The 49,668-nt window shown below is 71.5% G+C and carries 48 protein-coding genes and 2 pseudogenes (1 of these 50 running past the window's edge); 28 read left to right on the forward strand and 22 right to left on the reverse strand.

The annotated features are described in order from the left end of the window. A protein-coding gene (locus tag ACIQNG_RS14455) for an alpha-mannosidase (protein WP_401485008.1) crosses the window boundary here: on the reverse strand, positions 1 to 283 show its start. 2,744 nt of this gene lie to the left of the window's left edge; 283 of the gene's 3,027 nt are visible here — the first part of the coding sequence; the start codon lies at positions 281 to 283; its stop codon lies off the left edge, out of view. Between the two features lie 502 nt (positions 284 to 785). Here ACIQNG_RS14455 and ACIQNG_RS14460 point away from each other — a divergent pair. The 3 genes from ACIQNG_RS14460 to ACIQNG_RS14470 are packed head-to-tail and all read left to right on the forward strand — an operon-like array spanning position 786 to position 3,564. Beyond that, positions 786 to 1,781: a LacI family DNA-binding transcriptional regulator gene (locus ACIQNG_RS14460; protein ID WP_401430946.1), complete on the forward strand. Its 996-nt coding sequence runs from the start codon at positions 786 to 788 to the stop codon at positions 1,779 to 1,781. Between the two features lie 5 nt (positions 1,782 to 1,786). Beyond that, positions 1,787 to 2,641 carry a phytanoyl-CoA dioxygenase family protein gene (locus ACIQNG_RS14465; RefSeq protein WP_401485010.1) on the forward strand — a complete coding sequence of 285 codons (855 nt, stop codon included), beginning with the start codon at positions 1,787 to 1,789 and terminating at the stop codon, positions 2,639 to 2,641. Continuing rightward, positions 2,638 to 3,564: a helix-turn-helix domain-containing protein gene (locus tag ACIQNG_RS14470; RefSeq protein ID WP_401485012.1), complete on the forward strand. Its 927-nt coding sequence runs from the start codon at positions 2,638 to 2,640 to the stop codon at positions 3,562 to 3,564. Before ACIQNG_RS14465 ends, ACIQNG_RS14470 begins: the two co-directional genes overlap by 4 nt. 151 nt (positions 3,565 to 3,715) lie before the next feature. On the opposite strand, the gene ACIQNG_RS14475 is transcribed toward ACIQNG_RS14470, so the two are convergent. Next, positions 3,716 to 4,309 (reverse strand): TetR/AcrR family transcriptional regulator, encoded by a 594-nt coding sequence (locus tag ACIQNG_RS14475; protein WP_401485014.1) that lies wholly within the window; start codon positions 4,307 to 4,309, stop codon positions 3,716 to 3,718. Positions 4,310 to 4,389: 80 nt separating this feature from the next. On the opposite strand from ACIQNG_RS14475, the gene ACIQNG_RS14480 reads away from it, so the two are divergent. Then, the gene (locus ACIQNG_RS14480; protein ID WP_401485016.1) at positions 4,390 to 5,313 is read left to right on the forward strand and encodes an oxidoreductase; all 924 of its coding nucleotides are present in this window, start codon (positions 4,390 to 4,392) and stop codon (positions 5,311 to 5,313) included. A gap of 237 nt (positions 5,314 to 5,550) precedes the next feature. On the opposite strand, the gene ACIQNG_RS14485 is transcribed toward ACIQNG_RS14480, so the two are convergent. Continuing rightward, positions 5,551 to 7,788: a family 20 glycosylhydrolase gene (locus tag ACIQNG_RS14485; RefSeq protein WP_401485018.1), complete on the reverse strand. Its 2,238-nt coding sequence runs from the start codon at positions 7,786 to 7,788 to the stop codon at positions 5,551 to 5,553. 302 nt (positions 7,789 to 8,090) lie between these two features. Between ACIQNG_RS14485 and ACIQNG_RS14490 the strand changes: the two genes are divergently transcribed. Both ACIQNG_RS14490 and ACIQNG_RS14495 read left to right on the forward strand, forming a co-directional pair. Continuing rightward, positions 8,091 to 8,498: a hypothetical protein gene (locus ACIQNG_RS14490; protein WP_401485020.1), complete on the forward strand. Its 408-nt coding sequence runs from the start codon at positions 8,091 to 8,093 to the stop codon at positions 8,496 to 8,498. A gap of 12 nt (positions 8,499 to 8,510) precedes the next feature. Further along, a complete protein-coding gene (locus ACIQNG_RS14495) occupies positions 8,511 to 11,171 on the forward strand; it encodes a tetratricopeptide repeat protein (RefSeq protein ID WP_401485022.1) in 2,661 nt (886 codons plus the stop codon). A 136-nt stretch (positions 11,172 to 11,307) separates the two neighbouring features. Here the strand turns inward: ACIQNG_RS14495 and ACIQNG_RS14500 are convergent, their stop codons facing one another. Both ACIQNG_RS14500 and ACIQNG_RS14505 read right to left on the reverse strand, forming a co-directional pair. Further along, positions 11,308 to 11,628, reverse strand: a complete 321-nt coding sequence (locus ACIQNG_RS14500; RefSeq protein ID WP_401485024.1) for a hypothetical protein — start codon at positions 11,626 to 11,628, stop codon at positions 11,308 to 11,310. A gap of 101 nt (positions 11,629 to 11,729) precedes the next feature. Next, positions 11,730 to 12,143 (reverse strand): nitroreductase/quinone reductase family protein, encoded by a 414-nt coding sequence (locus tag ACIQNG_RS14505; RefSeq protein WP_401485026.1) that lies wholly within the window; start codon positions 12,141 to 12,143, stop codon positions 11,730 to 11,732. 56 nt (positions 12,144 to 12,199) lie between these two features. Between ACIQNG_RS14505 and ACIQNG_RS14510 the strand changes: the two genes are divergently transcribed. From ACIQNG_RS14510 to ACIQNG_RS14565, 12 genes and pseudogenes are all read left to right on the forward strand, one after another. Next, positions 12,200 to 12,829, forward strand: a complete 630-nt coding sequence (locus tag ACIQNG_RS14510) for a TetR/AcrR family transcriptional regulator (RefSeq protein ID WP_401485027.1) — start codon at positions 12,200 to 12,202, stop codon at positions 12,827 to 12,829. 225 nt (positions 12,830 to 13,054) lie between these two features. Next, positions 13,055 to 15,280: a PQQ-binding-like beta-propeller repeat protein gene (locus ACIQNG_RS14515; protein ID WP_401485029.1), complete on the forward strand. Its 2,226-nt coding sequence runs from the start codon at positions 13,055 to 13,057 to the stop codon at positions 15,278 to 15,280. A gap of 199 nt (positions 15,281 to 15,479) precedes the next feature. Beyond that, positions 15,480 to 15,854: a peptidase inhibitor family I36 protein gene (locus ACIQNG_RS14520; RefSeq protein WP_401485031.1), complete on the forward strand. Its 375-nt coding sequence runs from the start codon at positions 15,480 to 15,482 to the stop codon at positions 15,852 to 15,854. Between the two features lie 196 nt (positions 15,855 to 16,050). Further along, positions 16,051 to 18,966, forward strand: coding sequence for a Na+/H+ antiporter subunit A (locus ACIQNG_RS14525; RefSeq protein ID WP_401485033.1), 2,916 nt, complete (start codon positions 16,051 to 16,053; stop codon positions 18,964 to 18,966). Then, complete coding sequence (locus ACIQNG_RS14530; protein ID WP_401430973.1) at positions 18,963 to 19,547, forward strand: Na(+)/H(+) antiporter subunit C; 585 nt, start codon at positions 18,963 to 18,965, stop codon at positions 19,545 to 19,547. Before ACIQNG_RS14525 ends, ACIQNG_RS14530 begins: the two co-directional genes overlap by 4 nt. Next, positions 19,544 to 21,244, forward strand: coding sequence for a Na+/H+ antiporter subunit D (locus tag ACIQNG_RS14535; protein WP_401485035.1), 1,701 nt, complete (start codon positions 19,544 to 19,546; stop codon positions 21,242 to 21,244). The genes ACIQNG_RS14530 and ACIQNG_RS14535 overlap by 4 nt, the downstream gene beginning before the upstream one ends. 7 nt (positions 21,245 to 21,251) lie before the next feature. Then, on the forward strand, positions 21,252 to 21,857 hold the full coding sequence (locus ACIQNG_RS14540) for a Na+/H+ antiporter subunit E (protein ID WP_401485037.1): 606 nt from the start codon (positions 21,252 to 21,254) through the stop codon (positions 21,855 to 21,857). Beyond that, positions 21,854 to 22,171, forward strand: a complete 318-nt coding sequence (locus ACIQNG_RS14545; RefSeq protein WP_401430979.1) for a monovalent cation/H+ antiporter complex subunit F — start codon at positions 21,854 to 21,856, stop codon at positions 22,169 to 22,171. Before ACIQNG_RS14540 ends, ACIQNG_RS14545 begins: the two co-directional genes overlap by 4 nt. Then, positions 22,168 to 22,545, forward strand: coding sequence for a monovalent cation/H(+) antiporter subunit G (gene mnhG, locus ACIQNG_RS14550; protein ID WP_401485039.1), 378 nt, complete (start codon positions 22,168 to 22,170; stop codon positions 22,543 to 22,545). The genes ACIQNG_RS14545 and mnhG overlap by 4 nt, the downstream gene beginning before the upstream one ends. A 55-nt stretch (positions 22,546 to 22,600) precedes the next feature. After that, a complete protein-coding gene (locus ACIQNG_RS14555) occupies positions 22,601 to 22,924 on the forward strand; it encodes a hypothetical protein (RefSeq protein WP_401485041.1) in 324 nt (107 codons plus the stop codon). Further along, positions 22,924 to 23,130: a hypothetical protein gene (locus ACIQNG_RS14560; RefSeq protein ID WP_401485043.1), complete on the forward strand. Its 207-nt coding sequence runs from the start codon at positions 22,924 to 22,926 to the stop codon at positions 23,128 to 23,130. The genes ACIQNG_RS14555 and ACIQNG_RS14560 overlap by 1 nt, the downstream gene beginning before the upstream one ends. Positions 23,131 to 23,187: 57 nt before the next feature. Beyond that, positions 23,188 to 23,292, forward strand: a pseudogene (locus ACIQNG_RS14565) (GNAT family N-acetyltransferase); the annotation flags it as partial. Here the strand turns inward: ACIQNG_RS14565 and ACIQNG_RS14570 are convergent. Then, positions 23,279 to 23,665, reverse strand: a pseudogene (locus tag ACIQNG_RS14570) (SDR family NAD(P)-dependent oxidoreductase); the annotation flags it as partial. The pseudogenes ACIQNG_RS14565 and ACIQNG_RS14570 sit on opposite strands and share 14 nt — an antisense overlap. A 200-nt stretch (positions 23,666 to 23,865) precedes the next feature. On the opposite strand from ACIQNG_RS14570, the gene ACIQNG_RS14575 reads away from it, so the two are divergent. Beyond that, positions 23,866 to 24,117, forward strand: a complete 252-nt coding sequence (locus tag ACIQNG_RS14575; RefSeq protein ID WP_401430987.1) for a DUF4190 domain-containing protein — start codon at positions 23,866 to 23,868, stop codon at positions 24,115 to 24,117. Between the two features lie 62 nt (positions 24,118 to 24,179). Here ACIQNG_RS14575 and ACIQNG_RS14580 read toward each other — a convergent pair whose 3' ends face one another. From ACIQNG_RS14580 to ACIQNG_RS14630, 11 genes are all read right to left on the reverse strand, one after another. Continuing rightward, a complete protein-coding gene (locus ACIQNG_RS14580) occupies positions 24,180 to 25,229 on the reverse strand; it encodes an LLM class flavin-dependent oxidoreductase (protein WP_401485045.1) in 1,050 nt (349 codons plus the stop codon). Positions 25,230 to 25,396: 167 nt separating this feature from the next. Continuing rightward, the gene (locus tag ACIQNG_RS14585; RefSeq protein WP_401485047.1) at positions 25,397 to 26,662 is read right to left on the reverse strand and encodes a cytochrome P450; all 1,266 of its coding nucleotides are present in this window, start codon (positions 26,660 to 26,662) and stop codon (positions 25,397 to 25,399) included. Between the two features lie 56 nt (positions 26,663 to 26,718). Beyond that, the gene (locus ACIQNG_RS14590; protein ID WP_401430993.1) at positions 26,719 to 27,087 is read right to left on the reverse strand and encodes a MarR family transcriptional regulator; all 369 of its coding nucleotides are present in this window, start codon (positions 27,085 to 27,087) and stop codon (positions 26,719 to 26,721) included. A gap of 314 nt (positions 27,088 to 27,401) precedes the next feature. Next, positions 27,402 to 27,896, reverse strand: a complete 495-nt coding sequence (locus ACIQNG_RS14595; protein ID WP_401485049.1) for an SRPBCC family protein — start codon at positions 27,894 to 27,896, stop codon at positions 27,402 to 27,404. 352 nt (positions 27,897 to 28,248) lie between these two features. Further along, entirely contained in the window at positions 28,249 to 29,271 is a 1,023-nt protein-coding gene (locus tag ACIQNG_RS14600) for an iron-containing redox enzyme family protein (RefSeq protein ID WP_401485051.1), read from the reverse strand. Further along, positions 29,268 to 29,585, reverse strand: a complete 318-nt coding sequence (locus tag ACIQNG_RS14605) for a CDGSH iron-sulfur domain-containing protein (protein WP_401485053.1) — start codon at positions 29,583 to 29,585, stop codon at positions 29,268 to 29,270. The genes ACIQNG_RS14600 and ACIQNG_RS14605 overlap by 4 nt, the downstream gene beginning before the upstream one ends. Next, positions 29,569 to 30,252 carry a HemK2/MTQ2 family protein methyltransferase gene (locus ACIQNG_RS14610; protein WP_401485054.1) on the reverse strand — a complete coding sequence of 228 codons (684 nt, stop codon included), beginning with the start codon at positions 30,250 to 30,252 and terminating at the stop codon, positions 29,569 to 29,571. The genes ACIQNG_RS14605 and ACIQNG_RS14610 overlap by 17 nt, the downstream gene beginning before the upstream one ends. 122 nt (positions 30,253 to 30,374) lie before the next feature. Next, positions 30,375 to 31,166, reverse strand: a complete 792-nt coding sequence (locus ACIQNG_RS14615; protein WP_401485114.1) for a SigB/SigF/SigG family RNA polymerase sigma factor — start codon at positions 31,164 to 31,166, stop codon at positions 30,375 to 30,377. A gap of 503 nt (positions 31,167 to 31,669) precedes the next feature. Continuing rightward, the gene (locus ACIQNG_RS14620) at positions 31,670 to 32,845 is read right to left on the reverse strand and encodes a mandelate racemase/muconate lactonizing enzyme family protein (protein WP_401485056.1); all 1,176 of its coding nucleotides are present in this window, start codon (positions 32,843 to 32,845) and stop codon (positions 31,670 to 31,672) included. Beyond that, the gene (locus tag ACIQNG_RS14625; RefSeq protein ID WP_401485058.1) at positions 32,845 to 34,308 is read right to left on the reverse strand and encodes a cation:dicarboxylate symporter family transporter; all 1,464 of its coding nucleotides are present in this window, start codon (positions 34,306 to 34,308) and stop codon (positions 32,845 to 32,847) included. Before ACIQNG_RS14625 ends, ACIQNG_RS14620 begins: the two co-directional genes overlap by 1 nt. Before the next feature lie 30 nt (positions 34,309 to 34,338). Next, on the reverse strand, positions 34,339 to 35,454 hold the full coding sequence (locus ACIQNG_RS14630; RefSeq protein WP_401485061.1) for a mandelate racemase/muconate lactonizing enzyme family protein: 1,116 nt from the start codon (positions 35,452 to 35,454) through the stop codon (positions 34,339 to 34,341). Positions 35,455 to 35,718: 264 nt separating this feature from the next. Here ACIQNG_RS14630 and ACIQNG_RS14635 point away from each other — a divergent pair, with 264 nt between their 5' ends. The 6 genes from ACIQNG_RS14635 (at position 35,719) to ACIQNG_RS14660 (ending at position 42,160) form a co-directional block, all read left to right on the forward strand. Then, positions 35,719 to 36,411, forward strand: coding sequence for an FCD domain-containing protein (locus ACIQNG_RS14635; protein WP_401431007.1), 693 nt, complete (start codon positions 35,719 to 35,721; stop codon positions 36,409 to 36,411). 638 nt (positions 36,412 to 37,049) lie between these two features. After that, positions 37,050 to 38,072: a DNA-directed RNA polymerase subunit alpha gene (locus ACIQNG_RS14640; protein WP_401431009.1), complete on the forward strand. Its 1,023-nt coding sequence runs from the start codon at positions 37,050 to 37,052 to the stop codon at positions 38,070 to 38,072. A gap of 228 nt (positions 38,073 to 38,300) precedes the next feature. Beyond that, the gene (locus ACIQNG_RS14645; protein ID WP_401485063.1) at positions 38,301 to 39,386 is read left to right on the forward strand and encodes an NAD-dependent epimerase/dehydratase family protein; all 1,086 of its coding nucleotides are present in this window, start codon (positions 38,301 to 38,303) and stop codon (positions 39,384 to 39,386) included. Positions 39,387 to 39,415: 29 nt separating this feature from the next. After that, positions 39,416 to 40,117, forward strand: a complete 702-nt coding sequence (locus ACIQNG_RS14650; protein ID WP_401485064.1) for a glycosyltransferase family 2 protein — start codon at positions 39,416 to 39,418, stop codon at positions 40,115 to 40,117. Beyond that, positions 40,114 to 40,749, forward strand: coding sequence for a DUF2064 domain-containing protein (locus ACIQNG_RS14655; RefSeq protein ID WP_401431015.1), 636 nt, complete (start codon positions 40,114 to 40,116; stop codon positions 40,747 to 40,749). Before ACIQNG_RS14650 ends, ACIQNG_RS14655 begins: the two co-directional genes overlap by 4 nt. Positions 40,750 to 40,774: 25 nt before the next feature. Beyond that, a complete protein-coding gene (locus ACIQNG_RS14660; protein ID WP_401485067.1) occupies positions 40,775 to 42,160 on the forward strand; it encodes a glycosyltransferase 87 family protein in 1,386 nt (461 codons plus the stop codon). Positions 42,161 to 42,177: 17 nt separating this feature from the next. On the opposite strand, the gene ACIQNG_RS14665 is transcribed toward ACIQNG_RS14660, so the two are convergent. From ACIQNG_RS14665 to ACIQNG_RS14675, 3 genes are all read right to left on the reverse strand, one after another. Continuing rightward, positions 42,178 to 42,663: a hypothetical protein gene (locus ACIQNG_RS14665; RefSeq protein WP_401485069.1), complete on the reverse strand. Its 486-nt coding sequence runs from the start codon at positions 42,661 to 42,663 to the stop codon at positions 42,178 to 42,180. Further along, entirely contained in the window at positions 42,660 to 43,904 is a 1,245-nt protein-coding gene (locus ACIQNG_RS14670) for a molybdopterin-dependent oxidoreductase (RefSeq protein ID WP_401485071.1), read from the reverse strand. Before ACIQNG_RS14670 ends, ACIQNG_RS14665 begins: the two co-directional genes overlap by 4 nt. A gap of 411 nt (positions 43,905 to 44,315) precedes the next feature. Beyond that, a complete protein-coding gene (locus tag ACIQNG_RS14675; protein ID WP_401485073.1) occupies positions 44,316 to 45,323 on the reverse strand; it encodes an aldo/keto reductase in 1,008 nt (335 codons plus the stop codon). Positions 45,324 to 45,593: 270 nt separating this feature from the next. Here ACIQNG_RS14675 and ACIQNG_RS14680 point away from each other — a divergent pair, with 270 nt between their 5' ends. Together ACIQNG_RS14680 and ACIQNG_RS14685 are read left to right on the forward strand one after the other, a co-directional pair. Then, positions 45,594 to 46,328, forward strand: a complete 735-nt coding sequence (locus tag ACIQNG_RS14680) for a hypothetical protein (RefSeq protein ID WP_401485074.1) — start codon at positions 45,594 to 45,596, stop codon at positions 46,326 to 46,328. Positions 46,329 to 46,437: 109 nt separating this feature from the next. After that, positions 46,438 to 47,442: an RICIN domain-containing protein gene (locus ACIQNG_RS14685; RefSeq protein WP_401485075.1), complete on the forward strand. Its 1,005-nt coding sequence runs from the start codon at positions 46,438 to 46,440 to the stop codon at positions 47,440 to 47,442. Positions 47,443 to 47,631: 189 nt separating this feature from the next. On the opposite strand, the gene ACIQNG_RS14690 is transcribed toward ACIQNG_RS14685, so the two are convergent. Together ACIQNG_RS14690 and ACIQNG_RS14695 are read right to left on the reverse strand one after the other, a co-directional pair. Next, positions 47,632 to 48,066: a VOC family protein gene (locus ACIQNG_RS14690; RefSeq protein WP_401431029.1), complete on the reverse strand. Its 435-nt coding sequence runs from the start codon at positions 48,064 to 48,066 to the stop codon at positions 47,632 to 47,634. A 48-nt stretch (positions 48,067 to 48,114) separates the two neighbouring features. Further along, a complete protein-coding gene (locus tag ACIQNG_RS14695) occupies positions 48,115 to 49,143 on the reverse strand; it encodes a helix-turn-helix transcriptional regulator (protein WP_401485076.1) in 1,029 nt (342 codons plus the stop codon). A 62-nt stretch (positions 49,144 to 49,205) separates the two neighbouring features. On the opposite strand from ACIQNG_RS14695, the gene ACIQNG_RS14700 reads away from it, so the two are divergent. Then, a complete protein-coding gene (locus ACIQNG_RS14700) occupies positions 49,206 to 49,571 on the forward strand; it encodes a YybH family protein (RefSeq protein WP_401431033.1) in 366 nt (121 codons plus the stop codon). Positions 49,572 to 49,668: the final 97 nt, after the last annotated feature.

The following is a 49,668-nucleotide window of genomic DNA, read 5'->3' on the forward strand; positions in this document are numbered from 1 at the left end:
CGTCCTCGGTGAAGACCAGGCCCTCGCAGTGCCCGCCGACCGAGTGGTCGAACCAGCCGAGGTCGATGACCAGGTCCACCGGCCCCGGCCCGTGTGGCGCGACCGTGCCGCGGAGCCGGAACCACGTGGTCGCCCATGCGGGGCCCCAGGCGTCGCCCAACGCGAAGGGGCGGTAGTCGGGTCGGCTGCGGCACGGATCTCGGCCCAGGCCCAGCGCGTGACGGCTGCTCACGGGTTCGCCGTCGTCACCGACGGTCCACGCTTCGACCTCGACACCGCTCAACCGGGTGCGGATATGGGGAGCAAGGCGGTCACGTCGGACGCGCGCGAGCCTCTCCAGGGTACGGCTGTACTGATCGTGCATATCGATTTCTCCAGACAGGGAAGAGGCCGGAGGAGAACTAATACGTATGAGTAGATGTGGTGATGAGCCGCGGCGATGCCGTGCATGAGAGAGGGGCGTGGCGGTCCGAACACCGCAGGCCGACCAGTTGAGAGAGCTGGAGGAGGGCGCACCCTGTACTCCATACTGGAACACAGACCGACCAGTCTGAGCGGGCCGAAGACTAGTACGTTTTAGTCGAGGTCGTCATCGACATTTACAGTCACGCTTCGGTAACGCCGGTGCAGGGCCTGAGTGTTGGTCGGCCGACACCGGGTCCGATCTGCGGCTCCGGAGGCCGCACAGGAGGGGATGCTCGATGCCACGCAAGAAGAAGACGCCTACCACCGCGACCCCCCACAAGGGCACGGCTCAGGTGCCACCGCGCTTACGGAGTACGGACGTGGCCAAGTTGGCCGGCGTCTCGGTCTCCGCGGTGTCCCTCGCGTTCAACGGGCGGCCCGGCCTGAGCGATGCCACACGTCAGCGCATCTTCGACGCGGCCGAGGAACTCAACTGGCGTCCGCACCGGGCCGCACGGGCACTCAAGGGCGCGAGCAACGACGTGGTCGGTCTGGTCATCGCGCGCCCTGCCCAGACACTGGGAGTTGAACCCTTCTTCGCCCAGTTCCTCTCCGGTGTGCAGTCCCGTCTGTCCGACGCGGGAATCGCCACGCAGATCCTCATCGTCGGGGACGTGCATGCTCAGGTGGCGGCCTACCGCCGCTGGGCTGCGGAGAATCGGGTCGACGGGCTGATTCTGCTCGATCTGACGGTCGACGACGGCCGCCCGCTGATCGTGGCCGACCTGGGCATCCCCGCCGTGGTGTTGGGCGGACATGGTGCTGCTCTGCCGCTCTCCAGTGTGTGGGTCGACGACCACGCCGCCATGTCCAGGGTCCTCGACCATCTGGCCTCACTCGGACATCGGCGCATCGCCCACATCAGTGGCACCGCGGCCTATGCGCACACCCAGCGACGTCTCCTGGCCCTGGCCGACTCCCGCACGAGACTGGGCCTTGACGTGATGTCCTTGCCCACGGACTACTCGGACGCCCAAGGCGCCTGGGCGACACGCCGCCTGCTGGAGGAGAGCCCTCGGCGCACGGCGATCATCTACGACAACGACGTGATGGCCGCGTCGGGCCTCGGGGTGGCCAACGAGATGGGCGTGTCCGTTCCCGACCGCCTCTCCATCGTCTCCTTCGACGACTCTGTGCTCACCGCCTTGGCGCACCCCTCCCTCACCGCCTTGACCCGCGACACGTTCGCCCTCGGGACACTCACCGCCTCGGAACTCCTCCATGAGATGGCCGAGCGTCCTCCGGTCCGCCAGGTCAAGGCCCCCACTCCCCGGCTGGTACTGCGGGACAGCACGGCGCCTCCGGCCGTTTCATGATGTCCGTGTCGCGAACATCGCTGTCCGGCACGAGACTGCCGCGACACGAGAGCGGATGCCTACTGTCACACTCGATCCCGATCCCAGGAGTCGCCATGACTGTGACAACGACTGATGCCGCTTCCCTTGCCACCCAGTACACCGAGCAAGGCTACGTACTCGTCAAAGGGCTTCTGACCAGGAACGAAGCAGCGACATACCGTCAAGTCGCCCACGATCTGCTGCGTCACCTCGACGGCGACGAAGACCCGACCTGGGGCTCGGCGGCCGGCCTCGCCGCCGGTTCCCCCACCCGACTCCAGCACCTCCACGACGCTCAGTTCTACGACGCCGCCTTCTCCCGGCTGTTGATGGATGACCGATTCACCTCCGTCGCGTCCGCCGTGCTGGGCGGCCCGAACGTGCAACTGCACCACACCAAGCTGTTCGTGAAGCCACCGGAGAACGGTTCGCCGTTCCCGCCCCACCAAGACCACCCCTTCTTCCCTCACACTCACCACCGTGTCGCCGCGGCGATCTTCCACTTCGACGATGCCCCCGAGGAAAAGGGGTGTGTCCGCGTGGTTCCGCGAAGTCACCTCCAGGGCCCTCGCCCACACGATCCCGAGGGGGGCTACCACCTGACGGATGTGCCCTTCGAGGCTGCCGTTCCCCTTCCCGCGGAGGCGGGGGACGTGCTCTTCTTCTCCTACTTGTCCGTCCACGCCTCGGGTGTGAACGTCAGTCAGGAGGCGCGCACCACATGGTTGGTGCAGTTCCGTGACCCGGCCGATCCGCCGACCGTCAGGACCCATGACGAATCACTGGGACAGGGCATGATGCTGCGGGGCGTGGACCCCACCGGCAGGAGGAACATGTGAGTTGGGCGGACGCCACCGGTGCCGACCGTATCGCCCATCTGGCGGGCCTGCTCGACACCTGCCGGGTGGGCACCCACCGAGCGGACTTCACCAGCTGGGGCTTCTACCCGCCGGTCATCTGGCGCAATTACTGGCACCGGCATTCCTACTACGAGGTCTGTCTCGTTCACAGCGGAGCAGGACGCTTCAGCACCCGCGGGCAAGACCACGAGGTGGTGACGGGTGACGTGTTCCTCGCCCGCCCTGGCGACGTCCACGAGATCGAGTCCAGTGCGAGTGACCCCTTGGGCATCGCCTACTGGGGCTTCACCTTGCGGACCGGATGCGACGGGCCGCGCCCGGACGAACGGGGATGGTGGTCGGGGCTCACCGACACGAGCAGGCCGGTGGTGTCGGCACGCAGCGGCTCGCTGGCCGCGCTCGTCGCCACGCTCGCTGCGAACACGGCCCCGGTACAGTCCGGCACCGAAGCGGTTCTGGGCGGCCTCGGTGCGGCGTTGGTGGTCGACACCGCCCGCGCCTTCGCGGCCGAAGAGGACCTGGAGATGGAGGTGCCCGAGCCCAAGGAGAGGTCGGTCCGACTGGTGGCTCAGATGCAGCGTCATCTGATGGACAATCTGTCCCGCCCGGTGACGGTCCGCAATGTCGCCGCCGATGTGCATCTCTCGGAGCGGCACGCCGAGCGACTCTTCCTGGAGCACACCGGTACTTCCATGATGGCGACGCTGCGCCGGATGCGTCTGGAACTGGCAGCCACCCTGCTCCTCGACACCAGCACGAAGGTCAGTGCGGTGGCCCGTTCCTGCGGCTACCCCGACGCCCGTGCCTTCAGTACCGCCTTCCGCCGGGCGAACGGCCGTTCGCCCCTTGAGTTTCGCGCCTACGGCGGCACCTTGCACCTGGACTCGGTGGAACAGGGTTGACCACGCGGAGAGAGCGTTTCCTGGTACCCCGGCGCTCGGCGAGGTGCGACCGGTCGACCTTCACGTCGTCAGGGCATTCGCCGAGGGGGTGGTTGACGTCGCTGGTGAGTGGCACGGTGAGTCCGGTCGCCGGCCAACCGTCAGATCGAATCTACCGCGGTTCGCATCCGCGCAGGATGGCCGCGATCACGTCGTCGAGTCCGTGGACGGTCACTTCGGGTGACAGGGTGCCGCGCACGATGATGTTGGCGTAGCCGTGCAGGGCCGCGAAGACGGGGATGGCGATACGTTCCATCGGCCCCTGCCGGACGGTGCCGCTGCGCTGTCCGTCGGCGATCAGTTCGAGGACCTGGTCGGACCACGCCTGGGGACGCGTGTTCAGCGACGCGTGCGGCTGCTGGCCGTACGGGACGGAGTACATGAGGTCGAGCAGTGCGGGGTTGTCGACGGCGAAGCCCACGTAGGCGCGGGCCGCGGCGTCCAGCCGTTCGGCGAACGATGAGCCGGCGTCTTCGAGGGAGACCGAGACGGCCTGGTCGAGCCGCTCGAAGCCGGCCAGGGCCAGGGCGTCCAGCAGGGCCTGCTTGGTCCTGAAGTGGCGGCTCGGCGCGGCGGGGCTCACTCCGAGGTCCCGGGCGAGTTCGCGCAGGGACAGCGCACCCGCGCCCTTCTCGCGCAAGGTCTCCTCGGCATGGGTGAGCAGCGCGGCGGCCAGGTCTCCGTGGTGATAGGGGCGGTCTTTCATGGGGCCAGCATATCCATGGAGTGAGCACCACCTACATTGTTAACATTGCATATATTGTAAGCATCGCATACATTCGGGGGATGGCGAGAAACCCGAGAACCCCGATCCGTACCTGGAATTTCAGCGATATCCCAGATCAGACAGGGCGTACGGCTGTCGTGACCGGCGCGAATCGCGGGCTCGGACTCGCCGTCGCCCGTGCGCTGGCCGAGGCGGGCGCGCACGTCGTCCTCGCCGTGCGCAACCTCCAGCGCGGCGATGCCGCGGCGGCCACCGTGCAGGGCAGTACGGAGGTACGGCCACTCGACCTGGCCGATCTCGCCTCCGTCCACGCCTTCGCCGCCAGTTGGCAGGGCGACGTGGACCTGCTCATCAACAACGCCAGCGCCATCAACGTCCCCGAGTCACGCACCAAGGACGGCTTCGAGAGGCAGTTGGGCACCAACCACCTGGGACACTTCGCCCTGACCAACCTGCTGCTGCCGCATCTCACCGACCGGGTCGTGAGCCTGTCGTCCTCCATGCACAAGAAGGCACGCGTCCACTTCGACAACCTCGACCTGACCGGCGAGTACACCCCTTCGGCCGCCTACGGCCAGTCCAAACTCGCCGTCCTGCTCTTCACACTGGAACTCCAGCGACGGCTCAGCGCGGCGGGCTCCCCCGTCCGTGCCCTCGCCGCGCACCCCGGCTGGGCCGACACCGACCTCCCGGAAGAAGGCACCGGCTTCCTGGAGGGCATCTTCCTCCGCCTCGGGAACCGGTTCATCGCCCAGGACAGCCGGACCGGCGCGCTGCCGACCCTCTACGCAGCCGTACAGGACCTGCCCGGTGCCGGCTACGTCGGTCCCGGCGGCTCGTTCGAGATCAGTGGTGCGCCGGCCCTGGTCGGCCGCTCCGCGGCAGCGAGTGATCCGGCCGCCGCCCGGCGCCTGTGGACCGTCTCCGAGGAACTGACCGGCACCACCTTCCCCGAGTCGGCCCTGACCACCCGGAGCCGCTGAACGCCCCGGCGACCGCGCTGCTCGACGCCGCCACGGTCGCCGGGCGGCGGAACAGGCACGCATCGAGCCGCCGCTGCCGGACCGGACACCGAAGCGGGGCGGGCGGTGGCGTGAGCGGGCCTCGCAGACGAAGCGCGGCAGGGCTTTCATCACCGCGAGGGTGACCGCCCCGGTCGTCACCCATCGAGACCGGGCGGGCACCCTCGCGTCCGTCGACTATCCGTCGGAACCGACCGTCTAGCGGCCGTAGCCCGTGAAATGGGCGCGTACCTGTTCGGCGCTCAACGCCTCGTCCCAGGTGAGGAGTTCGTCCAGGTCTCCCCTCAGGGATTTGCCGGGCATGCCGATCGAGCGCAGTGGCAGCGGGATGGAGGCGGCGACGGTGCCGACCTTCTCGCCGTTGGCGTAGAGCGTGGTCGAGCCGGGCGTGGTCACCCAGGTCAGCTGCACCCACTCATTCTGCGGGAGCGTGTAGTCGAAGCTGAGGTCGCTGACGCCGACGCGGGTGAGGCCGACCTTGCCGGTACCCCGCTGCTGGAGCTTCAGCTCGCCGGTCGTCGACCCGAGGAGGACCTGGTCGGTGGTCTTGCCCGTGGACCGCACCCAGGTCGAGACCGTCCACGGCTCCGCCACGTCGACGCCGCCGAAGCCGACCCCGTCCCGGTCGCTGTCGAACCTCCAGGTCTGGCCGCGCACCCCGTCCGCGGCCGGGGTGGGGTTGTTGATGATGTACGAGGAACCGGGCAGGTCACCGGCCGTGTCCTCGGCGTACAGGGTGTTGCCGGGGCTGCCCGCCCACACCCAGCCGCTCGGGTACGGCTTGGTGTCGAAGGTCCAGTGGTGGGACGGCTTCCCGTCGTTCACGCGGGGCTTCACCGGGGTCGGGGTGACGCCCGGCGGGTCGCCGATCCTGGCCACCCGGGCCCGGAAGTCGGTGAGGGTGTCCGGGGTCGCGGAACCGTTCCAGGAGCGGTCGGCGAGGATCGCGCGGGGGCCGGACATACGCTGCTCAAAATACTGGTCGTCGGCCCAGAAGTTGTAATCCGCCCAGTTCGCCAAGCTGGAGCCCAGCATGTCGCCGGCGGTGCTCGGCGTCCAACTGTCGTACATCCACGACTCGTCGGGGCGGGAGTTGTGGTAGTTGTTCGGCGTCACGTAGAAGGGCGCCATGGCGATCTCGTCGTGGTCCGGGACGATCGGCTCGGCGCCCTTGCCCGACCAGGTCATGTAGACGACCGACGAGTTGACCTGCTGCTGCGGCGAGGTCATGTGCTCCACGCCGTTGAAGATGGCGGTGCGCTTTCCGTGCCGGGTGATGACCGAGTCCAGCGTGTTGATGTACTGCTTCAGCAGGTCGCCCAGGGTGGAGACGTCGGGGTCCGCCGCCAGGTGGTTCTTCACGCGGGCGCAGTCGGCAAGTTGTCCCGGCAGTTCGTCGGCGCCGATGCTGAACAGCGGGGCGTCGAACCAGCCCGCGAACTCGTCGACGATCTCCTTCGACTTCGTGACCGCCTTCTCACTGGTCATGTCGACCATCCAGTTGGCGGTCAGGTGTGAATGCGTGTTCGCCGCCGTGCAGGGATCGGGTCCGTCACCGAAACCGATACCGAAGGCGTCGGTGATGACGGTGGCGTGGCCAGGGACGTCGATGCCCGGCATGATCTGGACGTGGTGGCGGGCCGCGAAGGTCTTCAGGCGCTCGATCTCGGCACGGCTGTAACTGTTCTTGGGGTCGGCGAGGCCGGGGAACTTCGGGCTGTTGAGGCGGAAGCCCTCCGAGTCCGACAGGTGCAGGAAGAGCGTGTTCATCTTCTGATCGGCCATCCGGCGGATCAGGTTCTCCAGGTAGCGGCGCTGCCAGTACTTGCGCCCCGCGTCCAGCATCACCGTCCGCATCTGCTGCGTCGGTACGTCGAGGGAGCGGGCACGGGGAAGGGCCCGGTGGTCGGGGGCGGTGCGCAGGAGTTGCAGCAGGGTGCGGGTGCCGTAGAAGAGCCCGTGCGTGGACGCGGCGTCGATCCGCACCGCCTCCGCGCTGTCGAGGCGGTAGCCCTCGGCCCCGTACGTCTTGTCATCGGTCAGTCGCAGCACGATGTCGCCCTTGGCGGCCTGCCTCACCGCGCTGCTGACCGGCAGGGTGAGGCCGCTGACCTGGAGTATCTCGCTGCGCAGCTGATGGGCGAGCTGGCGCGGGGTCTGACGGGAGGGGGCGATCAGCTTGCTGCGCCCGGCGGGCGGGGCGGTGGTCGCGCCGGAGGCGGGCGGGGCGGTGGTCGCGCCGGAGGCGGGCGCGACGAAGATCCGGCTGTCGGCGGTGAGGGCGTTCTGGCCGCCGAGGTCGGACCACTCGGTGGGGCGGGGCACGATGTTCGGAACGGCGGGGGAGTTGGGCTCCGCCGACGCGGTGACAGGTGGGGAAACGGTGCCGATGAGGAGGCCCGCTAGTAGGGACAGGACAGGGGCAGTGCGACGCACGGTGCGCCTCCTGGGGTGAGGGATGGGCGGGACCGTAGTACAGCCGGATACTCGGAACAAGAGAATGAACCCGAGTGGTATAGACCAATTTGCGATTGGCACATCAGCGAAGCCCGACGCCCTGCCGCGCCACGTCTCACATGGATGGCCGGCGGGCGGGCCGGCGGAGCTGACTGTGCTGACCCGGCCGCCCTGCGGAACAGCCCCGTACACCTTCGGATTTGACTGACAGTCACGACAGCTCGACGTAATCTGAATCGGTCCGGGATATTAGGGCACGGGAGACAACGGGGGCGCAGGGAATGGATCCGAACACGGTTGCCCAACTGGCGGGTTCCGCGCTGGTCGCCGCCATGGCCACCGACGCGTGGCAGCAGGCACGTGGCGGCGTGGTCGCCCTGTGGCGCCGGGTGCGCCCCGAGGAGGCGCAGGCGGTGGACGAGGAGCTGTCCGACGCGCAGACGGTTCTGCTCGCGGACGACAGCGGGGGCAGCGCGGCCGAGCTGACCGAGGTGTGGCGGGCCAGGCTGCTGACGCTGCTGCTCGCCGACCGGCAGCGTACCGATGAACTCGCCGAAGAGCTGGACCGGTTGACGAGGAGTCTCGCCTCGGTGCCGCCCCGTACGGGCCCGGTACGGATGAACGCCCGGGCCACCGGTGGAGGCCGCATCTACCAGGCCGGCCGCGACATGACGATCAACGAGCGCTGACGGGGCGGCGGCGTGGCGGCGTCCGACAGGACCGGGGACCGGGAGACCTCCGCGGCGGTCCGGCTGACCGGCCACGCGTCGTCGGGCGGCAGCGTCGTCCAGGCCGGGCGCGACGTACGGATCACCGAGGTGCACCACCATGTGCCGGTGACGGACGCGGTCGTGCTGGTGGAGCGCGTCCAGCCGACCGCCGAGGCGGTCCGGGAGGTCTTCGTCGGCCGGGACGACGAGGTCGAGTCGGTGCTCGCGGTACTCGACCCGCGGCACGAGGCGACCGCCATGGTGGTGGTGTCGGCCGTGGCGGGCCTTGCCGGGATCGGCAAGACCGCGCTGGCCAGGGTGAGCGCCGCGGAGGCGGTGGCCCGGGGCTGGTTCCCCGGCGGCGCGGTCTTCGTCGACCTCAACGGCTACGCGCTCCAGCCCGAGCAGTGGGTCCAGCCGCACCAGATGTACGGGCCCCTGCTGCACGCCCTGGACGAGGGTGCCGCGGACCGGGTCGCCCCGCGGCACCAGGCCGTGCAGTACCACCGGCTGCTGGACTCCCTCGCGGCCGAGGGCCGGAGCGTGCTGCTCGTGCTGGACAACGCCTCCACGAGCGACCAGATCACCGACCTGCTCCCCCGGTCGCGCAGACACCGTGTGATGATCACCTCACGGCACACGCTGACCGTCCGGGGCTCGCGCACCCTCGATCTGCGGACGCTGGCGGGGCAGGACTCGCTGACGCTGGTCAGACGGCAGCTGGAACAGCTGTCCGCCTGGGACGACCGCGTCCACGACGACCGCGAGAGCCTGCTGCGGCTGTGCCGCCTGTGCGGGCATCTGCCCCTGGCGCTGCACATCGCGGCGGCCCTCCTGGCCGGTGCCCCGGGTCTCGGGCCCGCCGAACTGGCGGACGAACTGGCCCAGGCGCACAGCAGGCTGGACCTGCTGGACGACGGGGAGCGCGCCGTGCGCGCCGCTTTCGAGCTGTCGTACCACCGCCTGGCGGACGAACAGGCCCGGCTGTTCCGCCTGCTTCCCCTCAACCCCGGCCCGCACTTCGGCATCGAAAGCGCCGCTGAGCTGCTGGGCTACCAGAGGCACCGGACGCGGCTCCTGCTGCACGGACTGGCCCGCGCGCACATGATCGAGTACGTGGCTCCGGGCGCCTGGCGCCAGCACGACCTGATCCGCGACTACGCCATGGAACTGATGGTGAGTCTTCAGGACGACCAACTGGAGCCTTCCGAAAGGCTGCTGAACCACTACGCGGTGAAGTCCCTGGCCACCGCGCAGGTGCTGCGCGAACCGCAGCCCCCCGACGATCCCCGGGTGCAGTACGCGTTGGAGTGGTTCGACAAGGAACTGCCCAACCTTCAGGCCGCGGTGGGGATGGGAGTGACCTTCGACGACGTCGACGGCGCGCTGCGCATCCTGCACGCCGTCGCACAGTTGCATCGTCATCGCGGCCAGTCGGCGGAGCTGGCGGAGACCGCCGCCCGGATCGCGGAGGTGTCATCCGCCTCGAACGACGTCCTCAGCACACCGTGGGCCTTGACGGGCCGGGCCTGGGAACTGGGGGCGCGGCTGAGTACGTACGACGCATCGGCGCGGGCCGGGGAGCTGCTCTCCTTCTCCGCCGAGGCCCTGCGCCGGGCGCTGGACCATGACCGCGTCGCCGCGCACAGCCGGGTCGTGGCGCTGTGGAAGACCGCCCGGAGCGCCGCCGCCGAACTGCCGGAGGCCGATCAGCCCGCCGCCGTACCCCTGCTGCACGAGATCGCCCGCACGGCGTCCTTGGCGAAACTCGGCGACTTCCTGGTGGCCAGGCCCCTGGAACTGGCCCTCGCCTGCGCCAGGCGCGGAGGGGACGACCTCCTGGAGGCCCACACGCATCTGGTGAAGGCACGTCACTGGGTGCTGCGGCAGCGGGTCGTGGCGGCCCTCGACCGTCTCGACGCGGCCCTGGAACCACTGCTGCGCACCGCGGAGAGCACCGACGCCTCGCGGCGGGAGCACGTCTGCCGGCTGCTGACAGCGACCGCGTACGACACGGCGTACACCGCGGTGCGGATCAGGGGCCAGTTGCACAGCCTGGACGAACATCTGGAGCGGGCGGCCCGGCTGGCGCTGGCGGCGTGGGGCGGCCTCGGCGCGGCCGAGCGGGTCGCGGCCACCCTCAGCCACTTCGCCGAACTGCACCACAACGCCGGCCACCTCGGCGACGCGGTCCGGCTCTACGGTGAGGCCGCCGCGGCCTACACGGAGCTGGAGCGGCCGAGGGACCTGGCACGGACGCTGGTCAATCTGTCCGCGGCCCACACGGCACTCGGCGACCACTCCGCGGCGGTCGAGGCGGCGCGGCGTGCCGTCGAGCTGTTCCGGAGGGTGCGGGACCTGTCGGCCGAGTCGCTGGCGGGAACCCTGCTCGCCCAGGCGTTGCTGGCCCTCGGTGACACACCGGCGGCGATCGCCGCCGCCGGCCGGGCGGAGGACGCGGCGGTGAACGCGAACGACGGAGAGCGACAGGTGTCCGCCGCGGCGACGCTCGCGCTGACCCTGAAGCGATCCGGGCTGCTCGGGGACGCGGGACGAGCGGCATGGCGCGCCCTGCAAGTCGCCGAGCACAACGGCCGTACGGATCTGTACGACGTCACCCGCGCCCGTCTCCAGGACGACGGATTGGTGTGACGCCCGTTCCGTCTGTTCCGCCTGTTCCGCCTGTTCCGCCTGTTCCGGGTGCCGGCGCAGTAGCCCGGCAGCCCCGACCGACGGAGGCTGCGTCACAACCCGTGCGTCGAGCCGTGGCGGGCGTCGCTTCCACCGGTCACAGACCAGTGACCTCCCGGCCCCTCTTCAGTACGGAGCCAAGCCTGTCCACCGCGGCGCCGCGCCGCCTCTCGCGCGCCGCGCGGTCCGCCGGTACCAGCCGCGCGGCGGCCTGCACGGCGTAGGCGTCCGGGTCACCGAATGCGGTCCGCGGGTGCTCTCCCGTGTCCGCGCAGTGTGTCGTGACCTCCTTGACGGCCTGGAGCACCACCGCCCGGTCCACGCCCGGCTGCATGGCCAGTCGTACCTGGAAACGGGCCATCCACTGCTCGCGGTCCTTCTCCCCCGCCGACGCGGTCGTCCGGTCCTTGTTCGTCATGTGCCCTCCCGGGCGATCGGCAGCCGTCCGTCACATGATCAGACACCAAAGTATCGGTATCGGTTGCACAAGCAACATGCGATCACGGGACGGAGTGAGCCCTATCCGTCTGCGCGCTCCAGCACGACGACGGGGACCTGCCTCCCCGAGGCTGCCTCGAACTCGGCGAACTTCGGTACGAGCGCCACCTGTCGCGCCCAGATCCGCTCGCGTTCTTCTCCCCGCGCGAGCCGGGCGACGGCCGGCACAGTCTCCGTGCCCACCTCGATGGTGACCCGTGGGTTCGCCATCAGATTGCGGTACCACGCCGGATCACGTGGACTGCCGCCATGGGTTCCGAAGACGGCCCAGCCGTTGTCGACCGGCTGGAAGAACAACGGGTTGATCCGCTCGCGTCCGCTCCTGGCCCCGATGTTGTGCACCAGGACGAGCGGCATGCCCCGCGCGTCGAACCCGGGTATCCGGGGCGGTACGGGGCGGCCTTCGGCGAACTCCTCCTCGCTGCTCCACGGCACATACCCGGCATTCGCCCGGAACTCGGCGATGATCCGTTCGTTCCAGGTGGTGCCGAGTGGACGAACCGGACGGCACCGTCAGGCGGCGCGCACCGCGCGTGGACGCGGTCCGCAACCGTGAAGCGATCATCGAGGCCGCCTCCGAAGTCCTCGCCACCCAGGGCACCGCGGTGGACGTACGCGAGATCGCCGGCCGCAGCGGAGTGGGCATGGGCACCCTCTACCGGCACTTCCCGAAGAAGGAAGACCTCATCCGCACCGTGCTGCACCGGGAGTTCTCCGCATGGGCGGACTCCGCACGCCAGGCGGCCAGGGACGCCCAGGACCCCTGGGCGGCTCTGACCGACTTCTACCAGCAAGCCCTGACCGGCTACGCGCGTCACCACGCGATCATGCAGAATTTTGCACTGACCTGGTCGGCCCCCGACCTGGAAGGCATCCAGCAGCTTCGCCTCGTCATCGAGGAACTGCGCGCCCGCGCCGCGGACGTGCTGCGCCCCGGCGTGACCACCGACGACCTGCTGCTCCTGCTGGTCTCCCTCGGGCACGCCGTGCAGGTCACCGACGAAGGCCGCCCGCACCTGTGGAACAGGCTGCTGCACATCTCCCTCGCCGGACTGCGCGCCGACCACCGCGACCCGCTTCCCACCGAGGCGGCACCGGCGTTGCGGCTCCCCCCGAGGTGAGCAGTCCTCAGCTCACCTCTGGTCCTCTCCCCCGTGTCGTACGGCGGTGACGGCAGACGTACCCCTTCCACCTGCGAGGACCGGCTCGGCCGGAGTCAGCGCCGCCGCTCGACGCCGAGTGAGGGTGTGGACCGCGGGCTCGATGTGGTGACCGGCCGCGTTACGGAACACGGGTTTCCGTATGCTGGCGCCGCGAACCGCAGGACGGCGAAGGAGAGTCTGGGCGTGCCTCTGCACAAGGATGACCCGAGATCCCTCGGCGGCTACCGGCTGGCCGACCGGCTCGGCGCCGGCGGTATGGGCATCGTCTACCGGGGCCGGTCCCGCTCCGGCCGCGAGGTCGCCGTCAAGGTGGTGCACGCCCAGTACGCCGCCGACCCCGTCTTCCGGGCCCGGTTCCGGCAGGAGATCGAGGCCGCCCGCCGGGTGAGCGGAGCCTTCACCGCCCCGGTGCTGGACGCCGACCCGGACGCGGCGACGCCCTGGATGGCCACCCAGTACGTGCCCGGAGACTCCCTCGCCGCCCGCATCCGGACGTACGGAGGGCTCCGCGTCACCGAGCTGAGGCCGCTGGCCCTCGGTCTGGTGGAGGCTCTGCGGGACATCCACCGGGCCGGGGTGGTGCACCGGGATCTGAAGCCGGCCAACGTGCTGATGGCCGGGGACGGCCCCCGCGTCATCGACTTCGGCATCTCCCGGGCCGCCGAGAACCACAGCACCCTCACCGAGACCGGGCAGATGGTGGGCACCCCGCCGTTCATGTCCCCGGAGCAGTTCACGGACGCCCGTATGGTCGGCCCCGCCTCCGACATCTTCTCGCTCGGCGCGCTGCTGGTCTACTGCGTCACCGGGCGCGGGCCCTTCGACGCGGACAGCCCCTATCTGACGGGCTACCGGGTGGTCCACGACGAGCCCGTGCTGGACGGGGTGACCGGCCCGCTGCGCGCGGTGCTGACCCGCTGCCTGGCCAAGGATCCCGCCGACCGGCCCGGACTCGACGCTCTGGCCCAGGAGTTCGCGGCGGTCCTGCCGGAGCCGTCGTCCGCCGAACCGCAGACCCTGACCCTGCGTCTGCCGTCCGCCCGGACGGGCCCCGTCCCGGCCTCCGGCGCGACCTCCGTGCCGTTCACCGGGCGCCGCTCCCGCCGTCCTTCACCGAGGGCCCTGCTGGCCGTGGCCGCGGCGGCGGCCCTCGCCCTGACCGGCTACGTCCGGCTCGTCCCGGGGGACGGCGACAGCCAGGCGCCCACCGGTGGCAAGTCCTCCGAGGGATCCCGCTGGGGCACCCTGCCCACCGGCTGGAAGCCCTGGCAGACGACCGTGTCCGCGACGGCCGACCAGGGCGTGGCGAAAGCGCCGGGCTACGAGGGTGACACCTCGCCCAGCTGTGTGTCGGACGGGGCGTCCGTGTACTGCGGGGGCACCGCCCTTCTGCCGACCCGGGTCGACGCCACCACCGGCCGGACCCTGTGGCGGGCCGGGATCGCGCCCCCGGACATGAAGGCCGACCGCTACATCACCGCCCTCCTCGGCGTGGACGACGGCCTGGTCCTGGTCGAGTTGACGATCATCGCCGCCGACGGACCGGAGGAAGCCCGGTCCGTCCTCGCGCTCGACCACGAGACCGGCGCGAAGGTCTGGTCCCGCGCGGTGCGTACCGACAGCCAAGGCTCGGCCTACGCCGCCGGGGTGACCCTGACCGAGGAGGGCGACGGCAGCGTGGTCACCGTCCGCTCGGCGCGGGACGGCAGCGTGCGCACGACCGTGCCCGTGCCCGAGGACTGGTTCTGCTCGCTGCGGACCACGGAGGACTTCCCCTACCTGGAATGCAGCGACCAGACGACCGACTCGGACACCAGCAGGTTCTACGTCGTCGACCCGGACGACGGTTCGGCGTTCAGCGTGACGTCCGCCCAGACAGGCAGCCTCGTGGGCACGCTGTCCGGACAGCTGCTCTTCCTTGAGGCCGACCGCCGGGGCGCCGGCAACGGCTTCGACGTGATCTACACCCGTGTCGTCCGCGTCGACCCGCAGACCGGCAGACGCACCGTGACCGACCTGCCGGAGCGCTACCGCGGCGGACTTCCCACGCTGGCCCACGACACGCTCTACGTGGTCACCTCCAGCGGCCTGGTCACGGCCTTCTCCCCGACGACGGGGGCGCGGCTGTGGACCGGCCGCACCACCTTGGAGCCGCCGGGGCAGGCGTCGGTGGACCCGAGCGGGAACACGCTCTACGTGGCCGGCGCCAGCGGACGGGTGATCGCGCTGGACGCGGCCCGGGGCACGCTGTTGTGGGAGTCGTCAGCCCGCGCCGAGGTGCTCGGCAACAGCGATCGGCTGCCCGTCGTGTGGTTCAACCGCGGCGCCCTGGTGCTGTCGGCCTCGGACGGCACGATCTTCACGCTCGATCCGGCCCACCCCGACCGCGAGGCCGTCGCCCCGGGGTGACACGGGGGTGCGGGGCGGCCAGCCCGGTGAGGGTGGCCCCGGCCTGGAGGTCGGCGCGCGGATCAACTCCCGGGGCGGACGGGCGTCGGGCGGGCGGGGACGAGCCTCGCGCGCCCCTCGTTCACCTCTGCCCCCGCACCCGGTCCTCCTGCGAGGCTGACGATCACTGAGCACCTCGACAGCACAGGGAGTTCCACGAATGAAGCGCATCACCGCGTTCGCCGCCGCCTCGATCCTCCTGACGGGTGCCCTCGGCATCGGCTCCACCGCGACAGCCGCCACCGACGCCCCGTCCGTCGCCGCCTACTCGAACTGTGTACACGGGAAATACTGCATCTACAGCGGCTGGGACGGTGGCGGAAGCAGTTGTCAGTGGGTACCCGACCAGCCGAACACCGCCACCGGCTGTCCCTTCATCCAGCGAGGTGCAGTGGTCAAATCGGTCTGGAACGCGACCGGTAAAAAGGTCAAGATCTACAAGAACACGAATTACGAGAACAAGATCGGCTCCACCAAGGCCGGAACGGGCGGCAATCTCGAGGGGAACTACGCGATCCGCTCCTTCAAGGACTGAGCCGAGTCCGACCTCGTACGACGGTCCGGGAACCGGGCCGCGGCTGGGCCGGAGGGGGGCACCTCGGGGCGGGGCGGCGGCTCGACGGCGCGGCGAGACGCGAAATCGGTGCGCGGCTTATAGCTATATGTCCCATGTCCGCTGTCGCTCGCCCTGACCGGACCGCCGTACGCCGTCCCTCGGATCACGGGGCGGCATGGCGGCGCTGATCCTCGTTCACTTCCTGCTCGCCGCGTGCGCCGGCCCCTTGGTGCGGCGGCTGGGGACGCGGGCCTTCGTCGTGCTGGCGGTGCCGCCCGCCGCCACCCTGGGCTGGGCCGTCGCCCAGTGGGGCACGGCCGCCGCGGGCAGCGCGGTGAGCTGGTCGCTGGCCTGGCTCCCGGTGTACGACGTGTGGATCGCGCTACGGCTGGACGCGCTGGCGCTGCTCATGGTGGTGCTGGCGGCCGGGGTCGGCGCGCTGGTGCTGCTGTACTGCGTACGGTACTTCGCCGACGGGGCGCCCCGGCTCGGTGGGTTCGCCGGGAATCTGCTGGCCTTCACGGGCGCCATGCTCGGGCTGGTGCTCGCCGACGACCTGGTGGTCCTGTATGTCTTCTGGGAGCTGACCACCGTCTTCTCCTATCTGCTGATCGGCTACGACAGCGAACGCAAGCAGAACCGCCGGGCCGCGCTCCAGGCGTTGACCGTGACCACGCTGGGCGGGCTGGCCATGCTCGTCGGCTTCCTGATGCTCGGCCAGGAGGCGGGCACCTACCGGGTCTCCGAGCTGATCGCCGATCCGCCCGCGCCCTCCGCCACCGTGTCCACGGCGATCGGGCTGGTGCTCCTGGGAGCCCTGTCGAAGTCGGCGATCTGGCCGTTCAGTGTGTGGTTGCCCAACGCGATGGCCGCGCCCACGCCGGTCAGCGCCTATCTGCACGCGGCGGCGATGGTGAAGGCGGGCGTGTACCTGGTGGCCCGGCTGGCACCCGCCTTCGCGGACGTCCCGCTGTGGCGGCCGGTGCTGCTGGTGCTGGGCTCCGCGACGATGCTGCTGGGCGGCTGGCGGGCACTGCGACTGGGCGACCTGAAGCTGGTCCTGGCGTACGGCACGGTCAGCCAACTCGGCTTCCTGATCGCGCTCGCCGGGGTCGGCAACCGGAACGCCGCCCTGGCCGCCGCCGTACTGATCCTCGCGCACGCGCTGTTCAAAGCCCCCCTGTTCCTCGTCACCGGCATCGTCGACCACGCCACCGGCACCCGGAACCTGCGGCTGCTGTCGGGGGTGGGGCGGGCGCTGCCGTGGGTGGCGGGCACCGCGGTGGTCGCCGGGGCGTCGATGGCGGCGCTGCCCCCGCTGCTGGGGTTCGCCGCCAAGGAGGCGGCCTTCGAGGCGCTGCTGCACGGAGACACCGCCGACCGCTGGCTGCTGGCCGTCGTCACCGTCGGATCGGCCCTCACCTGCGCCTACACCCTGCGTTTCCTGTGGGGCGCGTTCGCCCGCAAACCGGGGCTGGACGACACCCCGGTCCACCGGGTGGGCCCGCCGTTCCTGGCGCCCGCCGCCCTGCTCGCCGTGGCGTGCGTGGTCTTCGGGCCGGGGGTGTCCTGGTGGAACGGGCTGCTGGGGGCGTACGCGTCCGCCTTCCCCGCACCGGCGTACCCGTACGCGCTGTCGCTGTGGCACGGACTGGGCACCGCCCTGCTGCTGTCCGCCGCGGCGTGGGGCGGCGGCATCGTCCTGTTCCTGCTGCGCGACCCGGTGGTACGGCTGTCCCGCCGGGTCGCCTGGCCCACCGCGGACCGGGTGTTCGGGCTGGGGCTGCTGGGGCTGGAACGGGTCGCGCTCCAGGTGACCGGGTTCTTCCAGCGCGGCTCCGTCTCGGTGTACCTGGCGACGGTGCTGAGCGTGCTCCTCGCCGGACAGCTCACCGTGCTGCTGGTGGACGGGCCCTGGGCCGCAGCGGCGGCGCCGAGACTGTGGGACTCCGCCGCTCAGGGCGCCCTCGCCCTGCTGACCTGTGCGGCTGCCGTGTTGTGCCTGCCGGTGCAGCGACGGATGAAGGTCGTGGTGCTGGCCGGGCTCACCGGATACGGCACCGCGCTCCTCTTCGTCGTGCACGGCGCACCCGACCTGGCACTCACCCAGTTCTGTGTGGAGACCGTGGCGCTGCTGGTGTTCGTGCTGGTGCTGCGCCGGATGCCGGTGTACTTCCACGAGACCATCAGCCGCCGCCGGCTGCTTCTGCGCGTCCCCCTCGCCCTGGTCGCCTCGGCCGTGGTCGCCACCGCGCTGTGGGTGGTCGCCGCCGCCCGGATCGCCGAGCCCGCGGGCGGCGCGCTGGTGGAGGCCACCGCCCACGTCGGGGTGAAGGAGGTGGTGGCGACGACCCTGGTGGAGTTCCGCGCCTGGGACACCCTCGGTGAATCGGCGGTCCTCGCGGTCGCGGCGGTCGGGGTGACGAGCCTGATCTACGTGCACCGCCGGACCGGGGTGAGTGAGCGCGGCGGGACCGAGCCCGCGTCGGGTGCGCAGCCCGTACCGCCGTCGGGCGGTCCCACCGCGTGGTCGTACGGCTCGCACTTCGCGGTCCGCGAGACGGTGGCCGAGGACACGGCGCCGGAACGGACCTGGCTCGCGGCCGGCCCAACCCTCGCGCCGGAGTACCGTTCCGTGGTCTTCGAGGTGGTGGCCCGGCTGGTGTTCCATCCGGTCCTGGTGCTCTCCGTGTACCTGCTGCTGTGCGCGGAGAACCTCCCGGGCGGCGGGTTCGTGGCGGGCCTGGTGGCGGGCGTCGCGATGATGGCGCGCTATCTGGCCGGCGGACGGCACGAACTGGCCGACGCGGCGCCGGGACACCCCGGGCTGCTGACCGGACTGGGGCTGTTCCTGTCGGCGTCGGTCGCCGCCCTCGGCGTGGTCAAGGGCGCCGTGCTGCATCCGCTGACCTACGAGACGCGCCTGCCCGTCTTCGGCCACGTCCACCTCGGGACGCCCGTCCTCTTCGACACCGGGGTCTACCTCCTGGTCCTCGGGGTGGTCCTGGACATCGTGCGGGCGCTCGGCGCGCGCATCGACCGGCAGATCGAGCGGGAGGCCCGCGGGATGTCGAAGGAGGCCGGCCGGTGACCGTCAGTCTCACCCTGCTGGCGACAGGAGCCGTGCTGTGCGCGGTGGGCGGGGTCCTGCTGCTGATGCGTGCCCTGACCCGCATCCTGGTCGGCGCGGTGATCCTCAGCAACGGCATCAATGTGCTGCTGCTCGCCGCCAGCGGGCCCGCGGGGTCGGCGCCGCTGCTGTATCCGAGGATCGATCCGGCCCGGGTCAGTGACCCCCTGCCGCAGGCCGTCGCCCTGACCGCCATCGTCATCACCCTGGCCACGACGGCGTTCCTGCTCACCATCGCGTACCGCAGTCAGCGGGTGAACGGGACCGACGAGGTGATGGACGACATCGAGGACCGCCGGATCGCCCTGCGCGCGCAGGTGCAGGAACAGCGGTCCCAGCTCAGGGAGTTGCACGGAGCCCGCGGACGGGGGCCGGAGGGCGACCGGGGCGCCTATCGGGCGGAGCGCCGACGGCTGCGGAGTGTGCTGCGGGAGGACCGGGCGCTCCAGGCGCGGGCCCGGGACGCCTCGGGTGACCTGTGGGACGACATCCTGGGCGAGGACCCCGCCGACGCCGACGCGTCCGAGGGGGCCGCGCGGTGAACTCACTCGTGGCGCTGCCCGTACTGCTGCCGCTGCTGGCGGCGGGCCTCGAACTCGCTCTCGGTACCCGCTTCCCGCGGGCCCAGCGGGCCGTCGGTGTCCTGGTGCTGAGCGCCGTGCTCGCGCTGTCCCTGACGATGCTGGTCGAGGCGGACCGCAACGGGCCGCTGGCCCTGCACCTCGGGGACTTCGCCCCGCCGGTGGGGATCACCCTGGTCGCCGACCGGTTGTCGGCGCTGATGCTGACGGTGTCGTCGGCGGTCACCCTGTGCGTGCTGGTGTACTCCATCGGCCAGGGCATGGCGGACCGGGAGGAGCAGTCGCCGCTGGCCATCTACCACCCCGCGTACATGGTGCTGGTGGCCGGGGTGTCCTGCACCTTCCTCGCGGGCGACCTGGTCAACCTGTATGTGGGCTTCGAGATCATGCTGGTGGCGAGCTTCGTCCTGCTGACCCTCGGCGGCACCGCCGCGCGGCTGCGGGCGGGCGCGACCTACGTCCTGGTGTCGCTGGTCTCCTCCATGGTGTTCTTCACGGCGGTCGCCCTGACCTACGCGGCGGCGGGCACCGTCAGCCTGGGCCAGCTCGCGCAGCGCCTCGCGGAACTCCCGGTCGGGGTGCGCACCCTGCTGGAGGTGACACTGCTGACGGTGTTCGCGGTGAAGGCCGCCGTGTTCCCGCTCGGGGCGTGGCTGCCCGACTCGTACCCGACGACCCCGGCCCCGGTCACCGCGGTGTTCGCGGGGCTGCTCACCAAGGTCGGGGTGTACTGCGTCCTGCGGGTGGAGACCCTGCTGTTCCCGGGCAACCGGCTGGCCGACCTGCTGATGTGGGCGGCGCTGGCCTCCCTGCTGATCGGGGTGCTCGGCGCGGTGGCGCAGACCGACCTCAAACGGCTGCTGTCCTTCGTGCTGATCAGCCACATCGGCTACATGATCTTCGGTATCGGGGTGGGCACCCGCGCCGGGCTCGGCGGGGCGATCGTGTACGTCGTCCACCACATCACCGTGCAGACCGCCCTGTTCCTGGTCGCGGGGCTGATCGAGCGCCGTACCGGCACCACGGAACTGACCCGGGTCGGCGGACTGACCCGGGCCGCTCCCGCGCTGGCCGTGCTGTTCCTGGTGCCCGCGCTGAATCTCGCGGGCATCCCCCCGATGTCGGGGTTCATCGGGAAGCTGCAACTGCTGCGGGCGGGCGTCGCGGACGCCGGGTTCCTGGCGTACCTCCTGGTCGCCGCGGCGTCCCTGACGAGCCTGTTGACCCTGTATGTGATGGCGAAGGTGTGGAACCTCGCGTTCTGGCGCGCGGCTGCGCCCGACCGGCCCGCCCGGGTGACGGTGCTGGAGGAGACCGACCCGGACGAGGACCACGCCGACTCCGACTCCGACACCGGCTCGGACACCGGCCCCCGTTCCGGTTCTGCCCCCGGCTCCGGCTCGGGTGACGGAACGCCCGCTGACTCCTCCAGCCGTCCGCAACCCGCGGGCCAGGCCGTCACCGCGACGCTCTTCGGCCGGGCCATCACGACGACCACGGACCGGCTGCCCCGCAGCATGACCTGGGCGACCCTCGCCATGGTCGTGCTGTCGCTGGCCTACACGGTGCTGGGCGATCCCTTCACCGCCCTCACCGACCGGGCGGCGGCCGAACTCCTGCTCCGTTCCCCCTACATCGAGGCGGTGCTCGGCCCATGACGAACCCGTGATCTCGCTCCGTTTCCGCGATCCGGACCAGCCGCCCCTCAGCTGTGTGGTGGTGGGACGCCGGCGCCGCGTGCTGGACCTTCCGCTGATCGCCTGGCTGACCCTGGTGTGGATACTGCTGTGGGGCACGCTCAGCCTCCCCAACGCGCTCACCGGGGTGCTGGTGGCGGTGATCGTCTGCCTGGTGTTCCCGCTCCCGGAGGTCAACATCGGGCTGCGGCTGCATCCCCTGGGCATCGCCCGGCTGACCGTACGGCTGCTGTGGGAGATGTACACGGCCGGAGCCAAGGTGTCCCACCAGATGGTGGACCGGCGGCCGTTCCGCGCGGGTGTCCTGGCCGTTCCGCTGCGCTGCCGCAGCGATCTGATGCTCACCGCGACCGCGATCGCCGTCTCCAACGTGCCCGACAGCTCCGTGGTCGAGGTGCACCGCTCACAGGCCACGCTCTTCGTGCACGTCCTGGAGGCCGACGACCCCGCGACCCCGGAGCGGGCCCGGCAGGGTGTGTGGCGGATGGAGGAACTCGTCGTACGGGCGTTCGGCGACCGTGCGGAGATCGCCCGGGTACGTCAGCCGCCGCCCCGTCCCCGGAGTCCCCGGTGAGCGCCGCGCAGGCCGTGGACCGGGGCCTGCTGGTGGCCGCCGCCGTCCTGCTGCTGATCGCCGGGGCGCTGGTGCTGTACCGGGTGTGGCGCGGGCCTTCCATGCTGGACCGGGCCATGGCCCTCGATGTGTGCGCGGCCCTGATGATCGCGGGCATCGGGGTCCGCTCGGCCCTCAGCCGGGACTCCTTCTACTTCCCCGTGATGCTGGTGCTGGCCTTCCTCGGCTTCACCGGCTCCGTGGGCATCGCCCGTTTCATCGCCGTCCGGGACCGGGCACCGGACCAGCCGCCCACCAGGAAGGAGGAACGATGAACGACTGGGCGCAGGTCGCGGACACCACGGGTGCGGTACTGCTGTTCGCGGGCGCCGCGGTCAGCGTGTTCGGCGCGCTGGGCATGGTCCTCATGCCCGACGTCCTCTCCCGCAGCCACGCGGCGACCAACCCCCAGGCCCTCGGGATGCTGCTGGTCCTCATGGGCGTGGCGCTCCGGCTCCGCAGCGGGATCGACCTGGGCACCCTCGGCCTGGTCGGCTTCTTCCAGCTGCTGACCGGCCCGGTGGCCGCCCACCTGGTCGCCCGGGTGGCGTACCGCACGGGGTACACGGGCCACGAGGGCCTGGTCTACGACGAACTGGACGAACAACTCAGCACGGTGCCCCGCCCCGGCGACGACGGCCCCTCATGACCGAGCGCCGTGCGCCCGAGCGGTCCCGCACTGGTGCCAGAGGGTACCGCCGGCGGTGGTCAGCGCAACCATCCTGCTGTCCTGGGAGACCGCGCTGCCGAAGAGCAAAGCGCGATTCAGCACACCGGATGTGCACATCGGCAAGGGCATCGTCGGGGTGACCTGGTTCAAGGGATCGGTCGCCTACCCGATCACGGGTGGCGAGGCACTGTGGAGCAAGGGTGCCGCGCAGTGCTCGTACGAGGTGCGCCTCGGCGGCGGCCGTGAGCTGATCGCAAGCGGTCGCGGCTGCGTACAGAAGCATTCCAGGCGCGCGATCTGGAAGGTGGATCCCCGGACCGGCGAGCCGGAGTGGACGTACAAGGGCGCAGGACGCTGATGCTCGCAGCGGAGTCCGCGGACCAGGAGATCCGTTCCCTCATGGTGCTGGACGATCCCACGGTCGTCTTCGAACACGGACGTCTCTACTTCGGCCGTTCGCGCGTGATCGGCCCCCGCAAGGGCATCAGGACGATCGGCAGCGACCGCCGGACCCCCGGCGCACCCGCCGAGCGCCACCTCGGCGTGGCCTTCGGCACCGGCTGAACCGGGGCGGATCAGGGCAGAGGGGTGGGTCAGTCGGGGCGTCTTGATCGTTGCCGGTGCGCGGCGGCACTCGACTGGTTCGACAGCGCCCTTCCCGGCGAGCCGGTGGTGCTCGCCACTCAGACCGCCAACCTCGGCTCGATGCGCCTCACCAGGGCACTGCGCCGGCGTCCTCGAAGAACTGGCCGGTCGGCCCGTCGTCGGGCAGGGTGGCGAGGGTGAGGGCGATCGCCGCGCCCTGTGCGGGGGTGCGCACCCCGCGGAAGGCGTTCAGGTCGGTCGCGACGAAGCCGGGGCAGCCGAGGTTGATCAGGATGTTCGTGTCGCTCAACTCCCGGGCGTACTGCACGGTGACGGCGTTGAGGAACGTCTTCGAGGTCGCGTACGCCGCGGACACCGGGCCGGTCGTCCGCTCGGCGGCGGATCCGGACTGCCGGGCCAGCGAGCCGACGCTGCTGGACATGTTCACGATCCGTGGCGCGGCGCAGCGGCGCAGCAGGGGCAGCATCGCGTTGGTGACGCGGAGGACGCCGATCGCCGGTGACCAGCGCAATCGTGCGTTCACTCATGGTGACCATGGTGTCCTCGGATCCCTGTGGGGTCCAACACCGAACCGCCCTGAGTCGATCAGGGCGGTGCGATGTGGAGGGCCCGCAGGACTGAGGAAGGCAAGTGCGGGAACACGCATCCACAGACAGGTAAGAACCTTGACGCCGAACACAACGGGAGAAAGCCATGAACAGTTTCAGCCGTGTATCCGGCGCCCGCAGCCGTTCCCGCGCTCAGGGGCTGGCGATCGCCAGCCTGGTGTGTGGAGTCCTGGCGCTCTTCGTCTTCAGTCTGATTCTCGGTCCGCTGGCCATACTGGCGGGATATCTGGCGCTGCGTGAGACACCGCGGTCCAATGCGGCCTTGGCAAAGGCGGGCATCGCCCTCGGCATCGCCGCGATGGTGGTGTACGCGGTCATGATGATGATCGCATCCTGACCGGCACGACATCGGGCATCGTGTCCCTGGAGTGTGTCCAGAAGCGTTCCCGGGATCGGCCTTCAGGCGAAGGCGGGCATGATCCGGTCGTGGATCAGCTGGAGCTGTTCGCGGGCCCCGGGGATCTGGGGAAGGTCGCGGCCGGTGAACGCGTTCACCAGGGTCCGGTCCGTCACCGCGCAGAGCATGTGGTTGACGCCGGCCGGCTGGATCTCCGTACGGATCTTCTCCAGGCATTCCTCGGGCGTCCCCGACACCGACAGCCGCTCGGCCACCTCCGGGGAGGTCAGCTCGATGCCTCGGGCGAGGTCCCCGGCGCGGATGGCGTCGATGGCCGGTTTCAGTTCCCTCGGGTCGACACCGTTGCGTACGAGCTGCTCTTCCGGCATGGCGGAGGCGTAGATGCCGACCATGCTGCGGGCCGCCTCACGGGCCGCCGCCGAGTCCTCGGCCGTGGCGAAGACCACCCAGGCTCCGATGTCCAGGGAGGAGACGTCCCGGCCCGCACGCTCGGCGCCGATCGTGAGGTGGCGGACCATGTAGTCGTACGCCTCACGGGTGTAGCTCAGTGCGTGGTGGCAGCCGTCGGACAGCTCCCCGGCCACCTCGAACGTCCGGGGCCCGCGCATCCCTCCCAGCTTCAGCGGCACGCGCTCCTGCACCGGCCGGGCGAAGGTGAACAGCCCGTCGTACGAGAAGAACTCCCCGGCGTGCGTGATCGTGCCCTCGTCCAGCAGGGTGCGCACCACATGGAGAGCTTCCTTGGTCCGCGACAGCGGCTTGAGCCCCTTGGGGTCGATCCGGTACTGCTCCAGCAGCCCCGGGTTCCCGCTGGAGAGCACCGCCTCGGCGCGTCCGCCGGACACCTCGTCGAGTGTGGCCAGGGCCTGCGCGACATGGCTCGGCTCGCGGAGCAGCACGGGCGTGACGCTGGGCCCGAACCGGATCGACCGGGTACGGGCGGCAGCCGCCGCGAACAGCACCCACAGGTCCTTGTGCCAGGTCTCGTCGGCCGCGTAGCAGGCGTAGAACCCGAGTTCGTCGGCGAGTTCGATCGCCGCCAGGGCATCCGTGACCGAGTGGTCAGGGAGCAGCGCGTAGCTGAATTTCATGCGGCCATTGTGGGGGCCGGGGCGACTGATAGACGGCGGTTCCGTCGCTTTTCGGCTGAATCCATTCGCACCCGGTGGAAGACGCCGTGCTGCCGGCGGGCGAACCGCCCGGGCCGCCCGGTGCCGAACGGCGGCAGCCCCTCCCCGTCAGGGCGCCGGCCGGGCGTTCAGTCGTTCTCGGGCCGTACGTCCGTCATGACGTAGCCGCTGCGCGGCCGGGTCGGTATCCGGTTCAGGGGGATCGTCAGATCCTGCTCCGGCACGGTGTGCGGCAGCCGGGCCAGCCGGGGCACCAGGGCGGTCAGGACGGCGAGGGTGATGTCCTCGCCGGGGCATCGGTGGCCGGTGGTGGGATCGCCGCCGCCCTGCGGGATCAGCAGGTCGGGGCCGCCCGTGTCGGCCGGTCCGAGGAAGCGGTCGGGGTCGAAGACATAGGGCTGCGGCCACAGTTCGGGGTCGTGGTGGTGCCCGTACACATCCAGCAGGACGGCATCGCCCGCCACGACGGGTACGTCGTCCCACCAGGTGTCCGCCACGGCGACACCTCCGAGGAACGGCACGAAGGGATAGAACCGGCGCACTTCCTCCGCGACAGCGCGGGCGTACTCCTCACGGCCCTCGTCCTCGGTGAGCACGACGCGATGCTGGGGCCACCGGTGCAGCGCGTGCGCGGCGAAGGTGACGAACCAGGCCACCGCGACCACATGGCGCAGGATGTCGAGGAGTTCGACCGCACCTGTGTGCGGAGTGAGTCGCCCGCCGTCGGCGGTGCGGTGGGCGGCCACCGCCTGGGCCGGCGTCGTACGCCCGGACGGTACGCCCGCGTACCGGAGTTCCTCGATCAGCGAGGTGAGCCGCACCTCCTGCCGCTTCCTGGCGCGCCGCGCCCGCAGCCGGCGCGGCCCCATGGAGGCGAACCCGTCCACCATGGCCACCAGGTCACGGGCCGTCGTCTCGTGGGTGCCGTACGAGGGGACGCCCGCCCAGCCGCACACCGCGCGGGCCAGGATCCGGGCCGTCTCGTCGAAGAGGACCACCGGCTCGCGTTCCGGCCAGTGGGCCGCCGCCCGCTCCCATTCCTCCCGTACCCGCTCCACCAGCAGGCCGACGCGGTCCGGGTCCGACAGGACCGTCATCAACAGGGCCTTGCGCTCGCGGCGCGGCGCACCGTCCAGGGTGTGGACGGCGCGCCGCACGTTGCGTTCGTCGTAGAAGAACTCGACGGCCCGTGGGCCGTGCAGGGCCACCATGCGGCGGCCGAGCATCCGCACCGCGACGGCCTCGGGGCCGCCGGCCGCGCGCCGTAGGTCCGGCAGCCGGCCGTACCCCTTGCTCAGCAGGTACGCCGTGCCCGCGTGACGGCCCACGGCCCGCGTGAGGTGGTCCGCCCCCGTGCGGCGTGCCGTCGTCCTGAGGCGTGCTGTGGTCGTCATGACCCCCGGGTTCCACGGAGGCCCGCCGTCACACCCTCGGCCGCCGCCCCGGGGCTTCAGGGCTCAGGACTCCGGGACCGGGCCTGCCGGTGGCGGCCGTCCTGCCGGGCGTCCTCGTCCCTGACCAGCAGGGCCAGCAGGGGCGCCACGGTCAGTCCGGCTTCCGCCTCGGCCGGGTGGCGCAGGAACCGGCCGGGTTCGACCTCGTAGGTGTTGGTGCGGCCCCGGCGGGTGTGGGAGAGGTAGCCGTCGCGTTCCAGATCGGCGATGATCCCCTGCACCGAGCGCTCGGTGAGCCGGCAGCGTGCCGCGATGTCACGGATACGGGTGTTGCGGTTGTCTGCGATCGACGCCAGAACACGAGCGTGGCTGGTGAGAAAGGTCCAACCGCTGTGCTGCTCCGGTACGCCGTCGGTTTCCGCCATGACCAGATCCTAGGACCAGAACTGGACCCGCCCGGACGGGCGAATCCCGCGAGGGGGTGGGCCAGTGTGACCTCCTCAAGTCCCTTCCGGATGTTCCGACAGCCCACCGAGTACCCGGGGAGGGGCTTCCCACCCCCCTGCGACGCCGCCGGACGCCCAGCACCTGGAACAGCTCGGCGCTGACATGGTGCGCCCCGTCCTCGTTGCCGACGACCGCCACGAGCCCAACCTCCGTAGGGCAGTTGGCGTCCCGCGGCGTCGGTCTCGGGGAGGTCGGCATCGCGGGTCCTGGGCTCGGGACCTTCACCCTTCGGTCATGCCGTGTTCCGTGCCCCGGCCTCAGCCTCCCGGTCGTCCAGGGGGGTCTCCTGCATCACGGGGTGCTCCTGTTCGACCACGCGCGCGAGGCGGGGCAGCATCTGGCGGTGCCGCAGTTGGAGCAGCGCGTCGAGCACCGTGTTGTGGAGGGCGCCCCCCAGCCCGCGCAGCGGGTGCTCGTCGAGGATGACCAGGGTTTCGTCGCCCCACGTCCGGATGTCGAGGGCGATCCGCGCGCTGCCCAGCGGGGTGTGCGCCTCCAGCTCCAGATGGCGCGGGGGCTCGAAACGCCGGACCACCGTATGTCCCTGGGCCCGGCGTTTGCCGAGGGTGACCGTGAACGACAGCGAGGAGCCGACGTCCGGCCAGGATCCCGAGCGGGGCGCGGAGTCCGACGTACCCACGACCCAGTCGGCGTACCGGGCGGGATTCGACAGGACCGTCCACACGGCGGCGGGGTCACGGTCGATGAGCTGGTGGCGTATGGCCATGGGGGGTCTCCCGTCCAGGGGCGGGCCCGGCACGGGGTGTGTCCGGGACGTCGGGCCCCGGGTACCCACAGGGGCCGGATTCCCACCTCACCGGCGGGACGCCGACCGCCGCGGACGCGGAGGTGTGGCGGGCCGCGCGGTGGGCAGACGCGTCGCTGTGGGTAACCGGGGCCCGTGTGCACGATGACTCCCTGCTGACGGTCACCTGAGCGCACACCGCGTGACCAGACCAGCAGGTCCTCGCTTCCGCCGCCGCGGGCCCGTCCCACCGGGGGCGGGCCCGTGCCCCTGCCCGGGTCTCCGGTCGCCGGTCTCCGGTCTCCGGTCTCCGGTCTCCGGTCTCCGGTCTCCGCTACGAAGGTTGAACCGCGCGTGAGCGCAGTGCCGTGGTGCCGTCCCGCCATGCGGTCAGCAGGGGGGACGCCAGTCGGTCCTCCAGGTGGGTGGTCGTACGGATGCCGAAGACGACGTCGGGGCCGAGTTCGGGGTGCTGTTCCAGGAGGCCGCCGACGACATCCCGTCGTACGACCTGTTCGTGCACCGCGTCCGCCTCGACGTGCTCGGTGTAGAACCGTACGGCGGCGTGACCGGCGCCCGTCCGGCGCAGGGCCTCGGCCAGGCGGCGGGAGGCGGGCGAGGAGGTGACCTCCACGGCGGCGAAGTGGCCGACGAGCGCACCGCGCAGTGAGCGGTGGAGGCCGAACAGGGACATCTGGTTGACGACGGCGAGCGCCTCGGCCGGCGCGGCGTCGACGTAGTGGCCGTACGCCGTGTCCAGGCCCAGGTCGGCCATGAGGGCGGCGAACAGGTCGGCGTGGATGTCCTCGGGCCGGCCGGCGCCGAACTCGTCGTACTCGACGGCGACCATGGCCGCTTTGGCGCGGCCGTGCAGCCGGGGGATGACCCAGGCGTGCGGGTCGGCCTCCTTGAGGTGGTACAGGGAGCGCAGTGCCGCGTACTCGCGGAGCTGGTCGAGGGTGCCCTCGTCGCGCAGGAAGCCGGAGACGCCGGTGCTGTCGTCGCGGGCCGGTTCGAGCTGGAGTTCGTCCAGGGCCCGCTCGGCCGTGTCATCGGGGTGGACCGGCACATCCGCGCGCAGGGCTCGCAGGAAGCGGTCCTCGATCAGGGCGCGGTGCGCCAGCAGGGCCGGGTTCCACTCCTGGGTGTCGGGTACGTCCTCGAAGCCCTGGTAGTGCAGTTCGTACAGGACGTACAGGGCCAGGTGCAGATCGTCGCCGTAGGGCGGGCAGTCCTCGGGGCGGGGTGGCGGGGGCGCGGGGCGCGAGCCGCGCAGACTGGTGACCGCCCAGGCGGAGAGCGGGCCGCGCGGCTCGGGCAGCGGGGGTGGGTTCAGCCTGGGATGGCGGCCCGTCATCGGTGGTCCTTCCGCTCTTCCCGGTGGGTTCCCCCATTGCTTCCGGGCTCGTCTTCCCGCTTGCCTTCCCCCTTGCCTTCCCGTTTGCCTTCCCGCTCGTCTCCCCGGCTGTCCGCCCGCTTGTGGTGGCGGCGGTGGCTGGTGTCGCACCAGGGAGGGGTCCGGGTGCGGCGGCAGGTGCACACCGCGACCTCGAAGCGGTGCGAGACGCTCACCCGGCCGTCCTCCCCCACCACCTCCACCGGCCCCTCGACCAGCAGCGGGCCGCCGGGTTGCACACGGATACGGCGGGGGCGTTCAGGCGTGTTCGGCACGGATGACCACCAGTTCCTCCGTCAAGGGGGTTCGGTCGGTCACCAGTCCGCGTTCGCGCAGCCAGGCGAGGCGGGACCGCAGGATCCGGCCGAAAGGGAGCTGGGCCCGGTCGACCACTCCGGCGCGCAGGCCGTGGCGGTCGAGCCGGGAGAGGGTGGGTTCGACGCCGCACAGGTGGGAGTGGACGAGGAGCAGGGCGCCGCCGGGCCGCAGCAGTGCCGGTGCGGCGTCGCAGACCCGGTCGACCAGCAGCCGGCCGTCGGCGCCCGCGTCCCAGGCCCGCGCCGCGCCCCGGGCCGGTCCCGGGTGCGGGGAGGGCACGTACGGCGGATTGCTGATCACGAGATCGAAGCGGCGGCCCTGCACGGCGGCGGCCAGATCGCCCCGCCGTACCGTCACTCTTCGGCGGTTCAGCAGGGCGTTGCACCGGGCCGAGAACACCGCGCGCCGGGAGATGTCCACCGCGGTCACCCGGCCGCCGAGCAGCGCGGACTCGACGGCCAGCACACCGCTGCCGGTGCACAGGTCCAGCACCTCCGCACCGTCGGTGACGCCCTCACGGCGCAGTGCCCGCCGCAGCAGCCGGGTGTCGTCCTGCGGGCGGTAGACGCCGGTGGCCGTCCAGCAGCGCGGGGGCGGGGTGCGGGTGAGGGATTCGGACGTCATGGTGGCGGCTCCGTGCTCGAAGAGGGCCCCGCCGAGGTGCCCGCGGGGCCCCACGAGTACCCCTCGATCACGGGCGGCACGCACGTCGGCGACGGTGTCGGTGCTCGCGGGGCCGGGCGGCCTCATGCCGCGTCGGCGATGACCTGGTCGCGCAGGCGGGTGCAGCAGCGGGTGATGATGCGGGAGATGTGCATCTGGGAGAGGCCGAGTTCCTCGCCGATACGGCTCTGGGTCATGCCGCGGAAGTAGCGCAGGTACAGGATGGTCCGCTCGCGCTCCGGGAGGCGGCGCAGATAGGGGCTGACGGCGAGGCGGTCCACGACGGCGTCGTAGTTCTGGTCGTCGGTTCCGAGCTGTTCGGCCAGGGGCAGGTTCTCGGTGCCGGGGGTGACGGAGTCGGTGGACAGGGTGCTGAAGCACTCCAGGGCCTCCAGCCCGTCGCGCACCTCGCTCTCGCTGAGCCCCGCGTGCGCGGCGATCTCCTGGACGCCGGGCTCCCGGCCGCCGGAGCGGTCGGTGAGTTCGCGGCGGGCGCGACGGACCTGGTTGCGCAGGTCCTGGACACGGCGGGGGACGTGCACGGCCCACAGGGCATCGCGGAAGTGGCGTTTCACCTCGCCGGTGATGGTGGGGACCGCGTACGCCTCGAAGGCCCGTCCCTGGTCGGGGTCGAAGCGGTCCACCGCCTTGACCAGCCCCATCGCGGCGACCTGGCGCAGATCCTCGGCGCTCTCGCCGCGACCGTTGAAGCGGCCCGCTATCCGCCCGGCCATGGGCAGCCAGACCCCGACCAGTTCGTCCCGCAACTGCCTGCGCTCGGGCCCGTCGGGCAGCGCCGCCAGCCGGGCGAAGGCCGCGGCGGTGTCAGGTGCGTCGTCATGGGGGTGCTGACGAGCGGTCCTTCTGGGGTGCATCATGTGCCTCCGGAAAACGGTGCCGGGAGTGACTGAGACACCGCGGGCGGAGGAAACACCCAGCACGACGGCCTTAGGCGCCGCGCGGGGGCGTAGGGACCCGGCCCACGGGCGTGCCTGCATTCCGAAGCACTTGATGAGTCCCGTTCCCGCTCACACACAGGAAAAACATTTCCGGAAAACTTGAGCACGCATGTGAACCGGTCCACGAGCACCCCGGGGTTCCCGGGGCCGATGCCCCGCCGCACCTCGGTCGCGGCTCGATCGCGCCACGGCCACGGCTCGATCGCACCTCGGTCGCGCCACGGCCACGGCGGTGTCGCGGCTCCGTCGTGCCACGGCTCGGTCGCGGCTCCGTCGTGCCACGGCTCGGTCGCGGCTCCGTCGTGCCACGGCCACGGCTCGGCCGCGGGCCTCCCGGCAGGTCTCTGTCCGGTGTGGCCCGCGGCCGGATCCCGGTCGGCGGGTGCGGGGGGCGCCGGTGGTCCCGGCGCCCCACGGCATCACTGATGCAGGGCGCGGAACACTCGGTACAGCTCTGCCTTGTCCTCGAAGCCGATGCCCGGGATGTCGGTGAGGGCGACCCGTCCGTCGACCACCGCCGCGGAGTCGGCGAAGCCGCCGGTGGGCTGGAACTCGCCGGGGTAGGACTCGTTGCCGCCGAGCTTGAAGGCGGCGGCGATGTGCAGGGAGAACTGGTGGCCGCCGTGGGGGACGCAGCGGCGTGACGACCAGCCGTGCTGCGCGAGCATCCGCAGAATGCGCTGGTACTCGACGAGGCCGTAGCTGAGCACCGGGTCGATCTGGAGGGTGTCGCGGTCGGGGCGCATGCCCGCGTAGCGCAGCAGGTTGCGGGCGTCGGTGAGGGAGAAGATGTTCTCCCCGGTGGCCAGCGGACCCCGGTAGCGCTCGGCGAGTGCGGCGTGCTGGGCGAAGTCGAGCGGGTCGCCCGGTTCCTCGTACCAGAACAGACCGTACGGTTCGAGGGCCTGGCCGTAGCGCAGGGCGGTGTCCAGGTCGAAGCGGCCGTTGGCGTCGACGGCGAGGCGGTCGCCCGCCCCGTCGAGCACCTTCAGCACCGCCTCGATCCGCCGCAGGTCCTCGGCGAGTCCCTCCTCCCCACCGATCTTGATCTTCACCACGCGGTAGCCGAGGTCGAGGAAGTGCCGTATCTCGTCCTGGAGTTCGCCGATGCCCTTGCCGGGGGCGTAGTAGCCGCCGGCGGCGTAGACGAAGACGTCGTCGTCCGGCTCGCCCAGGTCGTGGTGGCGGGCGAGCCAGTGGTGCAGGGGCAGGCCGTCGAGCTTGGCGGCGAGGTCGTGCAGGGCCATGTCGACCACGCCGACGGCGACGGGCCGTTCGCCGTGGCCGCCTGGCTTCTCGTCCCGCGTCATCGCGTCCCAGGCCCTGGCCGGGTCGATATGGTCGCCGTCGTCGGTGAGCAGGTCCTCGGGCGGCGCCTGGAGCAGCCGGGGGATGACACGGCGGCGCAGGATCTCACCGACGCTGTAGCGGCCGTTGGAGTTGAATCCGTATCCGACGACCGGGCGGCCGTCCCGGATCACATCGGACTCCACGGCGACGATCGAGCAGTCCATGTCCTTGAAGTTGATGTACGCGTTGCTCATGGACGAGCTGATCGGCACGGTGCCCTCGTGGATGGCGGTGATCCTCGGCACTACTTACCTCCTGGGGTGCTGGTACGAGTACGGGTGCGGCGGCGGCGTCCGATGGTGGCGGCGAACTGTTCCTCGTCGATCCCCCCGGGCTCCCAGCGCGCGATGGCGATACCGGCGACCGCGTTGCCGAGCACGTTGGTGAGGGCCCGCATGAGGGAGAGGAAGCGTTCGATGGACAGGATCAGGGCGAGACCGCCGACCGGGATGAAGCCGACCGCGGCGATCAGGTTCGCCAGGGTGATGAACGCGGATCCGGTGACACCGGCGGTGCCCTTGGACACGAACAGGAACACCAGGAACAGCGTGAGCTGATCGGTGAAGCTGAGCGGGACGCCGTACACCTGGGCGATGAAGACGGCGGACATGGGGACCACGACGGCGACCCCGTCGAGGTTGAACGAGTACCCGGTCGGCACGACGAGTCCGACGACGTCGCGTTTGCAGCCGAACTGCTGGAGCCGGGCGATGAGGTGCGGCATGACGGCCTCCGAGGAGGACGTGCCGAGCACGATGACCAGTTCGCGGCGCAGCCCCCGGATCAGCCGGATCAGGGACACGCCGATGATCCGGGTGACCGTGCCGAGGACCAGCGTCAGGAAGACGATGAGCGTCGCGAGGGCGAGCCCGACGTACTTCATCAGCGCGGTGAGCGCCTCCGGGCCGTACGCGCCGACCGTGTACGCCACCGCGCCGAAGACGCCGATCGGGGCGAGGCGGATGACCATGCCGATGATGCGGAAGAAGACGTCGCTGAGGGTGCTGAAGGCACGCAGCACCGGATCGGACTGCCGCTTGGGCAGATGGAGCAGGGCGATGGCGAACAGGACGGCGAACACCAGGATCTGGATGATGTCGCCCGTGGCGAACGAGTGCACCACGTTGTGCGGGATCAGACCGAGCAGGAACTCGCTGATCGACTTCTCTTTCGCGCCGTCGACGTAGCTGTCGATGTCGTCGGTGGCGCCGGCGGGTGGCGCCACCCCGTCGCCCGGGCGGAAGATGTTGATCGCCGCGAGCCCGAGCAGGGTGCCGATGGTGGTGATGATCTCGAAGTAGATGATGGCCTTGAGGGCGATGCGCCCCGCGGCCTTCATCCCGCCGACGGACACGATCCCGGTGACCACGACCAGGAAGACGATCGGCGGGATGGTGAGCTTGACCAGGTCGATGAACGCGTCGCCGAGCGGTTTGAGTTCGGCCGCGGTGTCCGGTGCGAGGATGCCGAAAATGGCGGCCAGGATGGCGGAGGTCAGGACCTGGAGGCCGGTGTTGCTCGCGGCGCTCCGCCAGCGCGGTCGTTTCCGCGGGGGGTCGCCGGGCGCTCCGCCGTCGCCGGACTCGGGCTCGGGGTGGGGGTTGTTCTTGGTGGCCTCCTGAGGGGCGGTCGCGGAATCGGTCCCGGTGCCGTGTTCGGCGTCTTCGTTGGTGCTGTTCTCTTCGTCCTTCTCGATCGAGCTGCTCATGGGCTCGCCACCCTTCTTCCGGCCGCCGGACTACACGGCCGGCACGAGGGTGTCGCGGAGCACGTCACGATCGACGGTGAGTCCGAGGCCGGGCCGGTCCGGGATGGTGATGTGACCGTCCACGGGCCGCGGCGAGTCCGGGAAGAGCCGTTCGCCGACCTGGCCCATCCCCAGGTGCCACTCCAGGATCCAGCCGTTCATCAGACCGGCCAGGGTGTGCATGCTGAACAGCGGCCAGCCGCCGCCGTGCGCCACCGGCAGGTTGTAGATCTGCGCCAGGTGGGCGGCCTTGCGGGCCTCGGTGAAACCGCCGCAGTAACAGGCGTTGGGCTGGAGGATGTCGATCGCCTGGTGCTCGATCAGCTCACGGATCCGCCACCGGTGCCCCTCCATCTGCCCGGCCGCGAGGGGGATACGGGTGTGGGCGCGCAGATCGGCCAGGGCCCTGGCGTCGTTCTGGTGCAGCGGCTCCTCGAACCAGGTGAGGTCACAGTCCTCGATGGCCCGGCACAGCAGCTTCGCGTCGGTCGGGGTGAACAGGTAGTTGGCGTCGATCATGATGTCGATGTCGTCCCCCACGGCCTCCCGCACCACCCGCACCCGTGCGGCGTCCTCCCGCCAGCCGCCCTTGTCCACGCCGACGACCAGCTTCAGCGCCCGGAAGCCCAGGTCCAGTTGGAGCTTGGCGGCCTGGGCGAGCTGATCCCGGTCGTACTGCGGGAACCCGAACGTCGAGTAGGTCGGCACCTGCGTCCTGGCCCCGCCGAGCAGGCTGGCCACCGACCGGCCCGCGTGCTTGCCCGCGATGTCCCAGAGCGCGATGTCCAGGAGGGAGAGGGCGCTGGAGACGACGCCGGTCATCGTCCTCGGGTTGAGCGAGCGCCAGACCCGCTGATGCACGGCCTCGACCTCGCGAGGGTCCATGTCCTTGACCACCGGCAGGAAGTGGCGCTCCAGGGCGACCACCACCGACCTGGCCAGGAAGTGACCGGTGACGGCCACACCGGTGATCCCCTCGTCCGTCTCCACCTCGCAGAAGACGAACTCCCGCTGCTCCTCCCGGCCGTACCCGGCGACTCTCTCCCGCAGCAGCGGCACCTCTATGGAGGTGGTGTGCACGCTGGCCCGGATGTTTTTGATCTTCATGCTCGTCCCCACAGTCCTTGGCGGCTCATGACGTGGGTCACAGTCTGAGACCGTGAATCGCAAACTGTCAACGATTTACGTTCTGATCGTTTACCGGATCCATACGGCGGAGAAATCGCCATGAAATGGGCCTGAAAGTGGGAAAGGATCACCGTCAGGGTGTCGCCTCCGGTGGGGAAGCGGGCCTATTCCGGACCGTTTCCGAGCATGGCGGTGTTAGATTGTTGACAGTTGTCGACGCGGTGCGAGGAGGTCCGGGCGGACGTGGGAGAGAACTCCGACGGAATGACAGCGCTCCAGCGCAAGGTGGCAGAACGCCAGGCGAGTTCGCTGCCCCACATGATCGTCGAGGAACTCGAACAGATGATCATCACCGGGGCGCTGGACGGGGGCGACCGGATCAACGAGTCCGCCCTGGCCATGCGACTCGGGGTGAGCCGTGGCCCGGTGCGGGAGGCGTGCCGCCATCTGGAGCGGACCAAACTGGTCGAGTTCCGGGCCAACCGCGGGATGTTCGTCCGTGAGATCACCGTCGAGGAGGCCGCCCAGCTCTACGACATCCGGGCCAGCCTGTTCGGCCTCGCGGGACGGCTGGCCGCGGCGCGGGTCGACACCGCCGAGGCGGAGTCGCTGCGGGCCACGGCCGACCGGCTGGACGAGTCCGCCGGCATGGGCGACTACTACCCGCTGAACGTCGACCTCCACCGGCGCCTGGTCGCCCTCTCCGGCAGCCCGAGGCTGGTCGAGCTGTACGACGGGGTCTCCAAGGAACTCCATCTGTTCCGTCGGCACGGTCTGGAACCCGGCGCCGCCCGGCGCACCTCCAACGAGCAGCACCGGCGCATCATCGACCAGTTGGAGGCCGGCAACGGCGAGGACGCCGCCCGGCTGATGGAGGCGCACATCCTCGCCGGCAAGAACCGCATGCTGGCGGAGCACGGCGCGGCGCGTCCCTGAGCGCGCGGGGCGGGAACCGGGTGGACACGGTCGCCGCCCGCGACGGGGCCGTTCGGCAGGCGCGGGCGGGAACCGGGGCGCGCGGTCGTCGGCCACGACCGGACCGGACCGGACCGGTGCTCGCGACCGGACCGGTGCCCGCGACCCGACCGAGCTGGTGCCCCGCGACCCGACCGGTGGCCCCGGCCCGACCCGACCGGTGCCCGCGACCCGACCCGACCGGGCCGGTGGCCCGCGACCCGACCGGTGGCCGCGGCCCGACCCGACCGGTGCTCGCGACCCGACCCGACCGGGCCGGTGGCCCGCGACCCGACCGGTGGCCGCGGCCTGACCGGGCCGGTGGCCGTCAAGGCCGCCATCGCCTCGGCCGCCCCGGTGCGGTGCCCGCGCCGCCTCTGGCCCCGGCCCCCGGCCCCGTCCCTCCGCCCCGGCCCCGGCTGTCGCCGTCCGGCGCGGCGGACGGTGTCGCCCCGTCCGACCGGCCGCGCCCCCGGTCCGCCCGCACCCGAGCAGGTGCGGAAGATGGACGAAGTCGGGCGGTTCGGCCCCCGTGGCGGCCAAATCGCACGTATCGCGCGTACCCTTCGTCATGTCCAGGCGTCACATAGCGGGCGCCAGATCCCTGGAGGCAACACCTCGTGCTGATTGCTCAACGCCCCTCGTTGACCGAAGAGGTCGTCGACGAGTTCCGCTCGCGGTTCGTGATCGAGCCGCTGGAGCCGGGCTTCGGTTACACCCTCGGCAACTCTCTCCGCCGTACCCTCCTGTCCTCGATCCCCGGAGCGGCTGTCACCAGCATCCGGGTCGACGGCGTCCTGCACGAGTTCACCACCGTGCCGGGCGTCAAGGAAGACGTCACCGACCTGATCCTCAACATCAAGCAACTCGTCGTCTCCTCGGAGCACGACGAGCCCGTGGTGATGTACCTGCGCAAGCAGGGTCCGGGGCTGGTCACCGCCGCCGACATCGCGCCGCCGGCCGGTGTCGAGGTCCACAACCCCGACCTCGTCCTCGCCACCCTCAACGGCAAGGGCAAGCTGGAGACGGAGCTGACGGTCGAACGTGGCCGCGGCTATGTCTCCGCCGTGCAGAACAAGCAGGTCGGCCAGGAGATCGGCCGTATCCCGGTCGACTCCATCTACTCGCCGGTGCTCAAGGTCACGTACAAGGTCGAGGCGACCCGTGTCGAGCAGCGCACCGACTTCGACAAGCTGATCGTCGACGTCGAGACCAAGCAGGCGATGCGTCCCCGTGACGCCATGGCCTCCGCTGGCAAGACGCTGGTCGAGCTGTTCGGTCTCGCCCGCGAGCTGAACATCGACGCCGAGGGCATCGACATGGGCCCGTCGCCGACGGACGCCGCGATCGCCGCCGATCTGGTCCTGCCGATCGAGGAGCTGGACCTCACCGTCCGGTCGTACAACTGTCTGAAGCGTGAGGGTGTCCACTCCGTGGGTGAGCTGGTCGCCCGCTCCGAGGCCGACCTCCTCGACATCCGCAACTTCGGCGCGAAGTCCATCGACGAGGTCAAGGCGAAGCTGGCCGGCATGGGCCTGGCCCTCAAGGACAGCCCGCCCGGATTCGACCCGACCGCCGCCGCCGACGCCTTCGGCGCGGACAACGACTCGGGCAGCGGGTTCGTGGAGACCGAGCAGTACTGAGCCATCCGTTCGGTACCGAGCAACCCTGTGCAGTACCGAGCGGTACCGACCGGTACTGAGCGGTACTGCACACCGCGCCGGCCCCGGGCACGGCGACCGTGTGCGCCGGGGCAGCGGGGCACCGGCTCGGCGGAGTCCTCAGGTGCCCTGGCGCCCTGGTGCCGTGGCGCCCTGCCGAGCACATGTTCCTGCCGGGCGTCCGGCACCGGGCGCCTTACAGTCCTCGGTATGCGTGTACTGGTCACCGGCGCGGCGGGGTTCATCGGCTCGCACATCGTGGCGGCTCTCGCCGCGCGCGGTCACGAGGCGGTGGGGCTCGACGCGCTGCTGCCGTCGGCCCACGGCGCGGGCGCGGCGCCCGGTGCGGAACTGCTCCACGCGGACGTACGGGACCGGGGCGCGGTGGCGGACGCGTTGGCCGGTGTGGACGCGGTGTGCCATCAGGCGGCCATGGTGGGGCTCGGCACCGGATTCTCGGCTGCCCCCGCCTACGTGGCCTGCAACGACCTCGGGACCGCGGTCCTCTTGACGGCGATGGCCGACGCCGGGGTGCGGGATCTCCTGCTCGCGGGGTCGATGGTCGTGTACGGGGAGGGGCGCTACGACTGCCCGCGGCACGGGTGGGTCCGGCCGGGACCGCGTGCGACGGCGGATCTGGAGGCGGGCCGCTTCGAACCCCGTTGCCCGCGGTGCGGTGCGGACCTGGTCCCCGGTCTGGTGGACGAGGACGCGCCGGCCGATCCACGCAATGTGTACGCCACGACCAAACTGGCCCAGGAGCATCTCGCCGCGGCATGGGCGCGGGCGACCGGCGGACGGGCGGTCTCCCTGCGCTACCACAACGTGTACGGGCCGGGGATGCCCCGGGACACCCCGTACGCGGGGGTGGCTTCGTTCTTCCGCTCGGCGCTGGCCCGGGGCGAGCCGCCGCGGGTGTTCGAGGACGGCGGGCAGCGCCGGGACTTCGTCCATGTACGGGACGTGGCCGCCGCGGGCACGGTCGCCCTGGAGGCCCTGCCGGTCCGGGAGCCGGGGGCGCTGTCCGTGTTCAACACCGGCAGCGGGGAGCCGCACACGGTGGGCGAGATGGCGCGCGCTCTGGCCCGCGCGCACGGTGGCCCCGCCCCCGTGGTCACCGGGGAGTTCCGGCTGGGCGACGTCCGCCACATCACCGCCTCCTCCCGCAGGATCGCCGATGAACTGGGCTGGCGTGCGGGGGTCGGATTCACCGAGGGGATGACCGAGTTCGCGCTCGGCGGGCTTCGGGAACCGAGCGGCGGGACACCACGGGACCGGCGGGTGAAATGCCGGTGATGTCCCTCCGGGTTCCCTAGAGTGAGCGGGTGCCCGAACCCAGCCGTGCGGCGGTGGACGTCGTCCTTCCGTGTCTGAACGAGGCCGCCGCCCTGCCGTGGGTGCTGGCGCGCGTTCCGGCCTCCTGGCGGGCCATCGTCGTCGACAACGGTTCCTCGGACGGCTCCGCAGGGATCGCCGAGGCCCTCGGCGCGACCGTGGTGCGCGAGCCCCGGCGGGGGTTCGGCGCCGCCTGCCACGCGGGGCTGGAGGCGGCCACCGCCGACACCGTCTGCTTCTGCGACTGCGACCGTTCCCTCGATCCGGGGCTGCTGCCCGTGCTGGTGCGCGAGATCGCACTGGGGCGAGCCGACCTCGTGCTCGGCCGGCGCCGCCCGACCGGACGGGGGGTCTGGCCGGTCCACGCCCGGGTGGGGAACCTGGTCCTGGCGCGGATGGTCCGCAAGCGGACCGGTCTGCCGTTGCGTGACCTCGGGCCGATGCGCGCCGCGCGCCGGGAGGCGCTGCTCGGGCTGGGGCTGACCGACCGGCGCAGCGGCTATCCGCTGGAGATGGTGACCCGCGCCGCGGCGGCCGGCTGGGCCGTACGGGAGACGGACGTTCCGTACTTCCCCCGGGCGGGGAAGTCGAAGGTCACCGGGACCTGGCGGGGTACGTGGCAGGCGGTGCGGGACATGCGGGCGGTGCTCGCCCCGCCGCCACCGGTGTCGGGCCGGCCCGACGTCCCATGACCACCCTGCTGGTGATCGCCAAGGCGCCCGTTCCCGGGCGGGTGAAGACCCGGCTCACCCCGCCCTACTCCCCCGCCCAGGCGGCCCGCCTCGCCGAGGCGGCGCTGGCCGACTCGCTGGCCGCCGTGGCGGACGCCCCCGCGCGGCGGCGCGTCATGGTGCTGGACGGTGCGCCGGGCCCCTGGCTCCCCGCCGGCTTCGAGGTGGTGGCGCAGTGCGCGGGGTCGCTGGACGTCCGGCTGGCCGCCGCCTTCGCCGGGTGCACCGGCCCGGCCGTGCTGATCGGTATGGACACCCCCCAGGTCACCCCCGCCCTGCTCGCCCCGGCCCTGGCGGAGGACGCCTGGCGGGAGTGCGACGCCTGGTTCGGACCGGCGGTGGACGGCGGCTTCTGGGCGCTGGGACTCGCCGTACCGGAACCGGGGTTGCTGCGCGGGGTGCCGATGTCCCGGCCGGACACGGGGGCGTTGCAGCGACAGCGGCTCGTGGAGGCCGGACTCAGGGTGCGGGATCTGCGGCGCCTTCGGGACGTCGACACCGCGGAGGATGTGCTGGCGGTGGCGGCCGAGGCGCCGCACACCCGTTTCGCCAGGACCCTGGCCCGGCTGCGGGCCGAGGACGGTGCCCGGTGAGGCGGACCGGAGGTGAGCGGGGCTCATGAACGGTGCGCGCACCGTCCGTACCGGTCTGCTGCTCGCCGCGCTGACCGCCGCCCTCGTCCTGACCTTCCGTCACGACGGTTACCACGACGATCCGGTGGGCCTGTTCTGGCGGTACACGGCGTGCTGGCTGCTCTTCGCCGCGGCGGTGTGGTCGCTCCGGACCGTCCCCGTCCGGCACACGACGGTCCTGGTCCTCCTCGGCGGTGTCGCGGTCGCGGCCACCGGGCTGACCGCCGCGCCCAGCACGAGCACCGACTCGTTCCGCTACGCCTGGGACGGCCGGGTACAGGCCGCGGGCATCTCCCCCTACGACCACACGCCCCGCGATCCCGCACTGGCCCGGCTGCGCGATCCCTGGCTCTTCCCGTCCGGCGCGGCGTGCTCCGGCGTGGATCTGACGCGGATCCCCGCACCGGCCGGGCAGGTCCGCTGCACCCGGATCAACCGGCCCGCGGTGCACACCATCTACCCGCCCGTCGCCGAAGGCTACTTCCTGCTGGTCCACGCCCTGTCGCCGGACGGTTCCCGGCACAAGCCGCTCCAGGTCGGCGGGGCGGTCCTGGCCCTCGGCACCACGGTCGCCCTGCTCCTCGTGCTGCGCGGGCGCGGTGACGTGCGGTGGGCGGCGTACTGGGCATGGTGTCCGGTGGTGCCGGTCGAGGCGGTCGACAACGCGCATGTCGATGTGCTGGGCGCGCTGCTGGTCGTCGTCGCGCTCGGGCTCGTCCCCCGGCATCGGGTCCGGGGCGGGGCGTTGCTGGGCGCGGCCGTCGCGACGAAGCTGCTGCCCGCGGTGGTGGTGCCGGGTGCGCTGAGCGGGGTGCGGCGGGTCCGGGACGCGGCGGCCGTGCTGCTGCCGGCCGCCGCGGTGACCGCCGTGGTCTATCTGCCGTACGCACTGTGGTCCCGGGATTCGGTGCTCGGCTATCTCGGCGGCTATCTGACCGAGGAGGGGTACGACGACACCTCCTCCGCCACCGACCGTTTCGCCCTGCTGCGGCTGGTGCTTCCGGACGACCGGGTCCTGCCCGCGCTGGCCGTGGTGTCGGTCGCGGTGGTGGGGTGGGTGGTGTGGCGCGGTGATCCGGACCGGCCCTGGAGCGGTGCCCTGGTGGTCACCGGCACCGTCTTCCTGCTGCTGACTCCGGGCTACTCCTGGTACGCGCTGCTGCTGGTCGCCCTGGTCGCTCTCGACGGCCGGTGGGAGTGGCTGGGGGTGGCGTCGGCGGGTGCGGCCGTCTACGTACTGGCGTCGGTCTTCGACGACGGGTACGCGCTGGGCGCCACCGCGTACGGGGTCGCGGGCGGCGCGGTGCTCGTGGGCTGGGGGGTGCGGCGTCGGGGCGGGAGAGGGGCGGCGGTCCGCAGCGCGGTGTCCTGAGCGCGGGTCGGGGCCGGTCACTGCGGCCGGGCCGCGCGGCGCACCCGGACCAGCAGCCAGAGGGCCGATACGGCGAACAGGGCGGCGGTGATCAGCAGCCATCGGCCGAGGAACACCTCGGCCGGCAGCCCCGTGATGGTGGTGTAGTCGGGGACCCGGCGCAGGATCAGCGGCCACCAGACGAGCAGGAGCAGTCCGGAGAGCAGCGCCGGAACGCGCAGATGGTTGACGGCCGCTCCCCGCGGGATCCGCAGCGGCGCTTCCTTCGGCCGATGACGGGCCGGTCCCGGTCGGCACAGACGCTGTGCCAGGCGGTCGGTGAGCGAGTAGGCGGGCAGCAGGACCAGATCGTGGATCAGGGCGGCTCCGACGAACCAGATCAGTACGCCCAGGGTGTCGCCCCGGAGCAGCCTGACGCCCGCGTACAGGGCGAGCGCGAAGGAGGCCAGCACCAGCAGCAGATGCAGCGGGGACGCCCCGTAGCGGCCTCGGAAGGTGCTCATACCGGTTCCCCGAAGGTGAGGCGGGTGACCCATTTGGTGTTGTGGACCCCGGGGGCGCCGGGGACGATGATCCGGGCCGGGTAGCCGTGGTCGTGCGAGAGGACGGCTCCGTTGACCCGCAGGGCCAGCAGTGACCGCCGGTCCCGGACCTGGTTGTCCCGCAGGACGGCCGACGCGAAGGCGCCTCCCCGCTGGACGGAGTCCACGCGGACGTGCGGCGCGTCGGGCCCCAGTCCGACCAGCGCCGCCAGATCCACGATCCGTACGCCCCGCCACCGTTGGTCCGTGGTCGACCAGCCTTCCACGCAGGCGATCGGGAGCGCGGATTCGTGCTGCGGCAGGGCGCGCAGTTCCTCGAGGGTGAGGACGGTCTGACGGCCGCCGCCGCGCACGGTCAGCCGCCAGGCCGGGCCGGTGTCACTGGTGCGGATGCCGAGGGCGGCGGCCGTCTTGTTGATCTGGAACCCGTTGGGGCCGGTGCCCGGGTCCTGGCCGTGCGGCGCGAGCAGCGCGGTCCTGCGGAACCAGCCGCCCACGCTCTGCCCCACCGTGACCAGCAGCAGCACCCCGGACCCCGCGCCCACCAGCCCGACGGCCCCGCGACGGGACAGGGTCGGCGGCGCCGGACGCGGTGCCACGAGACGGGCGGCACGGTCGCCGGCCGACGGGGCCGAGAGGTACGCGCGATCCGCGGGGGACGCGGGGGCCGCCGGATCCGCGAGGTCCGAGGGCCGGTCGGCCTCGTCCCGGCGGGTGGTCACCGCGCGCAGGGCCCGGGTCAGCCGGAAGGACACATGGACGACGAAGGCGCCGATGAACACCCACGCGCCGTAGAAGTGCAGGGTGTAGAAGGAGCCCGGGAAGATGTAGTGGAGTTGTACGTTGAGGATGCCGGTCGCGAACTCGAACAGGGCCCCGCCGACCAGCAGGAGCAGGGACAACCGCTCCACCGCGTGGCTGGCGGAGCGCACCGGTGGCCAGGAGAACAGCAGGGGGACGACGGACCACAGCTTCGCCAGGAGCACGGGCACCAGCACGATCCCCAAGGTGACATGGACGCCCTGGGTGACCCGGTAGAGCCAGTAGGGCGAGGTCGGCCAGGAGAACAGGTAGAACCCGAGCAGGTCCTTGTCGGGGGTCTCGTCGTTGATCCGGGACAGATCGGGGTTGTAGGACGCGTAGGACAGGAGACCGGTGAGGAAGAGGATCGTGACGCCGACGAGGAGGATCAGCCCGAACACCGCCGTCAGCCAGGGTCCTCGCAGCGGACTGCGCCAGAACTCCGGACGCGCGGGCCCGGGAGGCGGCGCGGAGCCCTTTCGCCCAAGAGGCGGCGCGGGATCCTTCCGCCCAGGAGGCGGCGCGGAGTCCTTCCGCCCAGGAGGCGGCGCGGAGTCCTTCCCCTCTTCTCTCCCGACCACCGATGTCCCTTCACCCAGCTCACGCCGAACCATCGGGCGTTCCGGCCGCGGTACCCGCTCCCGCGGCCGGTCGACGCCACGGACACGTCGACGCACCTGGGTCCACGCTGACGCATGAACGGCCGGCTCCCGGGCAGGCGGCGGGGCGCGTCCCGCCGCCTGCCGCCGAAGTCACCCGTCCGCCTCTGAGGGCGACGCGACGACCCGGGCGCCGACCGCGTCGGCGGGTCGTCAGCGCTGGGCCGGGTCGGTGGCGATGACGCTGTACGGGTACGGGAGCGGCTGGTCGCCGGCCTCGGTGAGCAGGGCGGCGTCGGCCGGGTCCAGGTCGACGTCGGCCGCGCCGAGGAGGTTGTCGAGCTGGTCGAGAGTGCGGGCGCCGATGATGGGGGCGGTGACCGTGGGCCGACCGCCGAGCCAGGCGACGGCGACCTGGGCCGGGGTCAGCCCGCTGCGCTCGGCCACGTCGAACAGGGCGTCCAGCACCCGCCAGGTGCGCTCGTCCTGGTAGGCGCTCCAGGACTCGCCCCAGCCGAGCCGTTCGGCCGTCTCCACCCGGCTGCCGGCGGGCGGGGCGGTGGCGCCGCGCCGGATCGAACCGCTGAGCCAGCCGCCGCGCAGCGGGCTCCACGGGATGAGGCCGAGGTGCTCGTGCCGGGCCACCTCGACCAGTTCCCACTCGGTGGAGCGGTCCAGCAGGTTGTACAGCGGCTGGAGGGTGACGAAGCGCTCCCAGCCGTGCAGACGGCTGAGGTCGAGGGCCTTCTGGAGCTGCCAGCCGGTGAAATTGCTGGCCCCCAGGTAGCGGACCTTCCCGGACTTCACCAGGGTGTCCAGGGTGGAGAGGGTCTCCTCCAGCGGTGTCGCCGGATCCCATGCGTGCACCTGGTACAGGTCGATGTGGTCGGTGCCGAGCCTGCGCAGGCTGGCCTCCACACCGGCGATCAGATGGTTGCGGCCCAGGCCCCGGTCGTTGGGGCTGTCACCGGTGCCGTAGCGGACCTTGGTGGCGATGACCACGTCGTCACGGCGGCGGCGCTTCAGCCACCGGCCGACGATCTCCTCGGAGGCACCCGCCGCGTAGATGTCGGCGGTGTCGATGAAGGTGCCGCCCGCCTCCGCGAAGCGGTCCAGAACGGCGTGCGATTCGGGTTCGTCGCTCTCCCGCCCGAAGGTCATGGCCCCCAGGCACAGCTCGCTGACGACGAGTCCGGTCGATCCCAGAAAACGCTGACGCATCTCAAGTCCCCCTCGATCGTACGAGTTCACGGCGCGGCTCCGGCCCCACGGCCGCCGAGCGCCGTCCAGCGGACACCTTTACACACCGGGGCGCGTATGCCAGGTGATTATCCGCGTCCCCCCGCCGAACACCGGCGAACGGTGCTGAGCAGCCCCACGGGGGCCGAAACCAAGGCCGCCCGGATCGCCGACCGGTAGGATCGCCACGTGCGTTGTCTCGGGGTCGTCCGGTTGTCATACCCGTTCCCAGAACCCACCGGAGATCACGCGATGACCGCTCAGAAGCCCATGACATACGACGCGTTCGTGGAACTCGCCACCGCCGACCCTGCCGTCGTCGGACTGGTCCTCAAGGGGTCCCAGGCACATGAGGGGATGACCACCGAGCACTCCGACCACGACCTGTACGTCGTCCTCGCCGACGGGGCGACGACGGACCTCACCCGGTTCACGGGGCACCGCACGCCCCAACTCGACCTCATCGTCCTCTCCCTCGACGCGTTCCGCGCCACCGGAATGCCGGGCTTCGAGCGGTACGCCCTCGCCCGCGCCCGCGTCGTGCTCGACCGGCTCGATGGAGGGATCGCGCGGATCCTGGCCGACAAGGCGCGGCTGGAGGACGGCGAAGCCGCGCGCGATGCTGCGGAATGGCTGGACGCCTACGCCAACTCGCTCTACCGCTCGGTCAAGAACGACCGGGACGGACATGGCCTCGCGGCCCGCCTCGACGCGGCCGACAGTGTGCGGTTCCTGCTGGAATTGCTCTTCGCTCTGGACCGTCGTCCCCGCCCTTACAACAAGTACCTGGAATGGGAGCTGACCCGTCACCCGCTTCCCGGCTGGGACACCGGGCCGCTGCTGGACGCCGCGGACCGTGTCGCGAGGACGGGGGACGTGACCGTACAGCGTCGGCTGTTCGCCCAGGTCGAGGCGGTGGCCCGGAGGGCCGGGCATGGCGCGGTGCTGGACGCGTGGGGTGCGGACCTGCACCTGATGCGACCGTGACAGAAGCGCACCGCACGGCCCTCCCGCCCGCCGCGGCTGGCCGAACTGCGCCGATAGTTGACGAGTTCGGCTGAGGCGCGGGACGGGGGGCCGTCGCTACGGTGGACGGGTGGAGCGAAGGGCAGCGCGCGGCAACGTCCAGCCATCACCTGAGGCACCGCAGCCGGACCAGGTCCGTACCGCCGAGGAGTTCACCGCGGCGTTGCGGACGCTGAGAGCGTGGTCCGGGCTCTCCTACCGGCAGTTGGAAGGGAAGGCCGCAGCGCGGGGGGACGCACTGGCCTCCAGCACGATCGGAACCGCTCTCGGTCGGACCACACTGCCCCGGGAGCCGTTCGTCGCCGCGTTCACCCGTGCCTGCGGGCTGAGTGAGACGCAGACCCAGCAGTGGCTCGTCGCCCGCCAGCGGCTGGCCATGGACCACCAGCCGTCCGGTCCCCGTACGTCCGGCGCCGGCAGGCGGGAGACGCCGGGCGTGGCCGCCGCCGGTCGTCGGCCCAGGCACCGGCACCGGTACCCGCCGCTGATCGCCGTCGGCGTGGTCGGCGCGGGGGCCGCGCTCGGCCTGCAGACCCTGCTGTCGGCCTGGTCCACGCCGCACCGCGCGGCACTCGGCACCCACCCGGTGCGGGGGCTGGCCATCCTGGCCGTCGGCAGTTGGGCGCAGATCCACCCGGCCCGCACCCCCCGGTTGTGTGTCACCGAAGGGCGGGACCGGACGAAGAAGTACGGAACAGCGGTCGCGGCCCAGTACCCCTGCGCCCGAGGCGTCCACCCCCGCACCTACATCGAGCCCGTCGGCACGAACATGGTCCAGATCCAGTGGCACCATCCGAAGTACAGCGTCGGCTGTCTCACCCTCCTGCGTGACGGGCCCGGCCGGGACCTGATCGAGCCCCGGAACGACTGCGCCGAGGACGACCCCGCGCAGCGGTTCCGGATCGAGCCCGTCGGTCCACCGGCCGCGGCCCACTTCCGTCTCCGCCCCGCCGCCACCGGCCAGTGTCTCGCGGTCCGTGACGAGGAGACCGCCGAAGGCGCCGAGATCGTCCAGGGTCGCTGCTCCGGCTCCCGTGACCAGGAGTTCCGCATCACTCTGCTGCCGCCCCCCTGAGGCGCACCCGCCGCCGGTGAGGGCCTGGCTCACGCGCTCAGCGGGGTTCCTCGCCGGGGGCGGTGGTTCTCCGCAGGCGGTGGCGGAGGTCCTGGTGCGTGTTCCGCATCGCCATGCGGAAGATCCAGGTGTGTTGTCCCCCTTCGCTCATCGCGCTCATGGGGCCCTGTCTGCGGGGATCGGACCGGCTCAGTCGAGGCAGAACTCGTTGCCCTCGACGTCCTGCATCACGAGGCACGACTCGTTCTCGTCGTCGGCCAGCAGGAGTCGTACGCGGACCGCGCCGAGCGGAATCAGTCGCGCGCATTCGGCCTCCAGCGCGGCCACTCGTTCCTCCCCCACGAGCCCGGTGCCGACCCGGACATCGAGGTGCAGCCGGTTCTTGACGACCTTGCCTTCGGGAACGCGCTGGAAGAACATCCGCGGGGCGCCGTCCGTGGGGGTGATGAAGGCGAACGCCGGACCCTGATGCCCGGGCGGCAGTGAGCGATCGAACTCGTCCCACGTGGCGAACCCCTCCGGGGGCGGCGGTACGGCGTACCCCAGCACCGCACGCCAGAAGCGCGCCACGCGCTCGGGCTCCGCGCAGTCGAAGGTGATCTGGAACTGCTTGATCGACGTCATCGGCCCATCGTAGAGGCGGCGTCCACCTGCCGCGGCGGGCCCCTGCCCTCAGGGGGACGTTCCGTAGCGGGCGGCGATCGCGGCGGCCTGGTGGTGCAGGGTCTCGCGCAACCACTGGGGGGACATGGCTTCCGCGTCCGCGCCCAGACTCCACAGCGCCCACTGCGCGTGTCTCGGATCCTGGAAGGTCACCTCCAGCCGCAGCCAGCCGCCCGCGTCAGAGTCTTCGCCCTGCCCGGTTTCCTCGGCTCCCTCAGCTTCCTCGGCTCCCTCGGCTTCCTCGGTGCGGACGGTCAGCGCGGTGCCCACCAGTTCCTCCCGCCGCGCCGGGTTCATCCGTACCAGCACGGTGACTTGGTCTTTGCCGGTACGGAACCGGGTGCTGCGTTCCTGCCAGGCCCGGCCCAGGTCGACCCGGTCCGGTCGCTGTGCCGGTTCGGCGAGTTCCTCGGCGGCCGAGATGCGCGACAGCCGGTAGGTGCGGTCCGCGCCGGAGCGGGTGGCCAGCAAATAGCCCTGGTCGCGCACGGTGACCAGGCCGATCGGGTCCACCGTGCGCCACTTCGGGGCCTGCTCGACCGCCGCGTACCGGATGCGCAGCTTGTGTCCGGCGAACACCGCGCGCCGCACCTCGGCCACGACGCTGTCAGGCACCTCGTCGGCCGTCAGCCGACGCGCGAGGAGGTCGGTGTCCGGGTCGACGAGCAGTCGGCGTGCCGCGCCGGCCGCGGTGGCCCGATGGCCCTCGGGCAGCGCGTCGACCACCTTCCGCAGGGCCGAGGCGAGGGCCGAACCGAGCCCGAACGCCTGCGCGCCGCGGCGCGCTCCGGCGACCAGCAGGGCGAGTGCCTCGTCGTGGTTCAGTCCCGTCAACTCGGAGTGGAAGCCGGGCAGCAACGCGAACCCGCCGTGCCGGCCGCGTTCGGCGTAGACCGGGACGCCGGCCGCGGACAGCGCCTCGATGTCGCGCAGCACCGTGCGGGTGGACACCTCCAACTCGCGGGCCAGCGCGGTCGCGGACAGTCGACCGTGCTGCCGCAGCAGCAGGACCAGGGAGACCAAACGGTCGGCGCGCATGCGAAAACTCTACCGAGATACATGACACACCGTGTCATGTATTCATTGGGAGGCTGATCGGCATGACGGAGAAGACAACAGACAAGACAGTGGCCACCGAGCCGAACGAACTGGGCAGGTTCTTCATCGATCGCGCCAACGCGGGTGATGTCGACGGGCTGGTGGCGTTGTACGAGCCGAACGCCGTGCTGGCGTTCCCGCCGGGCAGCCTCGCGACCGGACACGCGGAGATCCGCGAGGTGTTCGAGCGGTTCGTCGAGGCCGCGCCGGTGCTCTCGTACGGCAGACAGCACCCGGCCCTGGTGAACGGCGATCTGGCCATGACGACGGCCACGCAGGTCAACGGGGATGTGACCGTCGAGATCGCCCGGCGCCAGCCGGACGGGTCCTGGCTGTGGGTCGCGGACCAGCCCGCGGTCGCGCCGTAACAGGGTGGTGGGGCCGGGGGGGCCGGGCCCCCCCCCCCCCGCGCCCCGCCCCCCCCCCCCCCCCCCCCCCCCCCCGCGGGGGGCGGGCGCCCCGCCC

This window comes from Streptomyces sp. NPDC091377 (genome assembly GCF_044757045.1).
GTDB lineage: Bacteria > Actinomycetota > Actinomycetes > Streptomycetales > Streptomycetaceae > Streptomyces.

Bases quoted from the DNA above. Each gene is read 5' to 3' on its own strand.
- ACIQNG_RS14690 (WP_401431029.1), bottom strand. From the start codon at position 48,066: ATGACGTCGATCAAGCAGTTCCAGATCACCTTCGACTGCGCGGAGCCC.
- ACIQNG_RS14660 (WP_401485067.1), top strand. From the start codon at position 40,775: ATGAACGGTGCGCGCACCGTCCGTACCGGTCTGCTGCTCGCCGCGCTG.
- ACIQNG_RS14610 (WP_401485054.1), bottom strand. From the start codon at position 30,252: ATGACGTCCGAATCCCTCACCCGCACCCCGCCCCCGCGCTGCTGGACG.
- ACIQNG_RS14700 (WP_401431033.1), top strand. From the start codon at position 49,206: ATGACGGAGAAGACAACAGACAAGACAGTGGCCACCGAGCCGAACGAA.
- ACIQNG_RS14625 (WP_401485058.1), bottom strand. From the start codon at position 34,308: ATGAGCAGCTCGATCGAGAAGGACGAAGAGAACAGCACCAACGAAGAC.
- ACIQNG_RS14480 (WP_401485016.1), top strand. From the start codon at position 4,390: ATGGCGAGAAACCCGAGAACCCCGATCCGTACCTGGAATTTCAGCGAT.
- ACIQNG_RS14600 (WP_401485051.1), bottom strand. From the start codon at position 29,271: ATGACGGGCCGCCATCCCAGGCTGAACCCACCCCCGCTGCCCGAGCCG.
- ACIQNG_RS14525 (WP_401485033.1), top strand. From the start codon at position 16,051: ATGGCGGCGCTGATCCTCGTTCACTTCCTGCTCGCCGCGTGCGCCGGC.
- ACIQNG_RS14590 (WP_401430993.1), bottom strand. From the start codon at position 27,087: ATGGCGGAAACCGACGGCGTACCGGAGCAGCACAGCGGTTGGACCTTT.
- ACIQNG_RS14630 (WP_401485061.1), bottom strand. From the start codon at position 35,454: ATGAAGATCAAAAACATCCGGGCCAGCGTGCACACCACCTCCATAGAG.
- ACIQNG_RS14655 (WP_401431015.1), top strand. From the start codon at position 40,114: ATGACCACCCTGCTGGTGATCGCCAAGGCGCCCGTTCCCGGGCGGGTG.
- ACIQNG_RS14615 (WP_401485114.1), bottom strand. From the start codon at position 31,166: ATGCACCCCAGAAGGACCGCTCGTCAGCACCCCCATGACGACGCACCT.
- ACIQNG_RS14695 (WP_401485076.1), bottom strand. From the start codon at position 49,143: ATGCGCGCCGACCGTTTGGTCTCCCTGGTCCTGCTGCTGCGGCAGCAC.
- ACIQNG_RS14665 (WP_401485069.1), bottom strand. From the start codon at position 42,663: ATGAGCACCTTCCGAGGCCGCTACGGGGCGTCCCCGCTGCATCTGCTG.
- ACIQNG_RS14490 (WP_401485020.1), top strand. From the start codon at position 8,091: ATGGATCCGAACACGGTTGCCCAACTGGCGGGTTCCGCGCTGGTCGCC.
- ACIQNG_RS14475 (WP_401485014.1), bottom strand. From the start codon at position 4,309: ATGAAAGACCGCCCCTATCACCACGGAGACCTGGCCGCCGCGCTGCTC.
- ACIQNG_RS14585 (WP_401485047.1), bottom strand. From the start codon at position 26,662: ATGACGACCACAGCACGCCTCAGGACGACGGCACGCCGCACGGGGGCG.
- ACIQNG_RS14560 (WP_401485043.1), top strand. From the start codon at position 22,924: ATGCTCGCAGCGGAGTCCGCGGACCAGGAGATCCGTTCCCTCATGGTG.
- ACIQNG_RS14575 (WP_401430987.1), top strand. From the start codon at position 23,866: ATGAACAGTTTCAGCCGTGTATCCGGCGCCCGCAGCCGTTCCCGCGCT.
- ACIQNG_RS14675 (WP_401485073.1), bottom strand. From the start codon at position 45,323: ATGCGTCAGCGTTTTCTGGGATCGACCGGACTCGTCGTCAGCGAGCTG.
- ACIQNG_RS14645 (WP_401485063.1), top strand. From the start codon at position 38,301: ATGCGTGTACTGGTCACCGGCGCGGCGGGGTTCATCGGCTCGCACATC.
- ACIQNG_RS14500 (WP_401485024.1), bottom strand. From the start codon at position 11,628: ATGACGAACAAGGACCGGACGACCGCGTCGGCGGGGGAGAAGGACCGC.
- ACIQNG_RS14580 (WP_401485045.1), bottom strand. From the start codon at position 25,229: ATGAAATTCAGCTACGCGCTGCTCCCTGACCACTCGGTCACGGATGCC.
- ACIQNG_RS14595 (WP_401485049.1), bottom strand. From the start codon at position 27,896: ATGGCCATACGCCACCAGCTCATCGACCGTGACCCCGCCGCCGTGTGG.
- mnhG (WP_401485039.1), top strand. From the start codon at position 22,168: ATGAACGACTGGGCGCAGGTCGCGGACACCACGGGTGCGGTACTGCTG.
- ACIQNG_RS14520 (WP_401485031.1), top strand. From the start codon at position 15,480: ATGAAGCGCATCACCGCGTTCGCCGCCGCCTCGATCCTCCTGACGGGT.
- ACIQNG_RS14680 (WP_401485074.1), top strand. From the start codon at position 45,594: ATGACCGCTCAGAAGCCCATGACATACGACGCGTTCGTGGAACTCGCC.